Source organism: Kribbella sp. VKM Ac-2568 (assembly GCF_004345365.1).
GTDB classification, from domain to species: Bacteria; Actinomycetota; Actinomycetes; order Propionibacteriales; family Kribbellaceae; genus Kribbella; species Kribbella orskensis.
On the sequence record NZ_SLVF01000018.1, the window covers coordinates 57,672 to 113,158 of the forward strand.

Annotated in this window: 54 protein-coding genes and 1 pseudogene (2 of these 55 cut by a window edge); 25 read left to right on the plus strand and 30 right to left on the minus strand. The window is 68.8% G+C overall.

What is annotated here, in order from left to right; all coding sequences use genetic code 11:
• The 3 genes from EV648_RS37765 to EV648_RS37775 form a co-directional block, all read right to left on the minus strand.
• Positions 1 to 736, minus strand: partial view of a Gfo/Idh/MocA family protein gene (locus EV648_RS37765; RefSeq protein ID WP_132300510.1) — the 5' portion only. The gene continues 353 nt to the left of window position 1, outside the view; 736 of the gene's 1,089 nt are visible here — the first part of the coding sequence; it begins with the start codon at positions 734 to 736; the stop codon falls past the left edge of the window.
• 92 nt (positions 737 to 828) lie between these two features.
• Positions 829 to 1,506 (minus strand): hypothetical protein, encoded by a 678-nt coding sequence (locus EV648_RS37770; RefSeq protein WP_132300512.1) that lies wholly within the window; start codon positions 1,504 to 1,506, stop codon positions 829 to 831.
• Between the two features lie 111 nt (positions 1,507 to 1,617).
• Positions 1,618 to 2,013, minus strand: a complete 396-nt coding sequence (locus EV648_RS37775) for a DUF3499 domain-containing protein (RefSeq protein ID WP_132300514.1) — start codon at positions 2,011 to 2,013, stop codon at positions 1,618 to 1,620.
• Between the two features lie 31 nt (positions 2,014 to 2,044).
• Between EV648_RS37775 and EV648_RS37780 the strand changes: the two genes are divergently transcribed.
• Entirely contained in the window at positions 2,045 to 2,491 is a 447-nt protein-coding gene (locus EV648_RS37780; RefSeq protein ID WP_241996013.1) for a metallopeptidase family protein, read from the plus strand.
• Between the two features lies 1 nt (position 2,492).
• On the opposite strand, the gene EV648_RS37785 is transcribed toward EV648_RS37780, so the two are convergent.
• The 4 genes from EV648_RS37785 to EV648_RS37800 form a co-directional block, all read right to left on the minus strand.
• Positions 2,493 to 3,971, minus strand: coding sequence for a DUF5719 family protein (locus tag EV648_RS37785; RefSeq protein WP_132300516.1), 1,479 nt, complete (start codon positions 3,969 to 3,971; stop codon positions 2,493 to 2,495).
• The gene (locus EV648_RS37790) at positions 3,968 to 6,880 is read right to left on the minus strand and encodes a glycosyltransferase family 2 protein (RefSeq protein ID WP_132300518.1); all 2,913 of its coding nucleotides are present in this window, start codon (positions 6,878 to 6,880) and stop codon (positions 3,968 to 3,970) included. The genes EV648_RS37785 and EV648_RS37790 overlap by 4 nt, the downstream gene beginning before the upstream one ends.
• Before the next feature lie 288 nt (positions 6,881 to 7,168).
• Positions 7,169 to 7,420 (minus strand): WhiB family transcriptional regulator, encoded by a 252-nt coding sequence (locus tag EV648_RS37795; RefSeq protein ID WP_020389877.1) that lies wholly within the window; start codon positions 7,418 to 7,420, stop codon positions 7,169 to 7,171.
• A gap of 307 nt (positions 7,421 to 7,727) precedes the next feature.
• A complete protein-coding gene (locus EV648_RS37800) occupies positions 7,728 to 8,993 on the minus strand; it encodes a hypothetical protein (RefSeq protein WP_132300520.1) in 1,266 nt (421 codons plus the stop codon).
• Positions 8,994 to 9,108: 115 nt separating this feature from the next.
• On the opposite strand from EV648_RS37800, the gene cofD reads away from it, so the two are divergent.
• From cofD to EV648_RS37815, 3 genes are all read left to right on the plus strand, one after another.
• Positions 9,109 to 10,086, plus strand: coding sequence for a 2-phospho-L-lactate transferase (cofD, locus tag EV648_RS37805; RefSeq protein WP_132187080.1), 978 nt, complete (start codon positions 9,109 to 9,111; stop codon positions 10,084 to 10,086).
• Positions 10,083 to 11,057, plus strand: a complete 975-nt coding sequence (locus tag EV648_RS37810) for a coenzyme F420-0:L-glutamate ligase (RefSeq protein WP_132300522.1) — start codon at positions 10,083 to 10,085, stop codon at positions 11,055 to 11,057. The genes cofD and EV648_RS37810 overlap by 4 nt, the downstream gene beginning before the upstream one ends.
• 88 nt (positions 11,058 to 11,145) lie before the next feature.
• Complete coding sequence (locus EV648_RS37815) at positions 11,146 to 11,868, plus strand: DUF3105 domain-containing protein (RefSeq protein ID WP_132300524.1); 723 nt, start codon at positions 11,146 to 11,148, stop codon at positions 11,866 to 11,868.
• 83 nt (positions 11,869 to 11,951) lie between these two features.
• Here EV648_RS37815 and EV648_RS37820 read toward each other — a convergent pair whose 3' ends face one another.
• Genes EV648_RS37820 through EV648_RS37845 form a run of 6 tightly spaced genes read right to left on the minus strand, consistent with a single transcriptional unit; the run spans position 11,952 to position 18,787 of the window.
• Positions 11,952 to 13,049, minus strand: a complete 1,098-nt coding sequence (locus EV648_RS37820) for a mannose-1-phosphate guanylyltransferase (protein ID WP_132300526.1) — start codon at positions 13,047 to 13,049, stop codon at positions 11,952 to 11,954.
• 11 nt (positions 13,050 to 13,060) lie between these two features.
• On the minus strand, positions 13,061 to 14,329 hold the full coding sequence (locus EV648_RS37825) for an alpha-amylase family protein (RefSeq protein WP_132300528.1): 1,269 nt from the start codon (positions 14,327 to 14,329) through the stop codon (positions 13,061 to 13,063).
• Positions 14,313 to 15,446, minus strand: a complete 1,134-nt coding sequence (locus EV648_RS37830; protein WP_241996014.1) for an NAD(+)/NADH kinase — start codon at positions 15,444 to 15,446, stop codon at positions 14,313 to 14,315. Before EV648_RS37830 ends, EV648_RS37825 begins: the two co-directional genes overlap by 17 nt.
• Positions 15,447 to 15,503: 57 nt before the next feature.
• Positions 15,504 to 16,580: a hemolysin family protein gene (locus tag EV648_RS37835; protein WP_132300530.1), complete on the minus strand. Its 1,077-nt coding sequence runs from the start codon at positions 16,578 to 16,580 to the stop codon at positions 15,504 to 15,506.
• Positions 16,577 to 17,914 (minus strand): hemolysin family protein, encoded by a 1,338-nt coding sequence (locus tag EV648_RS37840; protein WP_132300532.1) that lies wholly within the window; start codon positions 17,912 to 17,914, stop codon positions 16,577 to 16,579. The genes EV648_RS37835 and EV648_RS37840 overlap by 4 nt, the downstream gene beginning before the upstream one ends.
• Before the next feature lie 24 nt (positions 17,915 to 17,938).
• Positions 17,939 to 18,787: an SDR family NAD(P)-dependent oxidoreductase gene (locus tag EV648_RS37845; protein WP_132300534.1), complete on the minus strand. Its 849-nt coding sequence runs from the start codon at positions 18,785 to 18,787 to the stop codon at positions 17,939 to 17,941.
• A gap of 70 nt (positions 18,788 to 18,857) precedes the next feature.
• Between EV648_RS37845 and EV648_RS37850 the strand changes: the two genes are divergently transcribed.
• Complete coding sequence (locus EV648_RS37850) at positions 18,858 to 19,763, plus strand: LysR family transcriptional regulator (protein WP_132300536.1); 906 nt, start codon at positions 18,858 to 18,860, stop codon at positions 19,761 to 19,763.
• A 12-nt stretch (positions 19,764 to 19,775) separates the two neighbouring features.
• On the opposite strand, the pseudogene EV648_RS45395 reads toward EV648_RS37850, so the two are convergent.
• Positions 19,776 to 19,922: pseudogene (locus EV648_RS45395) on the minus strand (twin-arginine translocase TatA/TatE family subunit); the annotation flags it as partial.
• A 63-nt stretch (positions 19,923 to 19,985) separates the two neighbouring features.
• Here EV648_RS45395 and EV648_RS37860 point away from each other — a divergent pair.
• From EV648_RS37860 to EV648_RS37870, 3 genes are read left to right on the plus strand one after another with little or no spacing between them, the layout of a single operon-like run.
• Positions 19,986 to 20,669: a TIGR03089 family protein gene (locus EV648_RS37860; protein ID WP_132300540.1), complete on the plus strand. Its 684-nt coding sequence runs from the start codon at positions 19,986 to 19,988 to the stop codon at positions 20,667 to 20,669.
• Positions 20,669 to 21,451: an SDR family NAD(P)-dependent oxidoreductase gene (locus EV648_RS37865; RefSeq protein ID WP_132300542.1), complete on the plus strand. Its 783-nt coding sequence runs from the start codon at positions 20,669 to 20,671 to the stop codon at positions 21,449 to 21,451. The genes EV648_RS37860 and EV648_RS37865 overlap by 1 nt, the downstream gene beginning before the upstream one ends.
• 34 nt (positions 21,452 to 21,485) lie before the next feature.
• A complete protein-coding gene (locus EV648_RS37870; RefSeq protein WP_132300543.1) occupies positions 21,486 to 22,259 on the plus strand; it encodes a class I SAM-dependent methyltransferase in 774 nt (257 codons plus the stop codon).
• 6 nt (positions 22,260 to 22,265) lie between these two features.
• On the opposite strand, the gene galE is transcribed toward EV648_RS37870, so the two are convergent.
• Complete coding sequence (gene galE / locus EV648_RS37875) at positions 22,266 to 23,237, minus strand: UDP-glucose 4-epimerase GalE (RefSeq protein ID WP_132300545.1); 972 nt, start codon at positions 23,235 to 23,237, stop codon at positions 22,266 to 22,268.
• Between the two features lie 157 nt (positions 23,238 to 23,394).
• Between galE and EV648_RS37880 the strand changes: the two genes are divergently transcribed.
• The 5 genes from EV648_RS37880 to EV648_RS37900 all read left to right on the plus strand — a co-directional run bounded on the left by EV648_RS37880 (position 23,395) and on the right by EV648_RS37900 (position 27,849).
• Positions 23,395 to 24,132, plus strand: a complete 738-nt coding sequence (locus EV648_RS37880; protein ID WP_132300547.1) for a sugar phosphate nucleotidyltransferase — start codon at positions 23,395 to 23,397, stop codon at positions 24,130 to 24,132.
• 5 nt (positions 24,133 to 24,137) lie between these two features.
• Positions 24,138 to 25,238: an iron-containing alcohol dehydrogenase family protein gene (locus EV648_RS37885; RefSeq protein WP_241996015.1), complete on the plus strand. Its 1,101-nt coding sequence runs from the start codon at positions 24,138 to 24,140 to the stop codon at positions 25,236 to 25,238.
• A gap of 31 nt (positions 25,239 to 25,269) precedes the next feature.
• On the plus strand, positions 25,270 to 25,989 hold the full coding sequence (locus EV648_RS37890; RefSeq protein ID WP_241996016.1) for a tyrosine-protein phosphatase: 720 nt from the start codon (positions 25,270 to 25,272) through the stop codon (positions 25,987 to 25,989).
• A 212-nt stretch (positions 25,990 to 26,201) separates the two neighbouring features.
• A complete protein-coding gene (locus tag EV648_RS37895) occupies positions 26,202 to 27,092 on the plus strand; it encodes an ABC transporter permease (protein ID WP_132300553.1) in 891 nt (296 codons plus the stop codon).
• The gene (locus EV648_RS37900) at positions 27,085 to 27,849 is read left to right on the plus strand and encodes an ABC transporter ATP-binding protein (RefSeq protein ID WP_132300555.1); all 765 of its coding nucleotides are present in this window, start codon (positions 27,085 to 27,087) and stop codon (positions 27,847 to 27,849) included. Before EV648_RS37895 ends, EV648_RS37900 begins: the two co-directional genes overlap by 8 nt.
• A 184-nt stretch (positions 27,850 to 28,033) precedes the next feature.
• Here EV648_RS37900 and EV648_RS37905 read toward each other — a convergent pair whose 3' ends face one another.
• Positions 28,034 to 29,065 (minus strand): glycosyltransferase family 2 protein, encoded by a 1,032-nt coding sequence (locus EV648_RS37905; RefSeq protein WP_132300557.1) that lies wholly within the window; start codon positions 29,063 to 29,065, stop codon positions 28,034 to 28,036.
• A 7-nt stretch (positions 29,066 to 29,072) separates the two neighbouring features.
• Entirely contained in the window at positions 29,073 to 30,545 is a 1,473-nt protein-coding gene (locus tag EV648_RS37910; protein WP_132300559.1) for an LCP family protein, read from the minus strand.
• Between the two features lie 426 nt (positions 30,546 to 30,971).
• Between EV648_RS37910 and EV648_RS37915 the strand changes: the two genes are divergently transcribed.
• The 3 genes from EV648_RS37915 to EV648_RS37925 all read left to right on the plus strand — a co-directional run bounded on the left by EV648_RS37915 (position 30,972) and on the right by EV648_RS37925 (position 35,045).
• Complete coding sequence (locus EV648_RS37915) at positions 30,972 to 31,841, plus strand: serine protease (RefSeq protein ID WP_132300561.1); 870 nt, start codon at positions 30,972 to 30,974, stop codon at positions 31,839 to 31,841.
• A gap of 75 nt (positions 31,842 to 31,916) precedes the next feature.
• Positions 31,917 to 33,998 (plus strand): spermidine synthase, encoded by a 2,082-nt coding sequence (locus tag EV648_RS37920; RefSeq protein ID WP_132300563.1) that lies wholly within the window; start codon positions 31,917 to 31,919, stop codon positions 33,996 to 33,998.
• A gap of 147 nt (positions 33,999 to 34,145) precedes the next feature.
• The gene (locus tag EV648_RS37925; protein ID WP_132300565.1) at positions 34,146 to 35,045 is read left to right on the plus strand and encodes a phosphotransferase family protein; all 900 of its coding nucleotides are present in this window, start codon (positions 34,146 to 34,148) and stop codon (positions 35,043 to 35,045) included.
• Between the two features lie 24 nt (positions 35,046 to 35,069).
• Here EV648_RS37925 and EV648_RS37930 read toward each other — a convergent pair whose 3' ends face one another.
• From EV648_RS37930 to EV648_RS37940, 3 genes are read right to left on the minus strand one after another with little or no spacing between them, the layout of a single operon-like run.
• Positions 35,070 to 35,843 carry a hypothetical protein gene (locus EV648_RS37930; RefSeq protein WP_132300567.1) on the minus strand — a complete coding sequence of 258 codons (774 nt, stop codon included), beginning with the start codon at positions 35,841 to 35,843 and terminating at the stop codon, positions 35,070 to 35,072.
• Positions 35,844 to 35,887: 44 nt separating this feature from the next.
• Positions 35,888 to 36,208, minus strand: coding sequence for an AzlD domain-containing protein (locus EV648_RS37935; RefSeq protein ID WP_132300569.1), 321 nt, complete (start codon positions 36,206 to 36,208; stop codon positions 35,888 to 35,890).
• 16 nt (positions 36,209 to 36,224) lie between these two features.
• Positions 36,225 to 36,911 carry an AzlC family ABC transporter permease gene (locus tag EV648_RS37940; RefSeq protein WP_132300571.1) on the minus strand — a complete coding sequence of 229 codons (687 nt, stop codon included), beginning with the start codon at positions 36,909 to 36,911 and terminating at the stop codon, positions 36,225 to 36,227.
• A 54-nt stretch (positions 36,912 to 36,965) separates the two neighbouring features.
• On the opposite strand from EV648_RS37940, the gene EV648_RS37945 reads away from it, so the two are divergent.
• Positions 36,966 to 37,535, plus strand: a complete 570-nt coding sequence (locus EV648_RS37945; RefSeq protein WP_241996017.1) for a helix-turn-helix domain-containing protein — start codon at positions 36,966 to 36,968, stop codon at positions 37,533 to 37,535.
• Between the two features lie 22 nt (positions 37,536 to 37,557).
• Here the strand turns inward: EV648_RS37945 and EV648_RS37950 are convergent, their stop codons facing one another.
• Positions 37,558 to 38,388 carry an SAM-dependent methyltransferase gene (locus tag EV648_RS37950; RefSeq protein WP_132300573.1) on the minus strand — a complete coding sequence of 277 codons (831 nt, stop codon included), beginning with the start codon at positions 38,386 to 38,388 and terminating at the stop codon, positions 37,558 to 37,560.
• 196 nt (positions 38,389 to 38,584) lie between these two features.
• On the opposite strand from EV648_RS37950, the gene EV648_RS37955 reads away from it, so the two are divergent.
• Positions 38,585 to 39,463: a helix-turn-helix transcriptional regulator gene (locus EV648_RS37955; RefSeq protein WP_132300575.1), complete on the plus strand. Its 879-nt coding sequence runs from the start codon at positions 38,585 to 38,587 to the stop codon at positions 39,461 to 39,463.
• Between the two features lie 205 nt (positions 39,464 to 39,668).
• Positions 39,669 to 41,219, plus strand: a complete 1,551-nt coding sequence (locus EV648_RS37960) for an LCP family protein (RefSeq protein WP_132300577.1) — start codon at positions 39,669 to 39,671, stop codon at positions 41,217 to 41,219.
• A 19-nt stretch (positions 41,220 to 41,238) separates the two neighbouring features.
• Here EV648_RS37960 and EV648_RS37965 read toward each other — a convergent pair whose 3' ends face one another.
• The 4 genes from EV648_RS37965 to EV648_RS37980 are packed head-to-tail and all read right to left on the minus strand — an operon-like array spanning position 41,239 to position 44,083.
• Positions 41,239 to 41,955 carry an anti-sigma factor gene (locus tag EV648_RS37965; RefSeq protein ID WP_158294182.1) on the minus strand — a complete coding sequence of 239 codons (717 nt, stop codon included), beginning with the start codon at positions 41,953 to 41,955 and terminating at the stop codon, positions 41,239 to 41,241.
• Entirely contained in the window at positions 41,936 to 42,511 is a 576-nt protein-coding gene (locus EV648_RS37970) for an RNA polymerase sigma factor (protein WP_241996018.1), read from the minus strand. Before EV648_RS37970 ends, EV648_RS37965 begins: the two co-directional genes overlap by 20 nt.
• 37 nt (positions 42,512 to 42,548) lie before the next feature.
• The gene (locus tag EV648_RS37975) at positions 42,549 to 43,235 is read right to left on the minus strand and encodes a class F sortase (protein ID WP_132300583.1); all 687 of its coding nucleotides are present in this window, start codon (positions 43,233 to 43,235) and stop codon (positions 42,549 to 42,551) included.
• Positions 43,232 to 44,083, minus strand: coding sequence for a DUF4397 domain-containing protein (locus tag EV648_RS37980; RefSeq protein ID WP_132300585.1), 852 nt, complete (start codon positions 44,081 to 44,083; stop codon positions 43,232 to 43,234). The genes EV648_RS37975 and EV648_RS37980 overlap by 4 nt, the downstream gene beginning before the upstream one ends.
• 161 nt (positions 44,084 to 44,244) lie before the next feature.
• Here EV648_RS37980 and EV648_RS37985 point away from each other — a divergent pair, with 161 nt between their 5' ends.
• Positions 44,245 to 45,906, plus strand: a complete 1,662-nt coding sequence (locus EV648_RS37985) for a cytochrome bc complex cytochrome b subunit (RefSeq protein ID WP_132300587.1) — start codon at positions 44,245 to 44,247, stop codon at positions 45,904 to 45,906.
• Here EV648_RS37985 and EV648_RS37990 read toward each other — a convergent pair.
• Together EV648_RS37990 and EV648_RS37995 are read right to left on the minus strand one after the other, a co-directional pair.
• Positions 45,835 to 46,461 carry an MOSC domain-containing protein gene (locus tag EV648_RS37990; RefSeq protein ID WP_132300589.1) on the minus strand — a complete coding sequence of 209 codons (627 nt, stop codon included), beginning with the start codon at positions 46,459 to 46,461 and terminating at the stop codon, positions 45,835 to 45,837. The genes EV648_RS37985 and EV648_RS37990 overlap by 72 nt on opposite strands.
• A gap of 158 nt (positions 46,462 to 46,619) precedes the next feature.
• Positions 46,620 to 48,041: a glycosyl hydrolase family 18 protein gene (locus tag EV648_RS37995; protein WP_132300591.1), complete on the minus strand. Its 1,422-nt coding sequence runs from the start codon at positions 48,039 to 48,041 to the stop codon at positions 46,620 to 46,622.
• A 230-nt stretch (positions 48,042 to 48,271) separates the two neighbouring features.
• Here EV648_RS37995 and EV648_RS38000 point away from each other — a divergent pair, with 230 nt between their 5' ends.
• Both EV648_RS38000 and EV648_RS42880 read left to right on the plus strand, forming a co-directional pair.
• A complete protein-coding gene (locus EV648_RS38000; protein ID WP_132300593.1) occupies positions 48,272 to 49,075 on the plus strand; it encodes a DinB family protein in 804 nt (267 codons plus the stop codon).
• A 324-nt stretch (positions 49,076 to 49,399) separates the two neighbouring features.
• Entirely contained in the window at positions 49,400 to 50,215 is an 816-nt protein-coding gene (locus EV648_RS42880) for a hypothetical protein (RefSeq protein ID WP_158294183.1), read from the plus strand.
• 85 nt (positions 50,216 to 50,300) lie between these two features.
• Here the strand turns inward: EV648_RS42880 and EV648_RS38010 are convergent, their stop codons facing one another.
• Positions 50,301 to 50,984: a hypothetical protein gene (locus tag EV648_RS38010; protein ID WP_132300595.1), complete on the minus strand. Its 684-nt coding sequence runs from the start codon at positions 50,982 to 50,984 to the stop codon at positions 50,301 to 50,303.
• 172 nt (positions 50,985 to 51,156) lie between these two features.
• On the opposite strand from EV648_RS38010, the gene EV648_RS38015 reads away from it, so the two are divergent.
• Both EV648_RS38015 and EV648_RS38020 read left to right on the plus strand, forming a co-directional pair.
• Entirely contained in the window at positions 51,157 to 52,311 is a 1,155-nt protein-coding gene (locus EV648_RS38015) for a sensor histidine kinase (RefSeq protein WP_132300597.1), read from the plus strand.
• The gene (locus tag EV648_RS38020) at positions 52,308 to 53,027 is read left to right on the plus strand and encodes a response regulator transcription factor (RefSeq protein ID WP_132300599.1); all 720 of its coding nucleotides are present in this window, start codon (positions 52,308 to 52,310) and stop codon (positions 53,025 to 53,027) included. The genes EV648_RS38015 and EV648_RS38020 overlap by 4 nt, the downstream gene beginning before the upstream one ends.
• A 198-nt stretch (positions 53,028 to 53,225) precedes the next feature.
• On the opposite strand, the gene EV648_RS38025 is transcribed toward EV648_RS38020, so the two are convergent.
• Together EV648_RS38025 and EV648_RS38030 are read right to left on the minus strand one after the other, a co-directional pair.
• Positions 53,226 to 53,912, minus strand: a complete 687-nt coding sequence (locus EV648_RS38025; RefSeq protein ID WP_132300601.1) for a flavodoxin — start codon at positions 53,910 to 53,912, stop codon at positions 53,226 to 53,228.
• 9 nt (positions 53,913 to 53,921) lie between these two features.
• Complete coding sequence (locus tag EV648_RS38030; RefSeq protein ID WP_132300603.1) at positions 53,922 to 54,803, minus strand: aldo/keto reductase; 882 nt, start codon at positions 54,801 to 54,803, stop codon at positions 53,922 to 53,924.
• A 134-nt stretch (positions 54,804 to 54,937) separates the two neighbouring features.
• Between EV648_RS38030 and EV648_RS38035 the strand changes: the two genes are divergently transcribed.
• Positions 54,938 to 55,487 carry the 5' portion of a helix-turn-helix transcriptional regulator gene (locus EV648_RS38035; RefSeq protein ID WP_132300605.1) on the plus strand. Its footprint extends 383 nt past the window's final position, so only the first 550 of its 933 coding nucleotides appear in the window; it begins with the start codon at positions 54,938 to 54,940; its stop codon lies off the right edge, out of view.

The window sequence follows — 55,487 nt, forward strand, 5'->3', positions numbered from 1 at the left end:
CGAGCCGCAGGTACGCCGTGGCCAGGTCCTCCACCTCGAACTTGGAGCCGAGCGTGTCGACGGTCGGCCGGATCACGCTGCTGGCGCTGCCCCGGCCGCGCGGGCCGAGCTCGGCGAAGGTGTTCGCCGTGATCGTTGTCACCTTCGGCTCGCCGAGCAGGTGCAGGGCCATATCGAGGATGTGCACGCCGAGGTCGATCAGCGGGCCGCCGCCGGACAGCTCGCGGTTGGTGAACCAGCCGCCCATGCCGGGAATGCCGTTACGGCGCATCCAGTGCGCCTTGGCGTAGTAGATCCGGCCGAGCAGGCCCTCTTCGATCTGGTGCTTGAGGACGGCGACATCGCCGCGCTCCCGGTGGTTGAACACCACCTTCAGCACCTTGCCGGACTTCTTCGCCGCCTCGACCATCGCGACGCCCTCGGCCACGGTCCTGGCCAGCGGCTTCTCGCAGAGCACGTGCAGGCCCTTGTCGAGCGCGGCGAGGGTGATCGGCGCGTGCAGCTGGGTGGGGGTGCCGATGCTGACGGCGTCCAGACCGTCGACGGCGAGCAGGTCCTCCCACTTCTCGAAGAGGTTCGGCACCTGATGGGTGGCGCCGAGGCTCTTCAGGGTGTCCGTCTCGAGCCCTGCCAGCGCCACCACTTCGACGTCGGGCAGCTCCGAGAACGCTTCCAGCGCGGTCCGGCCGGCAAAGCCGAGACCGACGACTCCGACCCGTAGTTTTTGATCGTTCACAGGTCGGGAGTCTTGTCAGTACCTGACAACGTGGTCAACCTCATCCCACGCTGTGAAACCGGTCCACGCTGGGAAGGTGGTCGTGGTGACCGTCAGCCGGGCAGCTTGGCCGCGGCCGCGACGGCCAGCTTCCGGAAGTTGGCCGGCTTCACTCCCTGGCCGTAGCCCCAGAACGCCAGCACCGACACCGTCGTGCCCTTGACGGTCACGGCGTACGGGAAGGTGCCCGCCTCGCTGCCCGGGTCGTTCGGCAGCGGGTAGTCGTACCAGCGCAGGATGGTGGTGGCGTCACCGGCCTTCACGTTCGAGGTCACGGTGAGCTTGCGGCCGTGGGTGGGGCTCTTGGGCTTCGCCCCCTTGCAGGCCTTCACGGTGGCGACGATCGAGGCGTAGGCCTTCTTGGCGTCCGCCGTGGTGTTGTACCGGCTCAGGTACTGCGCGCCGGTCTTGGACATGTCGTCCGTGTAGCCCCGGGCCAGTCGCTGCGCGACCCGCAGGCCTTCCTGCGAGGTCGGCCCGCACCAGGTCCGCGGGAGGATCCCTCTGTCTCGCTGGACCGACCATCCCTGGCCCGGGTCGGCCTTGGCCACCTGGCCGACCGTCAGCATCATCGCCCGGGTCATGTACACCCCACGAGTCGCCGATGTGTCCGCGGCCTGCGTCCCACCGGTCGGTGCCCCCATCGCAACGGACGCGCTCGCCACCAGGCCGATCGCCGAGATCCCGGCGGCCACCGCCCAGCGCTTGCCGGTGTTCTGTAGTGCCCTCATATCCAACTCCCCCTTCAGCGAATGTCTGCTGGTGAGACATCGCTCGAGGGCGGGCGGTTCGGGTCCGGCGGCCGGAGAAATGACTCCGTTACCCGGGCGGGTGATCCGCGGTCAGCCGTGTTCGGTGTTGCCCGAGGGGGTGTCGTCGGGGTCGCGGAGCATCCGGAGGTGGCCGCGGCGGGCCACCTCGACCGGGGCACCCGGGGCCGGCTGACCGGGACGCGTCGGCGGCAACGGCCGCGCTGCCTCCCGTACTGCGTTCGCCAGCGCCTCGAGGTCGTCGTCCGAGGGTCCGGCCGCGGCGGGATCCGGAGCGAGCCGGATCACCTCCCAGCCGTTCGGGGCGGTCAGCCGGTCGGCGTGGTCGGCGCAGAGGTCGTAGCAGTGCGGTTCGGCGTACGTCGCGAGCGGGCCGAGCACACAGGTGGAGTCCGCGTAGACGTAGGTGAGCGTCGACACGGCCGGCCGATGGCAGGCGGCGCGCGAACAGATCCTGGCGATGCTCACGACCAGACGCTACCCCCACTAGGCTGATCGCGTGACCGAGGCTCGCCGTCATCGCAGGCACATCGACCGCCATGGGCGCGGCATGCTCGGCCCGATCAGCCGGCCGAGCAGCTTCGCGCCGCGGGGATTGCCGTTGCAGCGGTCCGCCGCGGCCCAGTTCGACGAGGTGGTCGCGATCGAGGTGACCCGGCTGGAGAAACGGCTCCCGCAGGTCGTCGCGCGGGTCGAGTTCGCGATCGAGGACGTGCCGAACCTCGACGTCCACGCCGGCGAGATCCCGCTGACGCACTCCACCGGCGGCACCTCGCACGAGCCCTACCGGATCGTCGTGTTCCGCCGGCCGATCGAACTGCGCGCCGAACGATCCGGCACCAGCCTGACCTGGCTGGTCCGGTCCGCCCTGGTGCTCGAGCTGGCCGACGTGCTGGCGCTGTCGCCGGAGCAGATCGACCCCGACTTCGACACCGACGACGACTGAGCTACTTCAGCGCGGCACGGACGTCCGGTTGGGCACCCAGCTGGGCGCGGAACACCAGCGAGGTGGTCAGCGGCCAGGAGGCCGCCAGCGGCACCTCGTCCTCGCCCAGCTTGGCCGGCGGCATCAGCGTGACACCGGCGACCATCGAACCGCGGGTCTGCTCGACCATCAGGTAGGTCGGTCCGGCCTGCGCCTTGAAGCTGATCGTGCTGGTCGCGCCGTTGACCACGTCGAGAGTGCGGGTGCTGAGCACCTTGCCGGTCGCGTCCCGCAGTTCGTAACGCATACTTGCCGGCCTGCTCGGCGCGGTCACCTGCAACTGCGCGGGCTGCGCGTGCGGCGGCAGCACCAGGTACGCCGGACCGCTCAGGGCCTCGGCCGAGCCCATCGAGGAGAACTCGGTGCCACTGGCGTCGACGTTGCGCACCGAGCCGGCCAGCGGCTGGTCCGAGCTGATAGTGATCGCGCTCGCGTCGCCGTTCAGCACCTTGTCCATCCGCACCGACTTCACCGCACCGGCCGGGATCTGCACGGTCGAGAGCCCGGCCGGCTTGAACGGCCCGTTCGGCCCGTTCACCGTCAGGGTCGCGGTCGCCTGCAGATCGCCGGGGTTGGCCAGCGTCAGCGACCGCTCGCCGGCACCCGGCGCGATACCCGGCACAACCAGTGACTTCGCCGGCGGAGCCGAAGCGTGCAGCCAGTCCACACCGGCCGGACCGTCAGCGTTCGTGGCGTTGTCCCGCAGCGCCGGCGCCACCCGGCCACCGTTGGAGACGACGTGCAGCGCCAGGTCGCGCATCTTGGGCGCCACCAGGCTCAGGTAGAGCTCCGCGCTCCCGCGGGCCGGTACGACGATGCCGCGGGCGTTCGGGAGGTCCAGCGCGCCACCCGGCGCATAGACCGAGACGTTCACCTCGGCGTTGATGCTGTCGAGGTTCGTCAGCACCAGGACATCGCGGCGCCCCGCGGCGGCGCTGGCTCCGACGAACCAGAAGTCGGAGCCCGGCGTCTGGCACGGCACACTCGCCATGCCCCGGTTCACGCCTTCGGTGGAGATCGACGTACTGGTGCCGACCGTGCCGGCCGCGAGTGGGCCGGTGCCCTGGATCGACAGCGGCACCGGCTTCGCGGCGCGGGCGGTGGACGTGAGCCGGCCCCGGACCAGCAGCGAGCCGACCGGGTCCGAAGTCTTCGGCAACGGCGCGATCGACAGTGGCGTGGCCGAACCCTCGGCGATCGGCGTGTCCTTGGGCAGCACCGGCGCCACCGCGTTGACGAAGCTCTGCAGCTTGCCACCCACGCTCGGCACCGGGCAGGCCTGCGCCGTCCGGTTCACCACCGTAGGAGTCGGCTCGCTGACCGCCTCGGGCCGCGTCACCGGCTCCTTGGGATGGGTCACCACGGCGAGCCCGGCGACAGCCGCCATCGCCAGCACACAGGCGGCGACGCGGACCCGCACGTCGGACAGCAGTCTGGTCACGAAACCCTCCTGGCATGGGCCCCGTGCGGTACGGCGACCGTGCGGCGAGCGGTCGGCAGGCAGGACACCAGCGCGATCAGCCAGGCGATGATGCCGAGCACCCGCCACAGACTGCGCACGTCGTCCTGCAACGGCACCTTGCCTTCGATCGACGTCCGGTCGACCAGCCAGGAAGCGTCATCCGCTTCGGCGCTGGCGCGGGTCAGGCCGGGCAGCGAGTCCAGCGTCGACATCAGCGTCGGGTCGACCGGTGCCGGCAGGTAGACGTAGTCGATCGCGAGCGCGGCGAGCTGACGTCCTTCCTCACCGGTGCCACCGCCGCCGAGCGTCGACAGGATGTCGGTGATCGGCTGTGTCTGTTCCGCCGTCGGCGCCGCTTCGAGCGATCCCATCCGCGGCCCGCCGTTCCGCACCAGCGAGAACCGCATCGGGTTGTCGAGCTCCTTGCGCACCACCAGGATCGACGCGTTCTCCGGTGGACCCTGCGCGGACATCAGGTACGCCGGGAGGTCCTGCTCCGGGCCACGCCGCAGCGGATCGTCGGCACCCCGCACGAGCCAGAACCCGGCCGTCACGATGGTGGCGACGAGGACGACCGCGAGCACACCCTGGACGAGGATCTCCCTGGACTTCCCGACCGAGTCCCAGGCGACTGTGACCGCGATGATCCAGCCGGCCGTCATCAGGAACATCAGCGGGCCACTGCCACCACCAAGGCGGCTGGCCAGCAGCGTGCCGACCATCCCGGACAGCGCCGCGAACCACCCGAGCACCTCGTACCGCTGGCGGGACCGCCGCGTGAGTGCGAGCAGAGCCACCACGATCAGCGGTACTGCGAACCACCACGGAGTCGGTGCACCCACCGGAGTTCCGGTGAGGAGGTGGGCGATGCTGTCGCCCGGGCCGACCGCGGCTGTGGGCGGTCCGCCCGCTTCCTGGCCGAGGCGCGACGGGTGCAGGATCAACTCGATGGTCCAGGGCAGCACGAGCAGCATGCCGAGGACGACGGAGAACACCAACTGCCGTCCCTGTCGCCGCCAGCCGAGGCCGAGCAGAGCGCCCGCCACCAAGGTGATGCCGACCAGCAGGCCGAGCGCCGGCGTGAAAGCGAACAGGACGGCCTGGCAGATGCCGGCGAACCACGCGGCCCGCCAACTGCCCTGGATGACCACCCGCCGCCGCCGCGCCACCGTGTGCACGGCAGCACCGAGCAACGGCAGCACGATCGCCGCCACACACGTCCCCAGCCGGCCCTGCGAGATCGCGCCGTTGGTGAACACCGCCAACCCGTACGCCGATGCGCCCCAGGCGCGGGCGACTCGATCGACCACGAAGGCGCGCAACAACACCCAGGCGGACAAGGCGGCGAGTGGAATCGCACCGAGCAGGACGACGTTGGTCGCACCGGTCGGGCCGAAGGTGACCGTCGAGAGCGCCCAGAACTGACCGAGCCAGGCAGGCGGGGTGACGCCGGGGGGTGCGGCCGCCGCGGCGTGCCACAACGAACCGAGGGTCTCGTGCGCGGGCAGCAGCAGGTTGGACCGCAGCACGCCGCCACCGATCAGGCTGCGGGCGGCCACGAAAGCGCCGAGGAAAAGGAAGACCCACGCCACCAGGAACGGCCGGCGGATGATCTGACGACGCCAGCGCGGCTGGTCCTGCGCGACCCGGGCCGTGCTCTTCGCCCGGCGGGCGGACGTGACGACCTGCTCCTCGGGTTCGTCGGCCCAGGCTTCGCGCAGGCGCTCGGAGATCGTGCTTCCGGTCTCCTCGAGGTTGTGCCGGAGCGCGTGCACCGAGCGCGAGAAGAGCGGCTTGATCGACTCGTACGACACCTTGTCGAGGCGTCGGCGGTCCTTGCGGGCCTGCGTCCAGCCACCGGCGAGCAGCGTCCCCATCAGCGCGGTCCACTCGTCGACCGCACCCGAGGGCGTCTTGCCGAGCAGGAACCAGACCGATCGGATGAAGGTGCCGAGCAGGAACCTCAGCACCAGCAGGGGAAGCAGCTTGCGCGGAGCGTTCGCCAGGACGGTGTAGTAGGCGTGCGCGCGGTCGAGTTGGTACGCGTGCCGCCGGGTCCCCGCGAGGGCACGCTCGCCGGTCGCCGCGGCCTGCGCGTGGTAGACCACCGCGTCCGGAGCGACGGCGACCTTGAACCCGGCGCGGCTCGCGCGCCAGCCGAAGTCGATGTCGTCGCGGAACATCGGCAGCTTCGGGTCGAAACCGTGCAGCGACTCCCAGACGTCGCGACGGACCAGCATGCCGGCCGAGCTGACCGCGAGCACGTTGCGCGGCTGGTCGTGCTGGCCCTGGTCAAGCTCGCCGTTCTCGATACCGGTGTCGCGGCGGCCGCCGAGCGAGGTGGTGACGCCGACCTCGAGCAGTTCCCGGTCCCGCGGCCACAGCCGCAGCTTCGGGCCCCAGACCCCGGTATCCGGCGACAAAGTTGCCTGCAGCAACAATTGTTCGAGCGCCTTGGGGGCCGGCGCGCAGTCGTCGTGCAGCAGCCACAGCCACTCCACCACGGTGGCCATCCCGTCGTCGCCGTACGGGCCGACCGAGGACGGGATGGGCGCGAACCCGACCGTCTCCAGCCCGCGGGTGACCGCGGTACCGAAACCCGAACGGGCCGACAGGCCGACCACGGGCTCGACGCCGGGCATCTCGGCGAGCAGTTCGACGGTCTCGTCGGTGGAGCCGGTGTCGACCGCGATCAGCCGCTCGGGGCGCCGCTCGAGCGCCCACAGGGCCTCGGTCAGCCGGGGCAGCCAGGCGGCTCCCTCGTGCCCGACCACGACGGCGGTGACGACATGCCTGATCCGCGCGCGACCCAGCGGATCGTCGGTGGGGTCGGTCGGGAAATCGACAGCGTCGAAGAACTCCCAGCCGGCCGGAGCTTCAGATTCCATGCGGAGCAGTGACACCTCAGGGGAAAGGAACGGCGTGCCCGGACCGTGCCGGCACGACTACACCGGCACGCCCCCACACCCGTCCAGGTGCGTGGCGAGGACTCACCTTACGCGAACCGCGCAACTGCCCGCTCACAGCCGCGGGCCCCGGTGGACAAAGTCCGGCCGGGGCCTCACGCGGAAGTTTGTGTTGACTTTTCGACGCTGCTTTTGATTGAACAGCGCATCGGTGGCTGGTGTGACGGCTGGAGGTGGCAGGGCACCACCACCCGTCGATCGGTCAGGCTCTCAGACGGCCTTCTTCTTCAGTTTGCGGCGCTCCCGCTCCGACAGACCGCCCCAGATCCCGAAGCGTTCGTCGTTCTGCAGCGCGTACTCGAGGCATTCGCCCCGCACGTCGCAACCGAGGCAGACCTTCTTCGCCTCGCGGGTGGATCCGCCCTTCTCCGGGAAGAAAGCCTCTGGATCGGTCTGGGCGCACAGCGCCCTTTCCTGCCAGTTCGGCTCCTCCTCGATCGCCTCACCGTCGACAATCGCCATCAGCGTTTCTGTCACGGTACGACCTCCTCGACCCTGTTCGTTCCCCTGTACATGTGGGTTTGCGGTCCCACATGCCTGACCTCGTCCGTCCTGCGCTTGGCAACGGTCCCCGATACCGAGTGTCCTAACGAACGACACGGTTGAAATTACATTCCTGCAATCCACGAAAGTCAAGCCGTGGTCTGCTATTGGCTTCATCCGCAACACGGCTGCAAAAGAACGAGAGGCCTGTCTGCACAGGCCTCTCGTCGTCTTTCACAGCTCGCGGGACGTGATCAGAACCGCACCACGAGCTTGTCGCTTCCGGTCAGGAAGGCTGGGACCACCAACCCTGCTGGCCCGGCTGGCCCGGCTGCGGCTGGGAATCGTCGTCCTTCGGGGTCTCCGGAACCCGCGGTTCTACGCGGGTTTCGTCGACTGCCTCGGCATCGGCCTCGGGCTGGACCAGGGGCTCGGGCGCTGCCGCCGGAGCGGCCTCCTCGCCCTGCCAGGCCTGGTCGCCCTGCTGCCAGCCCTGCTGCGTCCAGGCCTGCTCGCCCTGCGGCTCGGCAGCCGGCTGGGCCTGCTCGCCCTGCCACTCCGGCTGGGCGGCCTGCTGGCCGTACTGCTCCTGACCGGCCCACTGCTGCTGGCCTGCGTCAGCGCCGCCCCACTGCTGCTCCTGCTGCGGCCACTGCTGGCCCTGGTCCTGGCCGGACCACTGCTGCTGACCCTCGGGGCTCCACTGCTGCGTCGGCTCGGCACCGTGGCCCTCGGCCGACCATGCCTGCTCGGCCGGCTGGGCCTCGCCCTGCGGCTGCTGCGTTTCCGCGTCGCCAGCGGACCAGGCCTGCTGCTCGCCCTGGTTCCAGCTCTGCTCCTGCGGCCACTGCTGCTCGCCGCCCTGCGCCGCGGCGTAACCACCGGCAGCGCCCGCACCTGCTCCGGCAGCAGCACCCGCGCCGTAAGCGCCGTACTGGCTCTGCTCGGGCTGGCCGTACTGCCCCTGGGCGCCGTACTGGCCGTACTGACCGCCCTGCTGGGCGCCGTACTGACCCTGCTGGCCGTACTGCGCGCCGCCGTACTGGGCCTGACCGCCCTGGCCGCCCTGACCGGCGAACTGGCCGTGCGTGCCGGCCTTCGGTGCGCGGACCGGAGCAGGCAGTGCCTGGAAGGTCTTCAGGATGTACAGACCGGCCGCGCCGTAGAGCGCGAGACCGCCGAGGGCGTAGAGGAAGCCGACGATCTTGAGCCCGGCGGTGCCGGTCTCGGAAAAGCCCGCGAAGGCGGTGATCAACCCGAGCAGCACGACCAGACCGGTGATCGACAGTGCCACCAGGGTGACCGTGCGGGCGTTCGGCGTGCGCTCCCCGGCCTCGTTCACCAGCCAGACGGAGGCGACGAGCGAGATCAGCACCACCAGCGCGGTGAGTCCGGGCGGGGTGAGCGTGCCCTGCACACCGCCGGCAGCGGCGGTGAAGCCTGCGCCACCGACGAACAGCCGGATCAGCGAAGCCAGGGCCACGAGGCCGGCGAAGGCGAGCAAGATGTACGCGACCGGCTCTCTGAGCTTCTTGGTTGCGTCGGTGACCACGAGGGCTCCTCGGGAATGTTGGGGGCCGTTCAACTGACAGTCCATGCACAATCGGACCCGGGAAGCATAGTCCCGCGGTGGTCCGTTGCTTTGACGACTCGTGGAGACTGTTCCCATGCGATTGACAGTGCTTGCCGGTGGCATCGGCGGATCCACCTTCCTGCGCGGCCTGCTGAAGGCCCGGCCGGACGCCGAGATCACCGTGGTGGGGAACACCGCGGACGACATCACCCTGTTCGGCCTGCGGGTCTGCCCCGACCTCGACACGGTGATGTACACCCTCGGTGGCGGCATCTCGGCCGAGCGCGGCTGGGGTCGCGAGGACGAGACCTGGGTGATCAAGGAGGAGCTCGCGGCGTACGGCGTGGAGCCGACCTGGTTCGGCCTCGGCGACCGCGACATCGCCACCCACCTGGTCCGCACCCAGATGCTCGACGCCGGCTACGGCCTGGCCGCGGTGACCGAGGCCCTCTGCGCCCGGTGGAACCTGCCGGTCCGGCTGCTGCCGATGAGCGACGACCGGGTCGAGACGCACGTGGTCGTGGACGACCCGGAGCGGCCCGGCACGAAGAAGGCGATCCACTTCCAGGAGTACTGGGTCCGGCTGCATGCCGAGGTGACCGCGCACCAGATCGTCGCCGTGGGTTCGGAGAAGGCGAAACCGGCGCCCGGCGTCCTGGATGCCATCGCGGAGTGCGACGCGCTGCTGCTGCCGCCGTCCAACCCGGTGGTCTCGGTCGGCACGATCCTCGGCGTCCCCGGGATCCGGGACGCGGTCCGCGAGACGGCCGCACCGGTGATCGGCATCTCCCCCATCATCGGCACCGGCCCGGTCCGCGGGATGGCGGACAAGGTGCTCGCCGCGATCGGGGTGGAGTCCACCGCCGCCGCGGTGGCCACGCACTACGGGGCCCGCGCCGCGGGCGGAGTACTGGACGGCTGGTTGATCGACACGTCCGACTCGGCGCAGCTCGAGTCCATCGCCACGGCCGGGATCCACGCTCAGGCAGTGCCGCTGTGGATGACCGACGACACGGCCACGGCCGCGATGGCCGATGCCGCTCTCACGCTGGCCGAGGCGGTCCGCCGGTGAGGAAGCACCTCGAGATCTACCCGGTCACCGGCCTGCCCGAGATCGCCGCCGGGGACGACCTGGCCGGCCTGATCGGCGACGCGGCCGACCTGCGCGACGGTGACGTGGTCTCGGTCACCTCGAAGATCGTCAGCAAGACCGAGGGCCGGCTGACGACCGGGACGCGCGACGAGGCAATCGACGCCGAGCTGGTGCGGGTCGTGGCCCAGCGCGGCGACACCCGGATCGTGCAGACGCGGCACGGCCTGGTGATGGCCGCCGCGGGCACTGACACCTCGAACACCACGCCCGGCACTGTTCTGCTGCTCCCGGTCGACCCGGACCTGTCTGCCCGGAATCTCCGTACGGCCCTGAAGGACCGGTACGACGTGAACGTGGGCATCGTGATCACGGACACTCTCGGGCGGCCCTGGCGCAACGGCCAGACCGACCTGGCCATCGGAGCCGCCGGGGTCCAGGTGATCGAGGACCTGCGCGGCACTACGGACAGTCACGGCAACGTGCTCGCGGTCACCGAGCCCGCGCTGGCTGACGAGATCGCCTCGGCCAGCGAACTGGTGAAGGGCAAGGCCGACGGCGTACCGGTCGCAGTACTGCGTGGGCTCTCCGACGCGGTTCTGCCTGCTGGGGAGCACGGGAGCGGTGCTCGGGCGCTCGTGCGGGATGCCGAGATGGACCTGTTCAGCCTGGGCACACGGGAGGCGGCGCGGGCCGCAGTACTGCAGCGGCGGGCGCCGACCGGGTCTCGTGAGGTGGATCCGGCCCTGTGGGACGGCCTGCTGGTGGATGACGAGGACGTCCACATCGAGCTGCTGGACGGCTCCGTGGCCGTGTTCGGGGACGACGCGGTCGCGGTCGGCGTGATCGCCGAGCGGCTGGCCGTGCTGCTGCATGCGGAGGGTTACGGCGTCACCGTCCGGACGGGACCGGGGAGTGAGGCAACGGTCACGTTCGGCTCACGGTCTCGTTAGCTTTCTAGGCAACTTCTCAGACAGCTTGCGTACACTGCAGGCGCACGGCGGCACGGGACCGCCGCAGACCCGGGAAGATCAAATCACTGTGGGTAAGTCTCAGAAGCAGTCACGCCGCGAGCTGATCGAGAAGATGCAGCGGGACCAGGCCCGGTCCGACAAGCGCCGCACCTTGATCATCGTGGCCGCCTCCATCGTCGTCGGCCTCGCGATCATCGCCTACCCGGCGATCAAGCTGATCCAGGACTCCCGGACCCGGGACATGGCGATCAGCGAGCTCGGCGTCTCCGCCGCGGCGGCCTCCTGCGACAAGGTCACCGACGACAAGGCCACCGGCACCCAGGACCACCAGCCGGACGGAACCGTCATCCCGTACCCGGTCTCCCCGCCGTCGTCGGGCCCGCACTACGCCGTCTGGGCGCCGTTCGGGAAGAAGTTCTACACCTCCGACGACCGCCCGCCGGTGCCGAACCTGGTGCACAACCTCGAGCACGGCTACACGATCCTCTGGTACAACGAGGCGACCGCGAACAACGCCGACCAGGTGGCGCTGATCGAGAAGATCTCCAAGGCCAAGCTGCCGGAGAGCTCGAACGGCAAGTTCATCGCCGCGCCGTTCAAGGAGTCCGACGGCCAGCAGCCCTGGCCGGCCGGCAAGAACATCGCCTTCTCGCACTGGAGCGGCAACACCCAGGGCCAGACCACCGCGTTCGGCCACCGCCAGTTCTGCGGTTCGGTCAGCGGCGAGGCTCTCCAGCAGTTCATGGACAAGTACCCGGCGCTGGACGCCCAGGAGCCCAACGGCGGCTGATCCACCTTTCCCGAACAACCGAAACCCCCGGAATCCCTTGGATTCCGGGGGTTTCGCCGTTCTCGCGGGCAGAGCGCGTGGGGTCAGACGTAGCGGTCGGCGTGGTCTGACTGGACGATGGCTACCAGGTCCTTGACGCGTTCGCCGTCGGCCAGGGGGCAGACCATGGTGACGTCGTGGGTGTGGACGATGATGTGGCCGCGCAGGCCGACGGCGGCGATCAGGTGGTCGGGGTCGTCGGTGACGATCACGTTGTCGTGCGAGTCCAGCAGGCAGCTGAGCGCCGACCCGTCATGACGGTTGCCCTTGGCATCGACCTCGTAGGTGCCGGCGAGCGCGGCCCAGGAGCCCACGTCCAGCCAGTGCACCGGCATCGGTACGACGACCACGTCGGCGTCCACCTTGCCCTGCGAGGCGGGCTCCATCACCGCGTAGTCCACGCTGATCTTGCGCAGCGTCGGGTAGATCTCGGCCAGCGTCGCCTGGCGCTCCGGGGCGTCCCACACCGCAGCCACCTGACGCAGTTGCGCGGCCGACTCCGGCAGCAGCGCGTCGAGCACGCTCAGCACGGTCTCGGCCCGCCAGACGAACATGCCCGAGTTCCACCAGAACCGCCCGGTGGCCAGGTACTCCTCGGCCGTCGCGCGGTCCGGCTTCTCCCGGAACCGGTCGACCACGAACGCCGCGGTGCCGTCGATCGCGTCGCCGCGTTCGACGTACCCGAGTCCGGTGTGCGGGTGGGTGGGCTCGATCCCGAACGTCACCAGCGATCGGGGGCGCTGCTCGACCACCTCGAAGCCGCTCTCGATCGCGGCCCGGAACTCCGCCTCGGGCGTGATCAGGTGGTCCGACCCGACGATCGCGAGCACCGCGTCCGGGTCGTTGCGGGCGACCACCGCGGAGGCCAGGCCGACCGCGTTCGCGGTGTCCCGGCCGACCGGCTCGCCGATGATGTTGTGCTCGCCGAGCTCCGGCAGTTCCTCGCGCACCAGGTCGGTGTGCGCTGCCACCGTGCAGACGTAGATGTTGGCCGGGTCGACCAGACCCTGCAGCCGGTTGTAGGCCACTCGCAGCAGCGAGTTGCCCGCCGCCAACGGCAGCACCTGCTTGGGTTTGTCGGCCCTGGACAGCGGCCACAGCCGCGTGCCCGAGCCACCGGCCAGGATCACCACGTTTCGCATGGGGAGGGAGCCTACCCGGCGTGACCAGGTCCGGTCGCCAACACGTACCAGTTGTGCGCTGGTACGACGGCCGGGTCCACCGGATCCACCGGATCCTCCGGCCGGACGGCGAGCTCGAAGCCGTCCAGGTCAACGGGGAAACGGTGTTCCTCGTCGCCGATGTTGAGCAGCACGAGCACCTGGTCGTCGCCCTCGCCCGAGCGCAACGCGATCGCTTCGTTGGTGAGGTGTTCCACGGTTGTTCGCGCCCGCACCAGCCACGCGTTGCGACGCCGTACGCCGATCAGCCGCTGGTGCAGCCGGTACGTCGGCCAACCGTCCTCGGCGAGTTCGTCCGGCCGGGCCGGGAAGACCGGGCGGATCGCGTCGTCGCCACCGACGCGTTCCTCCTTCACGCCGCGGAAAGCCTGCTCGTCACCGGCGTAGATGCTCGGGATTCCCGCGACCGTGAACAGAATCGCCAACGCGTGACCGAGGTGCCGCTCGTCGTCCAGCTTCGAGGCGATCCGGGTGACGTCGTGGTTGCCGGCGAAGGTCTGCGGGACGAAGGTGTCGAGCAGTTCGTCGTGCCGCTTCAGCGCATGGGCGAACTCGTAGAAGTTGCCGTCGTTCAGCGAGCTCCAGATCGCCTTCCACAGCTCGTACTGCGTGATCGAGTCGAGCCCGCTCTCCTGCGCATAAGCCCCGTAGTCGCCGTGGATCACCTCGCCGAAGAACCACGCCTCGGGGTACCGCGGTCTGACCTCGGCGAGCACTTCCCGCCAGAACACGGGCGGTACGGCGTACGCAGCGTCCAACCGCCAGCCGTCGGCACCTCGCTCGAGCCAGTGGCACATCACGTCCACCACGTGCTGCCGGACCTCGGGCTTGTCGTGGTCGAGCACCACCAGCTGCTCGTGCCCCTCGAACGTGTCGCCCGGCCGGAACCACTCGGGCGGCGCCTGGAAGCTCCTGCCGACATGGTTGAACACACCGTCCAGTACTACGCGCAGCCCCTTGCCGTGGGAGGCCGCGATCAGCCGGTCGAAGTCCTCGTCATCACCCAGCCGCGGGTCGATGCGGAAGTGGTCGACTGTGTCGTAGCCGTGGGTCTCCGAGGCGAACACCGGTCCGAGCAGGAGCCCGGAGCACCCCAGCTCCACCACGTAGTCGAGCCAGCCCTCCAACCCGCCGAGCCGATGCGCAACCGGAGTACCGGGAGGCACAGCCGTCTTCTCGGCGCCCACGAACCCCAACGGGTAGACGTGCCACCAGATGGCGTGCTCAACCCACGGAGTCATCCGCACTCCTCGCCTCGTCGGCAGGAAGGTCACGGGCCACCGGGTCGGGGATGACCTCCGCGGTGCGCAGCGGCGGGAGCCGGAGGTGGGCCATGTCCGGCGGCGCTGGGGTCTCGGGCCGGAAGATCGATTCGGCCTCTCCGTCGATACCGGTCGCAGGGGCGTCCGTGAGCCGGAAGCGGTCGCGCAGCCGACCGTAGAAGTCAGTTGGACGCAGACGGACGAGACGGAGCCTCCGGAGCGAGCCGTAGACGCCGATCCAGTCGCCGGGGTCCAGCACTCCGCGCAGCTGGCCGTCGATGCTCACTGCGGCCTGTCCCGAGTGCGGCAGCACCCGCAGCCCCACCGGCTCGTCCGGCGCGGCCACCACGGTCCGGTTGAAGGTCATGTGCGGAGCGACCGGGGTGAATACGACCGCCTCCATGTTCGGCGACAGGATCGGACCACCCGCCGCGAAGCTGTACGCCGTACTGCCGGTCGGGGTGGCCACGATGACCGCGTCCGCGGAGTACGACGCGAGCAGGCGGCCGGCCAGGTAGACCCCCAGGCTCACCTGGTGGTCCCGGGCGAGCTTCTCGAGCACCACGTCGTTCAGCGCGGTCACGTCCAGGGCGACGCCCCAGCCGTCTCCAGCCACGCTCTCGGGCCGGACAGCCGGCGGCGGGAGTGCTGCGCCGTGTCCGTAGCGCAGGAGCGCGTCGATGCCGGTCGGGATCTCCAGCGGCCGGGAGGCGCGCATGGTGAGCGTCATCCGCTCCTCGATGGTGGCTCCGCCGTGGTGGACGGCCTCCAGGGCCGCCTCGACGTCGCTGCAGGCCACCTCGGTAAGGAAGCCCACCTTGCCGAGGTCGACACCCAGCACGGCCGCGTCGTTCTTGGCCGCGATCCGGGCACCGCGCAGGAAGGTGCCGTCGCCGCCGAGCGTGACGACCAGGTCCGGGCTGCCCGCGTGCTGCATCTCGGCCATCCCGCCGCGACGGTGCTCGTGGTTCTTCCACACATCGATGTCGGTGCAACCGATGTCGTGCCGCTTGCACCACTCACGGACCACCTCGGCGGCCTGGACGGCCAGCGGGCGACCCTGATGAACGACGAGACCGAGACGACTGACAGGCACAGGCTGCTCCTCGCAAGTGGTGTTCGCCACCACGGTATGACGCGCGGACGGAATCGTTCACTCTGCGTCTGCCGACCGGCGCTTGACGGCGGCGGTGATGATCGGGTCGGTCTCGTCGTCGAACTCGCCGATCACCTCCTCGAGCAGGTCCTCGAGGGCGACCACGCCGACGGGCTGGTCGCCGTCCTGGACGACGGCCAGCTGGGCGCGACGCTCTCGCATGATGCGGATCGCCGCCGCCACCGGGGTGTCCGCCGGTAGCCGCAACGGCTCGGTCATCAGGTCCGCCGCACGGAGGGTGTGACCGCCGCCGGTCGTCGCGCGCCCCGCGTCGCGGACGTGCACGATCCCGCAGATCGCAGTACCGGTGCTGACCACGGCGAGGCGCGAGCGGCCTTCGCGGACGCTGGCCAGCTCCACTTCGCGAGCCGTGGCCGCGTCCGGCACCGTGACGAGCTGGGAGGTCGGGGTCATCACCTGGGCGACCGTGGTGTTCTGCAAGGCGAGCATCGCGGTGAGCAGATCGTGCTCGGCGGCCTCGAGGGTGCCGTGCTCGCGCGACGACTCGATCAGCAGCCGCAGCTCCTCCGGGCCGTGCGCGTTCGCCAGCTCGTTCTGAGGTGTCACCTTGAGGATCCGCAGGCACAGGTTCGCCATGCCGTTGAGCACGATCAGCAGCGGGCGGAAGACGGTGGTGAAGGCGCGGAACGGCAGCGCGAGCAACAGCGCGGACCGCTCAGGGTCGCTGATCGCCCACGACTTGGGCGCCATCTCGCCGAGCAACACGTGCAGCAGACCGATCCCACCGACCGCGATGATCAGCGAGATCACGTGCCCGACGCCGTCCGGCAGCCCGATCAGCTCGAACAGCGGGTGCAGCAGGTGCGCGACCGCCGGCTCGGCCAGCGCCCCGAGACCGAGCGTGCAGAGGGTGATCCCGAGCTGGGCGCCCGCGAGCATCAACGACAACTCGCTGACCCCGGCGATCGCGGCCCGGGCGGACCGGCTGCCCTGGGCGGCGGCTTGTTCGAGGCGATGCCGCTTGGACGCGACCAGGGCGAACTCGGCCGAGACGAAGAACCCGTTGAGGATCAACAGCAGAACGGAGATCAGCAGCGCGACGGTGGTGCTCATGACAGCCGCTCCAGCCGGACCAGGCCGGGCACACGCCGCACCACGGTTTCCACCGTCAGCTTGACCCACTCACGCGGCACCGGGCGCCCGTCGTGGTCGAACCGCCGCGGCAGCTCGACCACCACCTCGTCGTCGACCACCGGGATCCGCCCGAGCCGGGCCATCACCAGTCCGGACACCGTGTCGTAGTCCTCGTCGTCCGGCAGCGTAGTCCCGAGCGCCTCCTCCACCTGGTCGATCCGCCAGCGGGCCGGGAAGGTCCAGCTGCCGTCCGGGTTCCGCAGCAGGTCCGGCTCCGGCAGGTCGTCCTCGTCGTGGATCTCCCCGACCAGTTCCTCGGCGATGTCCTCCAGCGTCACGATCCCGGCGAACCCGCCGAACTCGTCCAGCACGATGGCCAGCTGGCGGTGCGTAGTACGGAGCTGTTCCAGTACCACGGGCAGCGGCAGGGTGAACGGGACGAGCACGGGTGCCGAGGCCAGTGAACCGACGGTGACGTGGTGCCGGTCCGCGGGTTCTACCTCGACGACGTCGCTGATCGCGATCACCCCGACCACCTCGTCGACCGACGCGGCGGTCACCGGGAACCGGCTGTGCCCGGTGTCGAGCAGTTCGACCACCCGGCTCAGCGGCTCGTCCTCGTGCACGGTGACCACGTCGACCCGCGGCACCATCACCTCGCCCGCGATCCGGTCGCGGAAGTCCAGCCCGCGATCCAGCAGCCGGGTGGTGTCCTGGTCCAGCAGGCCCTGCTCGAAGGAGGTGGCGATGATCCGGTCCAGGTCCTGCGCCGTGGCGCCCTGCGGCAGTTCCTCCACCGGCTCGATGCCGACCCGGCGCAGGATCCGGTTGGAGGCCGAGTCGAACACGTGGATCAGCGGACCCGCGATGGTGAGGTACATCAGGGTGGACCGGGACAGCCGCAGCGCGATCGCCTCGGCGCGGGCGATCGCCAGGTTCTTCGGGGCCAGCTCGCCGAACACCATCTGGATGATCGTTGCCAGCAGCAAGGCCAGGATCACCGACACGGACAGGCTGACGCTGCGCGGCAGCCCCGCGGTACCGAGCAGGTCCTCCAGCCCCGCGCCGAGGTAGGGCTGGGCGACGTACCCGGCAAGCAGGGCGGTGACGGTGATCCCGATCTGGGCGCCGGACAGCACGAAGGACAGCCGCGAGGTCACCTTCAGGGCCCGCTCGGCCGCGCCGTCACCCGCCTCGGCCAGCGCCTGGAGCCGGTTGCGGTCGACTGCGACGTAGGAGAACTCCTGCGCCACGAAGTAGCCGGTGGCAACGGTCAACGCCAGGATCAGCAGCAGGCCGATCAGGATCAACATGAACCGACTTTACGAGAACTCCAGCTACCGGGGCACTGCGGGGTGCCAGGGCAGGACCTTGCCGTCGCGGATCAGTTCGCCGTAGGTGGCCGGGTCGACGTGGTCGGCGAGGAGGAGGTCCAGGATCGGCACGACGGCGTCCTCGGGGGTGCGGGCCTGGCTGAAGTCGTCGAACCAAGGGCGGGAGGCGCGAGTGTCGACGAGCCCCGGGCAGACCGAGACGATCAGGGTGTCCTGTGGGAGATCGGCGGCACGGCGCTCGGCGGCCACTGCGCGTACTGCGGCCACCTGGCCGACCTTGGAGGGCAGGTTGATCCAGTGCGGCCAGCCTTGATCCTCGGCCGTGCCTTCGTGGATCGCCTGTCGCCAGTCCTCGACGGCCTTCTCGACCTGCTCGAGGGTGACGCCGTCGAACAGCGGATGCAGTTGCGCGTCCAAGTGGTCGAGCGTGCCGAGGGAGCTCGCCACCACGAGCAACCTGCCGCCTGGCCGGAGTACGGGACCGAAGGAGCGCAGTACGGCGTGGGAGCCTCCGTTGGCGACGGCGATGAATTCGTCGGCCTGCTCGGCCTGCGGGCGATCCGGGGTCAGCGGGCCGATCGCGTTCGAAACCACTAGGTCGACGCCGCCGTACGCCTCCTGAAGTTCTTCGGCGAGCGCGGCGATCGCGTCGGCGTCGGTGACGTCGAGGACGCGGCCCTCCACCTTGGCGACGCCGTCGATCCGCTGGACGGCCCCGGCCACCCGCTCGGGATTGCGGCCGGTCAGCAGGACCAGGTCCTCGGGGTTCAGGCGGGCGGCCAGTCCGGCGACCAGAGCGAAGCCGATCCCCTGGTTGGCGCCGGTCACCAGGGCGATGCGTTGAGCTGTCATGCCGCCAGGCTAGGAACGGATCCTCCATGACACCAACGAGACTTGGGCACACGTAGTATGCGTAAACGTCATGGACTTCTCCGACGTCTCCCTGGTCGCCCTGCGAGTCTTCCGCGAGGTCGCCGAGCGCGGCACCTTCACCGCGGCAGCGACCTCCCTGGGCTACACCCAGTCGGCGGTGTCGCGGCAGATCGCGTCGATCGAGCGGGCCGCGGGCGCCTCGTTGCTGGAGCGCCGCCGCGACGGCGTCCGCCTCACCACCGCAGGACAGGTCGTACTGCGGAACGCGGCGCGCGTGCTCGACCAGCTCGACGCGACCACCCGTGAGCTGGCCGGGTTGCCGGCGGAAGGGGGCACCGTGCGGCTCGGCTGGTTCCCCAGCGCGGGCGCGGTGCTGTTGCCGCGGGCAATCGCCTCGCTGCGCCGGTCGCAGCCGGCGATCCGGGTGATCAGCCGGGAAGGTTCGACACCGTCGTTGGTCCGCGCGCTGCGAGCCGGGACCGTGGACCTGGCACTGCTCGCCTCGGCGCCGCCCTTCCGGCCACTGGACGCGGAGTCGCCGACGCTGGAACTGGAGACGCTGATCGAGAGGTCACTGATGCTCGCGGTGCCGACCGGTCATCCGCTGGCCGCGGGCGATTCGGTGGACGTGGCCGAACTGCGGGGTCAACGCTGGATCGCGGGACCGGCCGCCGGCGAGGACACGCTGATGGGGGTCTGGCCCGGCCTCGACGAGCGGCCGGAGATCGCCCACACCGCTCGCGACTGGCTGGCGAAGCTGCACCTGGTCGCGGCCGGAGCCGGGCTGACTACCGTCTCGGCGTCACTCGCCGGTGCCGCGCCGCCCGGTGTCCGGATCATCGCCGTCCACGGCGGGCCCCAGGAGCTGCGGCGCATCATCCTGGCCCGGCTGCCCGGCCGGCTGACCGACGCCGCCGCCCACCTCGCCGACGCCCTGCGCACCACCGTCCGCTGAATCCTTGTCCTCGCCGCTGGTGATCTTGCGGTACTCGACCAGCGCGCGGGCGGCGTTGCGGGTCAGGTCGGGCAGTTTGTTCGCGCCGAACAGCACGACCACGACGGCCAGCAGGATGATCCATTCGCCACCCTCGGGCAGCGCCAGCTGTGACACCATCTCGATCCTTCTTTCCGGAGTCCCTGACCAACATACGTCGGCGCCCGAACGTAGGGTTGCGGCGTGACCGGAACCCTGCCCGACCTGTTCACCGCCGCGGTCCGCCGCGACGGCGCCAACCCCTTCCTGACGTACTACGACGACACGTCCGGCGAGCGGATCGAGCTCAGCGCGGTGACCACCGCGAACTGGGTCTCGAAGACCGCCAACCTGCTCGTCGACGAGTACGACCTGGAGTCGGGCGAGACCGTCGCGATCGGCCTGCCGCCGCACTGGCTGGGCGTGGTCTGGGCGCTGTCCGCGTGGTCCGCCGGAGCGGCCGTGACCACCGGCGTGGGCTCGCTGGCGATCACCGGGCCCGACTTCGGCGTCCGGGGTTCGCGCGAGACGATCGCGTCCGCGCTGCTCCCCCTCGGCGGCCGGTTCCGTGAGCCGTTGCCCGACGGCGTGCACGACTACGGCGCCGAGGTCTACAACCACCCGGACCTGTTCGTCCCCTTCGATCCGCCCACACCCGGCTCCCCGGCGTACGACGAGAAGACGCACGCCGAGGTGATCGCTGCGGCGACGCCGATCACGGACCGGGTGCTCACCACCGTCGACCTGGTCTCGCCCGACGGCCTCGGCACGCTCGTCGGAGTGATCGCCGGAGGTGGTTCGATCGTGCTCTGCCGGAACCTGGACCCGGCAAAGTTGGACCGGCGGATCGCCGACGAGAAGGTCGACCGAGTACTGGAGGAGAGCTGATGCAGCGATTCGAGGGGAAGGTCGCGCTGGTTACGGCCGGGGCCCAGGGCATCGGTCTGGCCGTGGCGCGGCGGACCGCGGCCGAGGGTGGGTCCGTGGTCGTCACCGACTTGCAGGAGGACAAGATCGCGGCTGTTGCCGAGGAGATCGGCGCTGACCGGGCTCTCGCGATCAAGGTCGACGTGACCTCGCGGGATGACGTCGACGCGGCGGTGGCAGCGGCGGTCGAGCGGTTCGGCCGGCTCGACGTACTGGTGAACAACGCGGGCGGCTGCATCGTCAGCACCGTGCCCGAGGAGACCACGGACGAGGAGTGGCACCGTCAGCTCGACCTGACGCTGGTCGGCGCCGCGCGCTGCATCCAGGCCTCGCTCCCGTACCTGGTGAAGACCCGCGGCAACGTGGTCACGATCAGCTCGGTCAACGGTGTGGCCGCCTTCGGCAACATCGAGTACGCCGCCGCCAAGGCCGGCCAGATCGTGATGTCGCAGAACTTCGCCGCGCGGTACGGCCCTCTCGGGGTGCGCTTCAACGTCGTTGCCCCCGGCACCGTCCGGACGCCGAACTGGGACAACCAGCCGGGCACGCTGGAGAGGTTCAAGACCATGTACCCGCTCGGCCGGGTCGGCGAGCCCGAGGACATCGCGGCCGCGGTCGCGTTCCTCTCCTCCGACGACGCCGCCTGGATCACCGGCCACACCCTCCCGGTGGAAGGCGGCATCCTCACCGGCCCCGGCCTCTTCGACCTGACCACCTCGGGCCCAGCCCGCAAGGATTACTGAGCCGCGGACACTCTCGCCACGTAATGTCGGCAGCGTGGAGATCGACGCTGGGGTTGCTGCGAATTACGACGAACTGCCGTTGTGGTCGGCGCCTTTTGGGCAGTTGCTGTTGGAGCATGTGCCGTTGCGGCGGGGGCAGACGATTGTTGATGTCGGGGCGGGGACTGGGTTTCTGACGGTGGAGCTCGCGCAGCGGAGTAGGGCTGGGCGGGTGGTTGCGGTCGATCCCTGGGGTGATGCGATGGAGGTGTTGCGGCGCAAGGTCGAGTTCTTGAAGTTGAGGAATGTCGACGTGGTGGTTGGGGATGCGTCTGAGCTCGACCTCGCCGACGGGTCGGTGGATGTCGTGGTTTCCAACCTCGGCATCAACAACTTCGACAACGCGGAGGTCGTACTGCGGGAGTGCCATCGTGTACTGCGGCCAGGTGGTCGGCTGTTGATCAGTACAAACCTGGTCGGGCACATGGCCGAGTTCTACGAGGTCTTCGGTGAGGTGCTCGACCGACTCGGCCAGGCTCGCAAGCCCTTGGACGAGCACGTCAACCATCGGGCCACCGTCGCCGGAACCGTTGCCCTGCTGGAGTCGGCGGGGTTCACCGCGACGGTTGCCGGCCGGGACACCTTCACCGAGCGGTACGTCGACGGCACCGCGCTCTTCGACCACTACTTCATCCGGCTCGGGTTCCTCGACGGCTGGCAGGCGGTCGCGGGCGACGAAGTACTGGCGGCCGTCGAGGAAGAGCTCAACCGGCGCGGCGAGGTGACACTCACCATCCCCGCGGCCTGCTTCGAGGGCGTCAAGCCCTGAAGCAGGTCAGGGCTTCTTCGGCCAGGCTTCCCACGCGGTGGCGAACATCTCGTCGACCGTGTAGGTGTTCTTCCACTCGAGGTCGCGAGCGGCGAGCTCGCCGGAGGCGACGACGCGGGAGGGATCGCCCGGGCGGCGCGGGCCTTCGGTCGGCGTGAAGTCGATGCCGGTGACGCGGCGGGCGGCGTCCATGATCTCGCGGACCGAGGTGCCCGTCCCGCTGCCGAGGTTGTAGACCCGCTCGAGCGTCTTGCCCGAGTCGAGGGCACGCGCGGCGGCGACGTGCGCCCGGGCCAGGTCGGCCACGTGCACGTAGTCCTTTACCGAGGTGCCGTCCGGCGTCGGGTGGTCCGTGCCGTAGATCTGCGGCACCTTGCCCTGGCTCAACAGGTTGCACACGATCGGGAAGAGGTTGTACGGGCTGGCGTCGTAGACCTTCGGGTCACCCGAGCCGACCACGTTGAAGTAGCGCAGCGAGGTGTGATTCAGCTTGCCGTCTTGCGACTCGAGCGCCTTCGCCTGGTCCGCGAGGAGCCACTCGCCGATGAGCTTCGTCTCGCCGTACGGGCTCTGTGGGTTCGGCGCGGTCTGCTCGGTCACCACCTCGTCCCCGGGGGTGCCGTAGACGCCGGCGCTGGAAGAGAAGACGAGGTTGCGCACGCCGGTGTCGGCCATCACGGTGAGCAGCGAGACCATCGCGGTGACGTTCTGGGTGTAGGTGTGCATGGGCTTCTCGACCGAGACCCCGGCGTACTTGTAGCCGGCCAGGTGCACGACGCCGCTGACGCCTTCCAGCGCCTTGCGGGTGGCCTCACCGTCGAGCAGGTTCGCCTCGACGAACGGCACGCCCTCGACGAGGAACTCGGCCTTGCCGCTGGACAGGTCGTCGATCACGACGACGTCGATCCCGTCCGCCAGGAACGCGCGCACCACGTGCGACCCGATGTATCCCGCCCCGCCAGTCACCAGCCATGTCATACCAGATGCTCCCATCGACCCGGATCGGCATTGGCGCCGCCCTCACTGTCATTTAACCACATAAACGATCAGGTTCACACACAAATACTCATCCAGCTGCCTGCACAGGCTGCTCCGAACCGGAGGAAAGGGCGTGATCTGCGCTTAGGATGCGCGGATGATCGGACTAGTTCTCGCCGCCGGTACCGGCCGCCGCCTCCGCCCGTACACCGACACGTTGCCGAAGGCGCTGGTCCCGATCGACGCGACCACAACCGTGCTCGACCTGACGCTGGCCAACTACGCCGAGGTCGGCATCACCGACGTCGCGATCGTGGTCGGGTACGCCGCGGACGCGATCGCCGCGCGGGTGAACGACTTCCAGGACCGGTACGGCGTGACGCTGGAACTGGTGCCTAACGACAAGGCCCTGACCTGGAACAACGCGTACTCCCTCTGGTGCGCCCGCGACCTGCTGAGCCAGGGGGTGATGCTGGCCAACGGCGACACCGTCCACCCGGCCTCGGTCCAGCGGACATTGCTCGACGCGCGCGGCGAGGACCGGCAGATCATCCTCGCCCTCGACACCGAGAAGTCCCTCGCCGAGGAGGAGATGAAGGTGATCTGGACATCGGAGAAGGGCGTTCGCACCATCACCAAACTGATGGATCCGGCCGAGGCCACGGGTGAGTACATCGGCGTCACCCTGATCGAACCGGACGCCGCGGTTGCCCTCAGCGAAGCGCTGAAGCTCACCTGGCAGGGAGATCCCAACCTGTACTACGAAGACGGCTATCAGGTGCTCGTCGACCAGGGCCACCGGATCGACGTCGCCCCGATCGGCAAGGTCGACTGGGTAGAGATCGACAACCACGACGACCTAGCCCGAGCCCGCGAGATCGTATGCCCCTCCTAGCCCGGATGATCCCCGCGCCGCTGGTCGTCGACATACGGCGTGGGGCGCTCGCGGAACTGCGGGCGATCCTGGCGGACCAGCGCATCTCCACCTCTGGGCGGGTGGCGATCGCCGTCGGCGCGACGTACGGGCCGGTGGTGCAGGAGACCTTCCGGCACGGGCTGGACGGCGCGGACTGGTTCACCGTCGACGGCGGCTCGATCAACACCGCGATCAAACTGGTCGAGCAGATCCGCCGGCAGCGGTACGACGCGGTCGTCGGGATCGGCGGCGGCACCGTGCTCGACGTGACCAAGTTCGCCGCCGCGCGGCTCGGGCTGCCGATGGTCGCCGTCGCGACGAACCTCGCGCATGACGGCATCGCCTCGCCGATCAGCACCCTCGACAACGACGCCGGCCGCGGCTCGTACGGCGTACCGGCGCCGATCGCGGTCCTCGTCGACCTCGACCTGATCGCGCAGGCGCCGCCGCGATCTGTCCGCTCTGGCATCGGGGAGATCGTCTCGAACCTGTCCGCCATCGCCGACTGGGAGACCGCGCACAGCCTGCGCGGCGAGGAGATCGACGGGCTCGCGGTGTCGCTGGCCAGGACCGCGGCGCAGGCCGTGATGAACCACCCGGGCAGCATCCTCGAGGACACCTTCCTCGCCGTACTGGCCGAAGGGCTGGTGCTGTCCGGCATCTCGATGGTCGTGGCCGGTACGTCGCGGCCGTCGTCCGGCGCCTGCCACGAGATCTCGCACGCGATCGACCTGCTGCACCCGACCCGGCGCGCCTTCCACGGCGAGCAGGTCGGGCTCGGCGCCGCGTTCGCGTGGTTCCTGCGCGGGGACCTCGACAGGTTCCACACGACCGTGGACTGCCTGTACCGGCACGGGTTGCCGGTGCGGCCGGCGGATCTGGGGTTCAGCCTGGAGGAGTTCGAGGCGATCGTCGCGTATGCGCCGCAGACCAGGCCCGGCCGGTTCACCGTGCTGGAGGAGGCGGCGTTGACGCCCGCCCGGATCGAAGCCAAGGTGAGCGCGTTCAACGACCACGCCTATGCGCGGATCGCGTCGCCGGCCATCGCCCCCGAGGGAAGCGTCATCAACCCGAGGGAACCGTGATCGGCCCCGAGGGAACCGTTCTGGAGGACCTGTGAGCTCAGCGCCCGTGGACCGTCACCTGGACTGGCCGGACTGCCGCAACGCCCGCGATCTCGGTGGACTGCCGACCACCGACGGCCGGGTGATCCGGACCGGCGCCCTGATCCGCTCGGACTGTCTGCAGTTCTTGACGCCCGAAGGTGTCGACGTCGTCCGGAAGGCCGGAGTGAGCCGGGTCGTCGATCTGCGGTCGGAAGCCGAGGTCACCGGCTTCCCGACGCCCTTCACGGCCGACCCGATCGGGATGCACGTGCCGGTACAGGACGCTGCCGACCCCGGCGACCAAACCACCATCGTCGGCACCTGCATCGCCATGCTCGACCAGCGCCCGGAGTACTTCGCGGCCGCCGTCCGCGCGATCGCGGAAGCCCCCGAGGGCGCGGTGGTCGTGCACTGCTACGGCGGCAAGGACCGGACCGGCATGGTGGTCGCCCTCGCGCTGGCGGCGGCCGGAGTACCGGAAAACGAGATCGTCGCCGACTACGCCCTCACCCAGGCCCGCCTGGCCCCGATGCTCGCCGAACAACTGGCCGCCGAGCCCGACGAGACCCTCCACCCCGAAATGATCGAGTTCCGCGACACCCGCCCCGCCTCCCTAACCGCCATCCTCCGCCACCTGGACACGAAGTACGGCGGCCCCCTCCCCTACCTCCACCACGGCGGCCTCACCAAAACCCAACTAGAAACCCTGAGAGCCCGCCTGACCGCCTGACCGGTCACCGTTGGCAGGTGGCTGTGGTGGCCTGCATGGACGCGCGGCTGAATCCGTACACCGACGACGAGTTCAAGGCCGGCATCCAGGCCGAGACCGGACGGCTGCGCGAGGTCAAGAATTGACAGTGACCACCATGCCGCCCCGACGGTAGGGCGACACAGAGGCTGCCGGTGTGAAACGGGTAGGTGGTGGCCAGTAGATTGGCCCGCATGTCAACCGCCGCCGACCCGGCCCGGACCGCTGAGCTGGCGGCGATGGCCGAGCGCCACGGGTTGTCCAGGAGCTCGGCACGACCGGAGCTCCCGGGCTACCTCCGCGAACTCTGGGGCCGCCGCCAGTTCATCGTCAGCTATGCCCGGGCGCGCACCTACTCGATGTACGCCGGTGCGCGGCTGGGGTCTGTCTGGCAGATCCTCACCCCGCTACTGAACGCTGCCGTGTACTACCTGGCCTTCGGGGTGCTGCTGGGCACCAAGAACGGCATCCCCAACTACCCGGCGTTCCTGATCTGCGGGATGTTCGTCTTCACCTTCACGCAGCGCTCGATGACCGAGGGATCCCGGGCGATCTCGCTGAACATGTCGCTGATCCGCACCCTGCACTTCCCACGCGCCACCCTGCCGCTGGCGTACGTGGTGAACGAGCTGAACCAGATGGCCGTCTCGATGGGCATCCTGTTCGTGCTGGTCGGATTCACCGACGGGGTGTCTCCGCGGTGGTTCCTGGTCATCCCGGCGCTGACACTGCAGACGATGTTCAACATCGGGATGACGATGACCTTCGCCCGGATCGGCACCTTCGTCTCCGACATCAGCCAGTTGCTCCCGTTCGTCACCCGGACCTGGTTGTACGCCTCGGGCATCTTCTTCTCGATCCCCGACAAGCTGGCCGCGCTGGATGCGCCGCCCTGGGTGATCCACCTGCTGGCGCTGAACCCCATCACGGCGTACATCGACATCGTCCGGCGGGCGCTGCTCGACGAGCACGAGCAGCACCAACTGCCGAACGCCTGGCCGATCGCGGCAGCGTGGGCCGTGATCGCGCTGGTCGGCGGTTTCATCTACTTCTGGCGCGCGGAGGACAGGTACGGCCGTGGCTGAAGAAGCAGTGCCGACGGTCATCGCCGACGGCGTCAACATCATCTACAAAGTGATCGCGGGCCAGGGCGGCAAGGGCACCGCGGCGACCGCGTTCCGCCGGATCCTGAAACGCCAGGACCGTCCGACCATCCGCGAGGTGCACGCGGTCAAGGACGTCACCTTCACGGCGTACAAGGGCGACGCGATCGGCGTGATCGGCCGCAACGGCTCCGGCAAGTCGACCCTGCTCCGGGCGATCGCCGGTCTGCTGCCACCCGCCTCCGGCGCGATCTACACCGGCGGCCGGCCGTCCCTGCTCGGCGTCAACGCGGCGATGATGAACGACCTCACCGGCGACCGGAATGTCGTACTGGGCTGCCTGGCGATGGGGATGTCACCGGACGAGATCCAGCAGCGGTACGACGAGATCGTGGAGTTCTCCGGGATCGGCGAGTTCATCGACCTGCCGATGTCGACCTACTCCTCCGGCATGTCCGCCCGGCTGAAGTTTGCGATCGCCTCCGCCAAGAGCCACGACATCCTCCTCGTCGACGAGGCCCTGGCCACCGGCGACGCCGAGTTCCGCGTCCGCTCCGAACAGAAGATCAAAGACCTCCGCACCGAAGCCGGCACCGTCTTCCTGGTCAGCCACAGCCTCGACGTAGTCCTGGACACCTGCAACCGAGCCATCTGGCTCGACAAAGGCGTCCTCCGCATGGACGGCGAGGTCCGCGAGGTAGTAAGCGCCTACAACCGAGAAGCAACGGCGGCCCGCTAGTACTACGACCCGCCGCGCGGCTCCTCCACTGCGCGGCTCATCCGTCGCCCGCTTGACCCCGCCCGGGCTGAGGTTTGGTGCTCGGTTCGCCGAGTCGTGGATCCGTGCGCGGGAAACCGCTTGCTGTCCGAGGTCCCCGCTTGGTGTCCGGGGTCACCACTCGCGGCGCGCGCGGGCCGTAGTACTAGGCCGTGGCGGGTGGGGCTGCGGCTGCGGGCGGGATGGGGCGTTCCTGGAGGCCGATGAGGAAGCCGAGGCCCCAGGAGACGTGCATGGTGGCGCACACCAAGGGGAGCCAGAAGAGGGCTTTCCAGGGGAGGTAGCGGCCTTCCATGGCTGAGCCGACCAGGAGGAGGAGGGCGTAGCCGAGGGGTGCCAGGAAGCCGATGTCCAGCCAGCTGATGCCGGTGGCGAGGCCGATGATGCCCAGGATCGTGCCGAGGGCCAGGAGGATGACCGCGACCGGTGGGGCCAGGTAGCGCTTGTTGGCGGTTTCCGGGTGCCGGCGGATCACCTCGCGGCGCCACTGGCCGGTGTGGAAGAACTGCTTCGCCACGTCCTGCAGCGACGAGCGCGGCCGGTAGGTGACAGACAGGTCGGGGCTGAACCAGATCAGCCCGCCGGTCTTGCGGATCCGGTAGTTCAGCTCCCAGTCCTGGGCCCGGTGCATCGTCTCGTCGAAGCCGCCGACGCGTTCGAGCGCGGCCCGGCGGAAGACGCCGAGGTACACGGTGTCGGCCGGACCGGCCTTGCCGCCCTGGTGGAACGTCGAGGCGCCCAGCCCGAGCCGGGACCGGTACGCGCAGGCGACAGCCATCTCGATCGGGGTGCGTCCCTCGGCCGCCATCACACCGCCGACGTTGTCCGCGCCGCTCTCGTGCAGTACCTCGACCGCCCGGGTGATGTAGCCCTGCGTCAGTACGCCGTGCCCGTCGACCCGTACGACGATGTCGTGGCGGGCGTGGGCGATCCCGGTGTTCAGGCCCGACGGCGTATTGCCGGACGGGTTCGCCACGATCGTGATCCGCTTGTCGGCCTCGGCCAGGCGGTCCGCGATCACCTGGGTCCGGTCCTTGCTCGGACCGATCGCCAGCACCACCTCCAGCTCGCCGGGGTACTCCTGGTCGAGGACGCGGCCGACCGCCTCTTCGAGGTGGCGTTCCTCGTTCAGCACCGGCATCACGACGGACACGGGGGGCCAAGGGGACAAGGACATGTTCAGGTCAGGCCTTACAGATCGAAGCGACGTCGTCGACGTCGTTGCCGGGTTTGGACGGGGTGCTGCTGGTCTTGCCGGGTTTGGCCGAGGTGCTCGGCTTCTTCACCGGAGTACTACTCGGGGTGTTCGCGCTCTTACCGTCTCCGTCATCGGTCGCCTTGTCCAGCGCTTCGGACTTTCCGATCGCCTCGGTCACCTTGCTCCGGATCAGCTCGAAGTCGGGGTTGCTGGTGCGGATCAGCGGTGGGACCGCGGAGAAGCTTGACACCGGCAGCTTCTTCGCGTCCAGCGCTAGATCCGTGAAGGTGCCCAGTTCACCCGACGGGATGTCGGTGTTGACGACCTTCTTGCTCGCCTTCGCGATGCCCTGGAACTTGGTCAGCACCTTCTGCGGCGACAGCTGGTTCAGCATCGCCGTCATCACGCACTTCTGCCGGGTCATCCGCTCGTAGTCTGTCGCACCGGCCCGCGACCGCGCGAACCAGAGGGCGTGATAGCCGTCCAGATGCTGGTTCTTGCCGGTTTCGATGTAGCCCTTGATGGGCGAGCCGATGCCGCCGATCGGGACGCGCTTGCCGACGTCCAGGGTGATCCCGCCGACCGCGTTCAGCAGGTCGCGGAAGCCGGCCAGGTCGATCAGCACGTGGTAGTTGACCTTCAGCCCGGTGATCGCCTCGACCGCCTGCTTGGTCGCGGTGACGCCGGGGTCCGGGTCGCCGGGGAACATCTGCTTGTGTCCGTCGGCGTAGGTGTAGACGCCGTTCAGCAGGCAGTTCTCGGCGCAGTCCGCCCACTTGAAGCCGTCCGGGAACTGCTTGGCCATCGGGGTGCCGTCCGGGAACGGCACCTTGGCCATGTTCCGCGGCAGCCCGATCAGCACGGTCCGGCCGGTGTTCGCGTCGACGCTGGCCAGGGTGATGCTGTCCGGCCGGGTGCCGATCCGGTCCGCGCCGGAGTCGCCGCCGAGCAGCAACACGTTGTAGCGGCCCTTGTCCGCCTCGGACTTCTTCCCGTTACCGAACACGCTGGCGACGAAGTCACGCTGGGAGGAGACGATCGTGCTGCCCCAGATCAGCGCGCCGACGACCAGGAAGACCAGGACGCCGTCCAGGATGCTCGCGGTGAGCCGGTGCTTGCGCTCCAGCGTCAGCGGACGGCCGAGCCGGTAGGCGTCGACGAACAGCGCGGCCCAGCCGATCGCGAGCACGATCAGGGCGATCTGGATGAGGCGCAGGGTCTTCGGCGAGACCATCAGGTTGATCGCGCCGGCCCGCCAGACCAGCGACAGCACGATCACGAAGACGACGATGGCGATGATGCCGGCGATCACCCGCCAGGCCCACCGGCCGGCACGCTTGCTGCCGGCCGCGATCTGCGCGGATCCGGGCAGCAGCAGGGTCATCAGCAGCAGCGTCAGCGCTCGCTTGAACCGAACCGGCTCGCTGAGGTTGCGCAGGTCTGGCTTGTCCTGCGACATGACGTCCTTCCGTTCTCCGTACGGCGCTGCCGGTACTTCTCCCCCGGGACGGCGTCTCCCCTGTGTATCGGTATCGCGTCGCAATCAGTATGGCCGCGGGTCGGCGGCCACCCTCTCAGGCGCGCCGCCGTCCCTCTCGTTCCCCATCCGCCACCTGGTACGACGTACTGGGCGCTGCGATGGTTCGGGCCGGGCGGAGCCGGAAACGAAGGGTAACAGGGCATTCACTGCCCGCAGGCGCAAGGTGGGGGCGCCGGCCTGGTACCCGGAGGTAAACCCGTGCATCCACAGCGTGGCGGGCAACTTTCATCGACTTGTGATGGCCGGATGCGCCGTTCATCGGATACGAAGAGTCCTGGAACGACTACGCCCTGCTTGCACCGACCCCCGTCGCAAGCATCTTCCAGTGAGGACAGGAAACCGCCCATGAGACTGTTCCGTACCCTTGCCGCGACTACCGTCGCGTTCAGTGCCGCGCTGCTCGGCGGCAGCCAGGCTCTCGCCGTCGAGGTCCCGCAGACCGCGGCCCAACCCGCGCGGGTCGCCGCGCCGGGCGCCGACTTCACCGGGATCGCCGCGCTGAGCAACTGCTCCGCCTCGCTCGTCCGGTACGCCGAGTCGCTGTCCACCGACAAGGCGCTCGTGCTCACCAACGGCCATTGCTACGAAGGCGGTATGCCGAGCCCGGGCCAGGTGATCGTGAACCGCGCCTCGACCCGCTCGATCACCCTGCTCCGGCCGAGTTCCAGCAACGCCGGGACGGTCCGGGCCAGCCGCGTCCTCTACTCCACGATGACCAAGACGGACATGACGTTGTACGAGGTCAACGAGACGTACGCCTCGATCCAGTCGCGCCTGAACGTCACCCCGCTGACGCTGGCGAAGCAGGCTCCCGCGAACGGTGCCGGCATGGCGGTCGTCTCCGGGTACTGGAAGCGGATCTACACCTGCTCTGTGCAGGCAACGATCCCGGAGCTGCGCGAGGCCGGCTGGGTGATGAAGAGCTCGATCAAGTACCAGCAGCCCGGCTGCGAGACCATCGGCGGCACGTCAGGATCACCGATCGTGAGCACGACGACCGGTGAGGTGATCGGCGTCAACAACACCGGCAACGAGGACGGCGAACGGTGCACGCTGAACAACCCGTGCGAGGTCAACGCCGCGGGCAACATCACCGTCGACCAGGGCGCCGCGTACGGCCAGCAGACCTGGTGGCTCTACACCTGCCTGACCGCCTCCCGCACGCTCGACCTGAACAAGTCCGGCTGCCAGCTGGCGAAACCCGCCCGCCGCTGACCGGTTGCTGAGGGCCGGGCGTTTCGGGGGCGAAGGGTGACATAGACCACTTGTGATCCGGTATGGTCGCCGCCCATGGCAGTCGACTCCTCCACGCCCGGCCAGGTCAGCGCTCCCAGGTGGCACAGCCCCCTGGGAGTCAGAACGCGGTTGGTGGCGTCCAGCGCGCTGATGTTGTTCCTCGAGCTGGCCCTGATCCGCTGGACCGGCTCGAACGTCGTGCACCTGAGCTACTTCTCGAACTTCGTCCTGCTCGGCTCGTTCCTCGGCATCGGGATCGGCATCCTGCGGTCCGGCCGGGCGAAGCGGCTGCCGTACTACTCGCCGGTCATGCTCGGCCTGCTGGTCGCGGTGATCGCCTGGAAACCCGTCACGGTCGACCGCGGCAGCTCCTCCAGCGTCATTTACTTCACCAGCCTGAACACCACCGGGCCGCCCGTCTGGGTGATCCTGCCGATCGTCTTCGTCGCCGCGGCCGTCGTGCTGGCCGGGCCGGCGGAGCTCGTGGGACGCTGCTTCGCGGAGCTGCCGCGGCTGACGGCGTACCGGTACGACCTGATCGGCAGCCTGATCGGCATCGTGGGCTTCACCGGGTTGTCGTTCCTGGGCGCGCCGCCGATCTGGTGGGGCGTGATCGTCACGCTGTCGTTCGTGGTCCTGATGGTCCCGCGCCAGCAGCAGAAGGCGACCGCAACCGCGCTCAGCGCGGCGCTGGTGCTCACGCCACTGCTGGTGATGGTGGGTGTGCTCTTCCACGAGTCCACCCAGCCGGAGAACAGCTGGTCGCCGTACTACAAGGTGCAGACGAAGGACTCGGAGTTCCAGGGTGTGCCGCTGCTCACGATCACCGTGAACGGCGTACCGCACCAGCAGGCGATCCCGGCCGCGAGCCGGCTGCAGTGGGAACCGCAGTACGGGATGCCGTACGAGCGCGCCGTGGCCGGTAAGCAGCCCGGCAACGTCCTCATCATCGGCGCCGGCAGCGGCACCGACGTCGCGATCGCGCTGAGCAAGGGCGCCAAGCACGTCGACGCGGTGGAGATCGACCCGCGGATCCGCGACATCGGCCGCGAGCGCAACCCGGACAAGTCGTACCAGGACCCGCGGGTGACCTCGCACATCGACGACGGGCGGGCGTTCCTGTCCAGGACCGACAAGAAGTACGACCTGATCCTGCTGGCGCTGCCGGACTCGCTGACGCTGGTGAACGGCGCGAGCTCGCTGCGGCTGGAGAGCTACCTGTTCACCCAGCAGGCGTTCGAGAGCGCGCGGGACCACCTGGCGCCGGGTGGCGCGTTCGCGATGTACAACTACTACCGCGAGACCTGGCTGATCGACCGGCTCGCGTCGACCGCACAGGCCGCCTTCGGGCACAAGCCCTGCGTGGACAAGGTCGGCGACGACCTGCAGCAGGCCGTGGTGACCGTGGGCCTGACCGAGGCCGACCAGTCGTGTGGTTCCACCTGGGCCGGCGCGACCGCGATCACGCCGCCTCCAGCCACGGACAACCGGCCGTTCCTCTACCTGTTCACCGACCGGATCCCGTCGCTCTACCTGATCACGCTGGGGCTGATCCTGGTGGCCGGAATCATCGGCGTCGGCATCGCCGGCGGCGGCTCGTCGTACCGGCGGATGCGGCCGTACGCGGACCTGTTCCTGCTGGGCGCCGGGTTCATGCTGCTGGAGACGAAGAGCATCACCGGGTTCGCGCTGCTGTTCGGTACGACGTGGGTGGTCAACGCGATCGTCTTCGCCGGCGTGCTCGTGGCGGTGCTCGCGGCGGTCGAAGTGACGAGGCGGTTCAAGACACCACCACTGAAGGTGATGTACGTCGTGCTGTTCGGTGGGTTGCTGCTCAGCTGGGTGTTCCCGGACAGTTGGCTGCTCTCGATGCCGGTCGGGCCGCGCGCGCTGGTCGCGGTGCTGATCGCGTTCCTGCCGATCTTCGCGGCGAACGTGATCTTCGCCAAGCGCTTCACCGACACCGCCGACGGCACCGCCAGCTTCGGCGCCAACCTGCTCGGCGCGATGCTCGGCGGCTGCCTCGAGTACGCCGCCCTGATCATCGGCTTCGACGGCCTGCTGATCGTCGCGGCACTCCTGTACGCCGGGGCCTTCCTACTCAGCCCGAAACCGGCCGGAGTGCTCAGGACCTGATGCCCTGACCGCGCCGGCGAGCGGCCGTCGTACACGTTGCCGCATGCTGCCACCTTTCGCTCGTTTCGGATCACGGTAGGCAAGGCGGTGCGGGCCCGCGGCTCCTTGCGCGCAAGGGCGAAACGCTTGACCGCATAGGGTCCATTCATGGCTGAGTGGGAACGAACCCGGGCGTGGGTGGAGGAGGTCAGCGGCGGGCGGGTGGTCGCGGTCGACCGGCTCAAGGGCGGGTGGACCTCGGTGATGCGACAGGTCGAGGTCGACGGACCTGGTGGGCGGCGCGCCCTGGTACTGCGGTCGTTCGTGGATGAGTTCTTCGTCAGGCATGCGGAGGGACTGCTGACCCGGGAGGCCGAGGTGCTTCGGTTGCTTCGCGGTTCCGGGGTGCCTGCCGCTGAGGTTGTCGGGGTGGATGCCGTCGGACGGTACTGCGAGCATCCGTCGCTGGTGATGACCTTGTTGCCAGGGGCTGTCCGGGTCGAGGATGACGGGGCTCCGGCGCGAGCGGGGTTGCTGGCGCGGCAGTTGGTGGCGATCCATCAGGTGCGGGTCGAGACGCGGCCGCGGGAGTACCAGGCGTGGACCGGTGCGGAGCGAGTTCGATTGCCTGAGGCAACAACACGTCCGAAGGTCTGGAAGGCCGCTGTCGAAGGGATCCGGCGGCAGGCGCCGCAGTACGAGGGTGTGTTCCTGCATCGGGACTTTCACCCGGGGAACGTGTTGTTCGACGGTGACGTGATCACCGGGGTCGTCGATTGGGTCGAGACCTCGTGGGGGCCGGCCGATCTCGATGTCGCGCACTGCTCGACGGCCCTCGCGCTGCTGCACGGACCGGAGTACGGGCTGCGCTTCCCCGAGTTGTACTCCGCGGCCGGTGGGCGGTTGGCCGACTGGGAGGATCAGCGGTACTGGCGGCTTCTCGACGCGTTGGCGTTCGCGCCGGACGCCGAGAAGGTCGCCGTACCGTGGCGGGATCTTGGGCGCACCGACCTGACTCCATCGCTGTTGCAGACCAGGCTCGAGGCCTATCTGGAGGCCGTGCTCTAGACCATGCTCGCGTAGGGCGTCAGCTCAGGTGTCCTGCGGGCGGTCGTTCGGGCGATCCGGGTTGGGGCCGGGGTTGTAGGTGCCCGGCGGCGGGTAGCCGGGGAACGTGTTGCCCTGCGGCGGTTGACCAGGTTGACCAGGTTGGCCAGGTTGCTGATAACCCTGCGGCGGTTGGCCCGGGTACTGGTAGCCCTGCTGCGGATAGCCCGGCTGCTGCTGGCCCGGGTGCGGGTAGCCGCCCGGCCCGCCGGGGAAGGTGTTGCCCGGCCGGTTCGCCTTGCGGCGCTTGAGCGCGCCGACCACCAGCAGTACGACGCCCAGGCCGATGAAGACCAGGAGCGACCCGATCACGCCGAAAATGGAGCCGACGAAGCCCAGGATCGACATCCGCGGCCCGACGCCGTACGACGTACCGGTGTCCTCGTCGGCGCAGCTGACCACGTACTCGCCGGGTGGCACCGTCTCGACCGAGCGGGCGATCACGTACCAGGTGTTGTCGTTGATCGTGATCGTCTCGGACCCGGTGGGCGACTTCAACGGGACATCCGCGCCGCTGGAGTCCTTCACCTCGCACGGCGGCCGCAGTACGGGCTCGGACGAGTAGATCGTCAGGCCGTCCTCCTCGAGGCGAACCGTGCCACTGGTGCCGATCCGCTCGGGTGAGCGCGGCGCCGTCTCGACGATCCGCCAGACGAAGAACCCGGCCAGCACGAGGCCGATGACGAAACTGGCGATCGCGAGCCAGGTCAGCGTCCGCCGCGGCGCCGGCGCCGCTGGTTGCCCGGGATAGGTCGTCATACCCGAACGCTAGCCGCTCAGGCCGGTCAGCGGGGTCAGCGCGGTCACGGTACGCCGAGCAGGCGCAACCCGGCGGCGGTAGCGGCCGCGGCGACGACCACGAGCACGAAGGGCGCCTTGCGCCAGGCGAGCACTCCACCGACCAGTACTCCGGCCGGCCGCGCGATCCCCGCACCACCGTGTCCGTCAGTGAGAGCGGCAGTCGCCACCAGCGCCGCCAACAGGACCACCGCGGCCACGGCCATCACCTGCTGCGCGCGCTCGGGCAGTTCGAACCGCGTCCGCATCCATGGCCCGGCAAGCCGCAGCGAGAAGGTGCCCACGGCAAGGACGAGAATCCCGACCAGCAACAGCGTCGTGTTCATCGGACAACCTCCAACTTCATCGGACAGCGTCCAGCGCGGGTTTGTCGGAGCGGTAGAACACCAACCCCACAAGGGCAAGCAGCACCGGCAGCCCGGCAGGCAGGAACGGTGTCGCCGCCAGCGCGACCACCGACCCCACCAGCGCCGCCGTGCGAGTCTTCTTGTCCCGCAATGACGGCAGCACCAGCGCGAGCAGCACCGCCGGGAACGCTGCGTCCAGCCCGAACACGTCGGTGTCGGTGATCACCGAGCCGGCCAGCGCGCCGATCACCACTCCGATGTTCCAGCACACGAAGATCCCGATCCCGCAGACCCAGTACGCCGCTCGCTTCTGCCGCAGGTCGTCCTGGCCGAGGGCGAAGGCGACGTTCTCGTCGGTCATCACGTGGCTGCCCAGCGGCCGCCGCCAGCCGCTCCCGATCACATCGCTGACGGCCAGGCCGAACGCGACGTGCCTGCTGTTCACCAGCAGTCCCGCGACGGTGGCGGCGATCGGGCTGCCGCCGGCCGCGACGATGCCGACGAAGAGGAACTGCGACGCCCCGGCGAACACCACGATCGAGAGCAGCACCGGCACCCACAGGTCGAGTCCCCCGCCGACGCTGATCGCGCCGTACGAGAGGCCGACCACGCCGTCGGCCAGGCAGACCAGCGCGATGTCGCGCAGCAGCCCCGGGTCGGTTGTTCGCCATATCGAACGCATGGGTTTTATGATGAACAGCAGACCACCCGTTCGTCAAGCCGAACAAACCGACCGATGGAGCGAACATCGATGGACAGCAAGGCACCACTCGACGTGATCGCCGGCTCGTTGCGCCGGGAGCGCGCCCGCGCCGGTCTCTCCCTCACCGAGGTGGCCCGGCGCGCGGGCGTCGCCAAGTCGACCCTGTCCCAGTTGGAGTCCGGCACCGGCAACCCGAGCGTGGAGACGCTCTGGGCGCTCTGCGTCGCCCTCGAGATCCAGTTCGCCGATCTGCTGGACCCGCCGCGGCCGAAGGTCCAGGTGATCCGGGCGAACGAAGGCCCGGCGATCTACTCCGAGCACGCCGACTACAGCGCGACGCTGGTCGCCTCCTGCCCGCCGAAGGCCCGGCGCGACATCTACCGGATCGTCGTTGCCCCCGGCCCCGGTCGCGAGTCCGAGCCGCACATGCCGGGCACGGTGGAGCACGTCGTACTCAGTAGCGGCCGGGCCCTGATCGGCCCGACCATCGAACCCGTCGAACTCCACCCGGGCGACTACATCGCCTATCCCGGCGACCTGCCGCACGTCTTCAAGGCGCTCACCAAGGACACGTCCGCAGTACTGATCTCGGAGACCAGTTGAGCGGAACGATTGCCTCAGGCAATCAGACCTTGCGGCCGACGGCGCCGGCGATGCACTCCTCGACCTGGTTGAGCGGCTTGACCCGGGGGCCGTCCGGCCACCAGTCGTCGCACAGCACCAGACCGGGCTCGACCAGTTCCTGGTCGCCGAACATCGCCTCGATCTGGTCGTGGGTGCGGAAGACGCCGCTGCCCATCGGGCTGTGGGTGAACTTCTGCTCCATCGCCCGGGCGATCTGCGAGTGCTCCGGCGTCTCCGGGTCGAAGAAGTGCGCGATCACCGTGTAGGAGCCGGACGCCATCTCGTCGGTGTACTTCTTGATGATCTCGGGGCCGTCGTCGCCCAGGTAGTGGTGCAGGGTGCCGTTGTGGACCAGCGCGATCGGCTGGCTGAAGTCGAGGAACTCCCGCACCTCGTCGTTGCCGAGGATCTCCTCGGGCTGGAAGATGTCGGCGCTGATGAACAGGGTCTGCTCGTTCTCCTCCAGCAGCGCGCGTCCGTGCGCGAGCACCACCGGGTCGTTGTCGACGTAGAGCACCTTCGCGGTCGGCTGCAGCCGCTGCACCACCTGGTGGGTGTTCTCCGCCGTCGGCAGCCCCGAGCCACAGTCCAGGTACTGCGTGATGCCGCCCTGGCTGGCGAGGAACCGGCAGGCCCGGATCAGGAAGTTCCGGTTCGACCAGGCCAGGTCGTTCACCTGCGGGGCCACGGTGGCCACCTGGCGGAGCACCTCGCGGTCGATCTCGAAGTTGTCCTTGCCGTTCAGCGCGGCGTCGTACACGCGGGCGATGCTGGCCCGGGTCGTGTCCACTCCGACCGGCGCTGAGCTGGGGGCTTTGGTGGCATCGGGCATCGACGACCTCGCAGATGGGTTTGTCCGGGTGATGAGCACTGAGCCTACTCACGGAGGGGGCACCAGATCACCCTCGGTGCGCGTCGGGCTTCCCCACCGGCCGGGCAACCGTGAAATGATCCACCGACGAAGCACGATGTAGTGACCACAGGGGCTATCGGGCCCGACTGGGGTGTGGGCTGAACAGGGAGGCGGCATGGCGGAGCAGGGGACGCCGGGCGGCCCGACCGCCCTGCGGATCATGCTCGGCGCACACCTTCGCCGGATGCGCGAGGATGCCAACATCAGCCGCTCCGACGCCGGCTGGGCCATCCGCGGCTCGGAGTCCAAGATCAGCCGGCTCGAGCTCGGCCGGGTCGGCTTCAAGGTGCGCGACGTCGACGACCTGCTGACGCTCTACAAGCTCGACGACCCGGCCGAACGCGAGCGCCTGCTGAACCTGGCCCGCGAGGCGAACAACCCCGGCTGGTGGCAGCGGTACGACGACCTGACGCCGACGTGGTTCCACTCCTACCTCGGGCTCGAGGTCGCCGCGCAGCTGATCCGTACCTACGAGGTCCAGTTCGTGCCCGGGTTGCTGCAGACCCCGGACTACGCGCGGGCCGTCGTACAGCTCGGTCGGGGTGAGCGGGTGCTGCCGGACGCCGAGGTCGAGCGACTCGTCACACTGCGGAAGTCACGCCAGGAGATCCTCACCCGCGACGAACGACCCGCGCGCTTGTGGGCGGTGGTCGACGAAGCCGTACTGCGCCGGCCGATCGGCGGCTGGGCGGTGTTGCGCGCGCAGCTCGAGTACCTGGTGGAGGTGTCGCGCAAGCCGAACGTGACGCTGCAGATCCTGCCGTTCTCCGGCGGCGGCTACGCGGCCACCGGCGGCGCGTTCAGCCTGCTGCGGTTCGGTGACGCCGACCTGCCGGACATCGTCTACATCGAGCACCTGACCAGTGCGGTCTACCTGGACAAGCGCGAGGACCTGGACGAGTACGTGGTCACGATGGACTCGCTGTCGATCGCCGCCAGCACGCCGCGGCAGACCCAGCACCTGCTCACCTCGATCATCGCGGAGATCAGCTGAAGTTGCCTCAGGCAACATAATTTTCGGGAGGTTTGCAATAGTCCGGATTCCAGGACGAGGCGTGACATGACAACCACGCAACGTAGTGCTCCGTGACCGGAAAGTAAAGGCCTGCCTCCAAGGGGTGAACCGGCAACCTTTCCGGCCCCCGGCTCGTCATATTCTTTGCGCTTAACTCTCGTGGGACGGAGCAGTCGAGACACCGATGGCGAGCGATCACGAACCGGAGAACTCGCGCGGACCGGCCCGTCGGGCCGTACCGCGACAGCGGGCCAAGGACCGCGGTACCTTCGCCATCCTCGGGCTGACCCTGGTCGGATCGCTGATCCCGGGAACCGGCTACCTGTTCGCCGGGCGGCGCAAACTCGGTGCTGCCGTGCTCGGCGTCAGCGTGGCGCTGCTGGCGGTGGTCGCCTACCTCGTACTGACCAGGCGCGAGCAGATCATCGAACTGGCCGTCACGCCGCAGAAACTGCTGTACGCCACGCTCGGCCTGCTGGTGCTCGGAGTGGCCTGGATCGTCGTCATCATCACCTCACACCGGGCGCTGCGTCCAGGCACCGCCTCCGAGGCCACCCGGGTGATCGGGGCAGCCTTCGTCGGGGTGCTCTGCTTCGCCGTCGCCGTACCGACCGCGATGGGCGTGCAGACCGCGCGGACCCAGCGGGACCTGGTCAAGTCGGTGTTCGCCGGCAAGGACAGCGAGAGCGCGACCCGGCCGACCGTGAAGAACAAGAAGAACCCGTGGGCCGCCAAGCCCCGGCTGAACATCCTGCTGCTGGGTGCCGACGACGGCCCGGACCGCGACGGCGTACGGACCGACACGGTGATCGTCGCGAGCATCGACACCACGACCGGCGACACCTCGCTGATCTCGCTGCCGCGCAAGCTGATGTTCATGCCGTTCCCGAAGGGCACCAAGCTGCACGAGGCCTACCCGGACGGGTTCGGCAAGGACGGCATCAGCCTGCAGGCCCGGCTGGAGTGGATGCTGGACGCGATCTACAAGAACGTGCCGGCCGCGCACCCGGGCATCGTCGGGCGGTCCGACAACGAGGGCGCGGACGTCCTCAAGCTCGCCGTCGGCGAGGCGACCGGGCTGACGATGGACTACTACGTCCAGATCAACCTGGCAGGCTTCACCGGGCTGGTGAACGCGCTCGGCGGCATCACCGTCAACATCAACTACCCGATCCCGGTCGGCGGCAGCGACGACGCGAAGCGGCCCCCGAACTACTACCTCAAACCCGCGCAGAACAAGCACCTCTGGGGCCTCGAGGCGCTCTGGTACGCCCGCGGGCGGTACCAGATCCCCAACCCCGACGACGCTCGCAGCGCCCGGCAGCGGTGCGCGATCCACGCGATCGCCGAGGCGGCAACGCCGGCCAACCTGCTGAAGAGCTACCAGAAGCTCGCCGCGGTCGGGAAGAACATGGTCCGCACCGACATCCCGCAGGACCTGCTGCCCGCGTTCCTCGACCTGGGCCTGAAGGTGAAGTCGGCGAAGGTCTCCGAGGTTCCGCTCGACGGCCGCGAACTGAAGTTCGCCTACCCGCACCCGGACTACGAAGGCCTGCGGGCCACCGTCGCCGCCGCCCTCGCCCCGAAGCCCGCCACGCCGACCACACCGGTTAAGCCACGGACCACGGCTACGCCGGTGACACCCCGGCCGGGCACGTCAACCACCCCCGGCACGACCACCCCCACCGCCGACCTCGCCGACGCCTGCGAGTACCACCCGGTCGAGACTCCCTGAGTCAATCCGCTCCAGGCAATCAGGTCGGCAGGGTGCCGCGGATGACGCTGTCGCGGGAGTGCTCGGGTTTGCCGTCGTCGGGTTCGAGCGAGACATCGACGATCCGGTACCCCTGGCTGGTCAGGTTCGGCGGTACTGCGAACGTGCCACCGGTGGTCGGGTCGAGCACCCCGAGCGACACCATCCGCTCGCCGTCGGTGTTGATCAGCCAGAGCTCGTAGAACCCTTGTGGCGCAGGCAATCCGTTGACGCCGACGCGCAGTTCGGTATTCCCGCCGCTCTTGATCAGGTCGGCGACACCGTCACCGGTCTTGCCCTCCAACGGGTCGAGCCTGGTCGTCGCCACCGGTTGGGGCTGCGGCGCGATCTCGTCACTGCTGAGCACCCGGGCGCCGAGCGCGCCCGCGATCAGACCGACCGCAGCCGCGACCGCACCGACGAACACGAGCCGTCGACGGTCCCGCCGCGGGGCCACTCCGCCGTACTGCGAGCTGGGCGCCGGCTCGCGCTCGCGCAGGCCCAACTCGTCCACGACCCGGTCCCACACCTGCGGCGGCGCAGGGTCGAGCCGGTCGTCGGGCCGTAGCTCGTGGCCGAGATCCGCCAGTTGCCGCAGTTCCTCGATCTCGGTCCGGCAGGTGTCACAGGCCGCCAGGTGCGCTTGCTCGTCGGTGCCCAGCGGAACGTCGTCGCCGAGTGCGTACCGAGCCAGTTGCTCAGGATCCAGATGGTCCACCAGTCACCTCCCTCAGCCGGTCTCTCAGGTGGAGCAAGCCTCGCCGGACGTGACTCTTCACCGTGCCCAGCGGCAGGTTCAGCCGCTCGGCGATCTGTGCGTAGGTCTGATCTTCGTAGAAGACCAGACCCAGGATGGTCCGCCGGGGGTCATCCAGCCGACTGATCTCGTCCGCGAGCACCAGCCGGTCGACGACCCGGTCGTCCGTCGGAGCAGCGCGCATGTCCTCACGGATGCCGCCCACGGCTGCCAGTGTGCGCTGATCACGGCTGCGTGCCGCGAGCCGGTCGGCGATCCGGTGCTTGGTGATCCCGACCAGCCAGGCCGGTAGAGAGCCCGTCGTCGGGTCGAAGGTGGACCGGCCTCGCCAGGCCGAGACAAACACCTGCTGGGTCACGTCCTCCGCGTCGGCCCGGTCCCCCAGCATCTTCAGCGCGATGCCGTGCACCAGTGCGGACCATCGCCGGTAGACCTCGGCGAGCGCCTCCTCGTGTCCAGCGGCGAACCCCGCGGCAACCTCTGCCGCGGACAGGTCACCAGGCTCGACGGGCCTCACTCGGAGCACTCTATCCGCGCTGACCACCAACTCGGCCTCACCCGGCCGGTACCGCGGTGACGACCAGGTTGTCCTGGTAGCCTCCGCGGTCCGGGAGATACTCGCCACCACAGGTGACGATCTGCAGCCGCCGGGGGCCGCTCCGGTCGAAGACGGTGTCCAGCGCGAGTGCCTGCTTGTCGACATCGCGCACCGCCTCCGTCCGGTATCGCAAGGTGCTGCCGTCGGACAGCCGCACTTCGATCGGATCACCCGGCCTCATCCGGGCCAGCCGCGCCAACGGCCCAACGCCGTACTCGCGGCTGTCCAGGTGTCCGCCCAGTACCGCCGAGCCGGCTGGGGCTTTCGGTGCCGGGCCGAAGCGGTACCAGCCGATGCGCGCCGGGTTCGGTGGGAGCTCCATCTGGCCGTCCGGGGCGACGCCAGCCGGCACTATCGGCATCCGCAGCTTGGCACTGGCCACGACCAGTTCTACTGGTTGGGCTTGGGACCCGGCAGCCGTCGGGAGCTCGGCCGCTCTGGTCTTGATCGTTGCCGGTGGTGGAGGCGGGGTGGCGGAGGCAGCCGGCGGCCGGGGGATTCCGCTCTGGCTGGTCTGCACCACACCCGCCCCACCGGTCGGGGCCTCGCTGCTCCGGCCCTCGCGGCCGTACCAGACGATCGGTACAGCCACGAGGGTGATCAGCGAGACGACCAGCAGAACTGCGGTCTTGCGTGCGGTCACTTCGCCGGGTGAACCCTGCCGACCACCAGGCGGCCCGCCGACACCGCCACTCCGAGTGCGGCGAGCAGCATCAGCCCCGCCGCCCAGCCGGGCAGAGACTCCCGCGCTGCCTGGCCTCCGGTGCCACCCGGTACGCCGGCCGGGTTGCTGTGCAGGCCGTCGATCGTCTGCACGGCCAGCTTCAGGTTCTTCGCGCTCGCGCTGCCCCACGCGTAGACGATCGTGTTCGTGCCTTCCTCCAGCGGCACGTCGGCCGGCCCGAGTGCGACCGTCGAAGTACCGGCGAGCGTGACGTCGGCCTTGATCGTGCCGGCCGGCAGATCGGCCTTGGCCTCGTTCGGGTTGGTGAGTCCCTTGAAGACCGGCTTGCCACCGACTCGGATGTCGACGGCCGGAGCCGCGGCGGTGTGGCGGACGGTGATGCGGGCCTGGCCCGCGCCGAGCTTCGAGACGTCGTTCACGAACGGGGTGAGCTTGGGCTTTCCGGCCGCGTCCAGGTGGGCGACGACGGTGACGTTCGCGCCACCCGGCACCTCCACCCCGTTCGCCTGGATGATCGCGGCGCCCGACGCGCCGGCCCCGGCGGCGGTGACCTTCAGGTCGTAGGATCCCTCCGGCAACTTGAGCGGATCGGTTAGCGTGCCCGGCTTGAAGTTGGTCAGCAGGGCCTTGCCGTCGGCATAGACGTCGACCGTTGCCCCAGGCACGGCGTGCAGCACAGAGACGGTCGCGTTCGCAGTACTCCGGCTCGCTGCCTCCCCGCTGGCCTCGGCCGGTACTGCGGCGGTGGCAGCGGCCAGTGCGATCACTCCCGCTACCGCGGCGGCGGCAGAGCGACGGTGGAACATGTGTACCTCCCGGATCAGGGTGTGCTTTACCCCTCCTTCCACCACCAGGCCGCTCGCGGATGCAGTACCTACCGAAGTTTTTCTGCTGCGCTGCATCCGCCGGCGTCGTCGCGGCGGAAGAGGCAGCAAGTGCAACCGACACGAAACGGGGTTCGTCGCGGATGGCAGACCAGCAGACGACCGGCTCCGCCGATCTCCCGGCGGCCGTCCGATGGGCCGATGATCGCCTCGGGATCGCCAAGCTCGGCAAGAAGAACCTGCGCAAGGTGTTCCCGGACCACTGGTCCTTCATGCTCGGCGAGATCGCGCTCTACAGCTTCGTCATCCTGCTGCTGACCGGCGTCTTCCTGACGCTGTGGTTCAGGCCGTCGATGGCCGAGGTCGAATACCAGGGCTCTTACAGCCTGCTCAAAGGGCTGCCGATGTCGGAGGCGTACGAGTCGACGCTGCGGATCTCCTTCGACATCCGCGGTGGTCTGCTGATGCGGCAGATCCACCACTGGGCGGCGGTGCTGTTCGTCGCCGCGATGAGCGTGCACCTGCTCCGGATCTTCTTCACCGGCGCCTTTCGGAAGCCACGTGAGCTGAACTGGCTGATCGGGATCGTGATGCTGTTCCTCGGCATCATCGAGGGCTTCATCGGCTACGGCCTGCCCGACGATCTGCTGTCCGGCACCGGGTTGCGGATCACCGAGGGGCTGGTGCTCGCGGCACCGGTCGTCGGCACCTGGATGAGTTTCTTCATCTTCGGTGGCGAGTTCCCGGGCGATGAGTTCGTCAGCAGGTTCTACACCGTGCACGTGCTGCTGATCCCGGGGCTGCTGCTCGGGCTGATCACTCTCCACCTGATCCTGGTCGTCTACCACAAGCACACCCAGTTCGCGGGGCCTGGCCGGACCGAGAAGAACGTGGTCGGCTTCCCGCTGATGCCGGTCTACCTGGCGAAGGCGGGCGGATTCTTCTTCGTGGTGTTCGGCGTGCTCGCGGTGATGGGCGCACTGCTGCAGATCAACCCGGTCTGGCTGTACGGCCCGTACAACCCGGCCGAGGTGACCGCCGGCTCGCAGCCTGACTGGTACATGGCGTGGCTCGACGGCGCGGTGCGGTTGATGCCCGGCCTCGAGTCGTCGTTCTGGGGTGTGACGATCAGCTGGAACGTGGTGGTCCCGGCGTTGCTGATGCCGCCGCTGTTCATCGGGTTCGTCGCGCTGTATCCGTTCATCGAGCAGTGGATCACCGGTGACAAGCGCGAGCACCATCTGCTCGACCGGCCGCGCAATGTGCCTACCCGGACCGGGATCGGCGCCGGCATCAGCACCTTCTACGGGGTGCTCTGGCTGAACAGCGGCAACGACCTGGTCGCCACGCAGTTCCACCTGTCCATCAACACGATCACGTGGGTCTGCCGGTTCGCGATCTTCTCGGCGCCGCTACTCGCCTTCTGGATCACTCGCCGGATCGCGCTGTCGTTGCAGCGCGCCGACCGGGACCGCCTCGAGCACGGTCTGGAGACCGGCGTCGTCCTCCGGCTGCCGAGTGGGGAGTACGTCGAGAAGCACGCGCCGATCTCGAAGTACGAGGCCTATGCGTTGACCGCCCACGAACAGCAGACGTCTGTCTCGTTGCCCGCGGCCACGGACGGCAACGGAGTACAGGCTCCTCATCGTTGGCGGCAGAAGCTGCGCGCTCGCCTGTCGTCGTTCTACTTCGCCGACAATCCGGCGCGATCACAGAACCGGCCGATGGTGACGTCAGGACGCGGCGGCTCGGTGGACGGTCCGGCGGAGCTTGGCGCGGACAGTGGGGGCGAGAGGGAGGCCTGAGTCGAGGAGTCTCTGGGCGCGGGCAGGTGGCGCGCCGACGGCGAGGTCGGTGATGGTGAGGCCGTGGTCGGGGCGGAAGACGATCTCGATCTCGTCGCCGGCTCTGAGCTCGCCGGGCTCGAGAACCTTGAGCATCGCGCCGACTCTTCCGGTGCTCGCGAACCGGCGATGGAAACGCTCAATCCCCAAGCGGAGCGAGAGATTCTCGCACGGTGTCCGCGGCAAGCGGACCTCCAGCACCACGTCCCGGATCCGCCAACGCTCCCCGATCTGCGCGTCGCCGACCGGAAGCCCCACTGTCCTGAGGTTCTCGCCGAAGAGGCCGGCCGGCGTCTCCCGCCCGAGCTGCTCGGCCCACCAGACGGCATCCTCACTCGCGTAGGCATAGACCGCCCGGTCCCGCCCTCCGTGTCCGCCGGTCAGCTGTTGGTCTCCCGCGAGCCCCAACTCGCCGACCTGCACCAGCCCCTCGACCGGCCGCTTGTCGATTGCCGTCCGCCCCCACCGCCCGTCCCGCACCTGCCTCACCACGTTCACCGCTTCGACGCTGGCCATACGTCCAGTGAGGCACGGCCAGGACGGGTCTCACTTGATCGTTTCGCTCAGATTCCGTGCACCGGTGACACCCGCGCTACGCCGTACGTCGCACAGAGACGGAAAGGACACGCTTCGTCCCGGTGGGGGCGAAGCGCGTCCCTGAAGGTTGGGAGGGGTCAGGCGGGGAGGGTCCAGAGCTGGTTGCCGCTGCCAAAGCAGTCCCAGATTTGCAGGCGGGTGCCGTCTGCTGAGCTGGGGCCGGTGGCGTCCAGGCAGCGACCCGAGGCCGGGTTGCGCAGGGTGCCGTTGGACTGGGCCTGCCACGTCTGGGCGCCGGTGCCGTTGCAGTCGTACAGCTGGACCTTGGTGCCGTTGGCCGTGCCCGCGGCGGTGATGTCCATGCACTTGCCGAGGGCCCGGATGGTGTTGTCGGAGCCGACCGTCCAGGTCTGCGCCGAAGTGGCGTTGCAGGTCCAGAGCTGTACCGCGGTCCCGTTCGCGCTGTTAGCGCCGGCCACATCGACGCACTTGCCCGCGATGCCCTTGATCGGACCGGTCTTGCCACCGGTCGGCGGCGTACCGGTGCCGCCCGCGGCGTCGAAGATCGCGCTGACCAGCGAGGTGCTGCCGGTGGTGTCCTGGGACAGCTCCCAGTTCATGATGCCGCCGGCGTTCGCCACCGCCCACTGCGTCTTGCGCTTGATCGTGGGGATGCCGTTGTAGCACTGCTGGGCGCCATTGGCGTTGACGCAGTCGACGTTTGCGTTGTTCGGGTTCAGCGCGACGATCTGCGAGTAGGTCAGGTAGCCGGGACGGCTGTAGAACGGCACGCCGAGCACTGTCTTGGCCTTCGGCAGGCCGCGGTTCTTCCAGAAGTTGGCCGCGGCGATGGACCAGTCGTAGTTGGCGTGCGGGCTGCCGCCGTCGTACGCCATGATGTTGAGCCAGTCGACGTAGCCGAAGACCGCGGGCTGTACGCCGTCGGCCGTACCGCCCTCGGACACCACCGCGGCGGTGAGCAGTTTGCCGCTGCCGTGTAACGCGTTGCTCAGTTGCTGCATCAGCGCGGTGTAGTTGTTGCCGGACGTCCCCGGGTCGGGGTACTCCCAGTCGATGTCGATGCCGTCGAGGTTGTACTGGTTGACGACGCTCATCACGCTGTTGACGAACGTGGTGCGGCTACTGGAGTTGCCCGCGAGCGCCTCGAAGGCGGAGTCGTTGCCGTCGTTCCAGCCGCCGATGGCCAGCGACACCTTGACCCCGTTGTTGTGCCCCTGGGACACCAGCGAGGACAGCTTCGACGTGTTCTCGATCCCCTGCAGCGTGCCGTTGGAGTTCGGCAGCGCGAACGCGTAGTTGATGTGGGTCAGCTTGGAGAACTGGATGGCGTTGACGTCGCCGGACCAGGACGGCATGTAGCCGACACTGCGGAAGCCGTTGGGCAGCGCCGCGGCGGCGGTCTGGGCAGTGGCCTCGGCGCTCGCCGGCGGCGCGGGAGCCAGCAGAGCCGTGGCTCCGGCCGCGACGGTCGCCAGCGCGAGAGCCGCGACGGCGACGCGACTTCGGACCTTGATCCAAGACGAAGAAGAAGGGTGCATGGGGCGGGTGTCCTTTACCTTCCGGGGGCGGGAACTGCGAAGGTGAAGATAAGAAAAGAGTTGACTGAATGCAGCGCATTCAACTCGGATCTCTCAGCGTCGTCAAGAGGTCACGGAGGATGAATGCCGCCGGCAGCCCGCCGAGGCAGCTACGGACCGCGCGGCGGTCCCGACCAGAGACGGGGTGAATCGGAAGCGGATCGTCCGGGATCGGCTCTACGGTGCTGTCCATGACCGAGTTCAGTGAGCAGGACCTGACCGGAGCACGCTTCGAGCGGGTGAACCTCCGCGACGCCACCCTCAGCGAGGTGTCGCTCAAGGGCGCCGGCCTGCGCGACGTCGACTTCAGCGAGGCGCAGATCCGCGCCGCCTGGTTCTACCGGACCCGTCTGCGGGGTGTCGAACTGCGCGAGGTCCAGATCAGCGGTGAGCTCCAGAACGTCGTCGTGAACGGCGTGGACATCGCGCCACTCGTCGAGGCCGAACTGAATCGCCGTACCCCCGACCGGGCGAAGATGCGCCCGGACCATCCCGAGGGATTCCGTCAGGCGTGGACGATCCTGGAGCGGCGGTGGGAGGGGACTGTCGCGCGGGCGAGAACCTTCCCGGAAGCCGACCTCCACCGCAGCGTCGACGACGAGTGGTCCTTCATCCAGACCCTGCGGCACCTCAACTTCGCCAGCGCCGCCTGGGTCGGCCGGATGATCCTCGGCAACCCCTACCCCTGGCACCCGCTGGACCTCCCCTGGGACGAGGCGCCCAAGTGGGACGACATCCCGTGCGACCGCGAAGCACGACCCACACTCGACGAGGTGCTGGTGATCCGCCGCGAACGCCAGACGATGGTTCGCGACGTCCTTACCTCACTGACCGACGAGCAACTCGCCTCGAACGTCACCCAGACCGAACCCGGCTGGCCCCAGCTCGAGAACTGCCCCCTCAAGGAATGCCTCCGCACAGTCCTCAACGAGGAATGGGAACACCGCCTCTACGCCGAACGCGACCTGACCGCCATACAACAAGGGACCACCTGACCACCGCCTACTCCGCACTCACTGGCTGTTGCTGCTCATAGCCCTTGCTGTGCTGGGATTGCGCCAAATCAGAGCCAGCGACTACTGGCACCGATGGGCATCAGTTCGCGCCGGACAAGCTGAAGCACTTATCCGCCACAGCGATTGAAGGTTACGTGTCAGCGACACGCGGACAGTTCTCCGCATCGTCCCGATAACTGCCGCCTCAGGTTCGGGGTCGGTGTGCGTCAAGGGTCGAGCTTGACGCCCACAGCAGTGATCTGGTCGGCGGATCACCGGATGCGGGTGAGCCTGCGATGGATCATCGCAGTCTAATTTGGCGGCATGGAGAGGGTGTTCGAGAGAACCTGCCAATTCCGAGGTCTCGACTTCGATGTCGCGGCCTCGGCTGGCTGGTACTCGGCGACGGCAGGGCTGCTGGCCGGGTTTGCGTTCGTGGCCGTCTTGCTTCCTTTGGATCATCCGGAGCGGGATGACCACGATCCGGCGACCGCTGAGGCCGCAGCTGTGTTCGTTTCCGCGTTCTTCTCACTGATCATCCTCTCCATCTCTTACGCCGTGCTCGCCGGCCGCATCGGAGTGGGCGAAATACAAGGCGTGGCTGCGCACGAGCAGATGCTGGCCGGCTCTACCTTCGGTTTGGCGGTCCTGCTTCTGATCTTCGGGCTCCACATGGTGTTCGGCCACGATGGCGCCAGCCGGCACGTGTTCCGGTCAGCTGATCGGGTGGTCATGAACGCCACCGCATTCCTCGGTCCGATCGTGGTGCTGACCCAGTTGTTCAGCAACTCCCTGGATTTGCTCCGGTATCGCGCCCTAAGTGGCGGTGAGAAGCCGTCGAGGTGTATGGCCGGAGTTCCCCTCGGCGTGTGGCTGAACCTTGGCATCACTATCACGGCGATCGTCATCATCAGCTTTTTCGCCGTGTTCCGCGACCGGATACCGCGACGGGAAGGCTCGGCACGATTCATCGCCGGGATCGTCCTGGTCGCGACCGTGGTCGTGGTGATCTGGTCCGCCGTTGTCCTGCCGCTGCTTCCCGCACGTAGCGTGACGTCCGCAGCATTCGAGACGGGCGCGCTGGCCGTGGCCTCCGCACTTGTGGTGGCCTTCGCCGGCTCCGCCTGGGCCAGTCGTTGAGCGGACCCAAGCACGACAGTTCACGGAGACTGCTCCGGCGTTGGCACCGCGACCAGCCCCCAGCCTCACGGCGCCCGGCCTCGCTTCACCCGCGTGTGGGCATCCTCGTGGACGCGGACATCGGATGCGGTTGGCGCTTCTCGATAGCGACGACCTGGTGGGCGGCCAGCGCCCAGCCCCACATGAGCGGCAGCAGCGCGTTGCCCATTGACGTCACGTCCGTGATCGCGAAGAAGAACGGCAGGAACACGATCAGCAGCCAGGCCGACGTTCGCGGCCGAAATCCGCTGCGGACCAGCATGATTCCCAGTACGGCGCCGCCGAGCGCGATGAGCGCGAAGGCCACCAGTCCGGCCCCGAAGAACTGGTCGGTCCAAGGCGTGTAGTAGTCGCCGGCCACCGAAAGCGTCAGGATGGCGTAGGCCGCGAGTTGGACCCGCCAGGCCCACTTCTCGGCGCCTTTTGGCTGGCGGCGCCGGTAGACCAGGTAGGCCGCGGCGGCGAACGCGAGGCAGACCGGCAGCCAGATCTTGCCGTAGGTCCAGTAGACGAAGTACGGGTCTGACCAGTCGAGCAGTGGCCGCATCGCGTCCATCGCGGGCACGGCCCAGGCACGGGTGAGCGGATACGCGAGGTCGTCGGGGTGGCTGTTGATCCGGGCCAGCGCGTGCAACTCGCCGGCGACCGTGCCGAAGGCCGCCATCGTCCAGGCGGCGAGGCTGATCCGGCGCGCCATGGCCGGAGTGATGTTGGTTGCTGTGCGGTGCATGTTCGTCCTCCCTCTTGTTGGCCGGTTCCCCCGACCTCACTTGCGAACGTAGGGACCAGGGACACTCGCAGTCGTCGTGCGCGCGCAGGAGTTCCGGTGGACCGGAGCAGGATCCTCGAGTCCTCCGCAAGTAGGACGTAAGGGCAGCGCCTCGGGGCGTACCGTCTCAATCGTGAGCCGCCGAAATTGGGCCTTCGACATCGCTGTGGCGATGGTGGTCTGTGTGCTCGGGCAGCTTGAGGCGTGGTGGGGCATCGGGGCCACGCACCGGCAGGGGCCGCTCTGGGCCCAGTCCCTCCTGTATGCAGTGACGGCGCTCCTTCTCGTGGGGCGCCGGGTGCACCCTCTTGCCGTCCTCGTGGCAATAGTGGCGGTGTACATCGCGGAGTTCGCCGTGTACGGCTCGCCCGAGGGCTACGGCGTTGCGCTCGCCCCGCTGATCGCGATCTACAGTGTCGGGCGATACGTCGAGCCGGCGCGGGCTGCGCTCGGGCTCGTGCTGGGCGTCGTCCTGTGGGCCGGCTGGGCAGGCTTCGACCCCATGAACCACGACCTCTCCGACCGCCTCGACGCAATCGTCTGGCTCGCGCCGTGGGTCATCGGCTGGCTGGTCGGGGCGCTTGTGCGGACGACAATGCTCTACCGCGAGCAGCGGCGGGTGACTCGCGAGCACTTCACGTCCCGGGCCGTGGTCGAGGAACGCAACCGGATCGCGCGCGAACTGCACGATGTCATCGGCCACAGCGTCACCGTCATGACCGTTCAGGCCTCGGCGGTGCGGCGCCGGCTGACCGACCAGCAGGTGGCCGAGCGCGAGGCGCTGGAAACCGTTGAGGCCGTTGGACGAGAAGCACTCGCGGAGATGCGACGGATGGTGGGTGTGCTACGTCAGCAGAGCGACGCCTCGGCAGCCGAGGAGCGCGAGCCGCCACCCGGACTGGACCAGCTCGACCGGCTGGTCGGCAAGTTCCGCGCCGCCGGTCTGCCGGTCGAGCTCACGGTGACCGGAAGGGCTCGCAGCCTCGCACCGGGTCTGGACCTCACGGCGTACCGGCTCGTTCAGGAGGGCCTCACCAACACGTTCCGCCATGCACGGAGCCCGCGCCGAGCGGAGGTGGTGATCGACTACGGCTCGGACCGGCTCCAGCTGGCGGTACGGGACGACGGCCAGACCCCAAGGCCAGGTCAGGCCCAGCTGATCAATCCCCGCAACGGCCTCCTCGGCATGCGCGAGCGGGTCGCGGTCTACGGCGGCTCCCTCGCGACGCGGACGCGGCCGGAGGGTGGCTTCGAGTTGGTGGCCTCGTTGCCGTTGGAGCCGACATGAGCCAGCCAGCGCCTCCCGCAGCAGGATCCAAGCCCGCCAGCCCCATCGGCGTACTCATCGTCGACGACCAGGCGCTGGTGCGGGCCGGATTCCGAATGATCCTCGAGATCGAGCCGGACATCACCGTTGCAGGCGAGGCCGCGAATGGCGTTCAGGCGCTGGAACTGGCCGCGCAGCTGCGACCCGACATCGTGCTGATGGACGTACGAATGCCCGGCATGGACGGCATCGAGGCCACGCGCCGGCTACGGGCCGACCGCGCCGCTCACTCGCGGGTCGTCATGCTGACCACGTTCGACATGGACGAATACGTCTTCGAGGCCCTGCGGGCCGGCGCGAGCGGATTCCTGCTGAAAGACGTGCAGCCCGAACTGCTGGTCACGGGAATACGTGCCGTGCACTCGGGTGAATCCCTGCTCGCACCGACCGTGACCCGCCGGCTGATCGAGTCATTCCTCCAGACACCGAGATTGGTCGACACGGCGGCCGGCGCTCGGCTCGACGCGCTCACCGCACGTGAGCATGAGACGCTGCGACTCCTAGCGCGCGGGCTGACGAACTCCGAGATCGCAACCAAGCTCTACGTCTCGGAGACGACGGTCAAGACACACGTCGGACGCGTACTGATGAAGCTCGGCCTGCGCGACCGAGTACAAGCCGTCATCTACGCTTACGAGACGGGACTCATCAGCCGCAGCAGCCGACCCAACCCGTGACAGACGGCTGTCGCGATGCGCCCTGTTCGGCACCCTCCTGTCCCTCCACGAGCACCAACAGGTCCGTAGAACAGGTCAGGATCGGTCAGGCCGATCGCTTGCGCGAGCATGACGGCGCCTGCCTGGCGGACAGGCCGTCAGCGTCCGCTCATCGCAGGGGTGACGGGGCCGTCAGTACTGCGCAGCGCGGCCGTCCGCTCAGGTCGAGAGCAGGCCGATCTTCCGCAGCCACGCCTCGACGTCTCCTCGTGCGTCCTGGACTTCCTCGCCGCGCACGGCGAGGCCTTCGCCGATCGTGGATCGGGGGCATAGCCGGGTGTAGTCCTCGATAGTGCTGCCCAAGCCGCTGACGGCGTAGGTGACGAAAGGAAAGATCGTCTTGCCGCTCAGGGCGACGGTCTCGACGAAGGTGCGCATGATCATCGGCGGCCGGACGTTCCAGATTCCGCTGCCGAGCAGCACGGTGTCGTAGGTGTCGGCAGTCGGCAAGGTGCCTGCGATCGCCGGCCGCGCGTCGTTGTTCTGTTCGCGCACGTTGCGTTCGACCGTTGCCCGGTAGCTGTCTGGGTATGGGTCCGCGGCTTCGATTCGGTAGACGTCGACCTTGGCGGAGGAGGAGATCAGGTCCGCCACTACCTGGGTGTTTCCGACCTTCAGGGTCGTCGTCTCGCCGTAGTAGTAGTTTTCTCCCGCGCGAGAGAAGTAGGCCAGTAGAACTTTCGAGCCGGGTGTGGGTGTCGGGTCCGGGGTATCGCTTGGCTTCGAGGTGGCGACATCAGGGGAACCCGGCCGCGCGGCGGGTGCGCTGCAGCCGGCGATCTGGCTGCCGAGCACTGCACCCGCTCCAAGGGCGAACGTGGTCTTCAGAACAGTGCGGCGGTTCATCGACTTGTCTCAGGCTTCGGGGATGTCACGGCCGAACGCTTCGAGGGTGATGCTGTCTGGTTCTGGTCCGCCGCGCACGCCTGTGTCCAGCGCGTCGATCGCGGCGAGCTGCGACCTGGTGAGCTCGAAGTCGAAGACGTCGAAGTTTTCCGCGATGCGGGTCGGCTTGGTCGATTTCGGGATCGCGGAGCGGCCGTTTTGCAGGTGCCAGCGGAGCATCACCTGAGCCGTGGACTTGCCGTGCCGCTGGGCGATGTCGAGCAGGGTCGGGTCGTCGAACGTGGTCTTCTCGGCGTCGCGGTAGGAGGTGATGCCGCCGATCGGTGACCACGCCTGGGTGAGGATGCCGTGCTCGGCGTGCACCTTCTGCAGCGCGGTCTGCTGGAAGTACGGGTGGAGCTCGATCTGGTTCACGGCGGGCACGACAGACACCTCCGTCAGCAGCCGGTCCAGGTGCTCCGGCATGAAGTTGCTGACACCGATCGCGCGCACCTTGCCGTCGGCAAGCAGTTTCTCCAGCGCCCGATAGGCACCGAGCGTGCGATCGAACGCCGACGGGAGCGGCTGGTGCAGGATCAGCAGATCGAGCTGGTCGACACCGAGCTTGCCGGCACCCTTGTCGAATCCGTGCAGGGTGGCGTCGTAGCCGTAGTCGCTGATCCAGACCTTCGTCTCGATGAACACCTTGTCGCGGGTGATTCCCGAGCGGCGAATGCCTTCACCGACCTCACGCTCGTTGAGGTATGCCGCGGCCGTGTCCACGTGGCGGTACCCAAGGCGCAGGGCCTCCTCGACCGCGGCGGTCGTGGCTTCAGGCGGGGTCTGGAAAACGCCGAGCCCGATGGCCGGCATCTCCACACCGTTGTTCAGAGTGATCGTGTTCTCAGGCATACCTCGACGGTAGCCACGGCGCCGACAGGAGTGAGAATCCCTGACGGTATCCCCCAGACACCGGCACCGCAGGCGGCTGGGGGGCACTCGCAGACGCTCCCACGGAGGCCGTCCCGCGCGCTACCGTCGATCGTATGGACCTCCGCGGCGACGTGCAGCAGTTCCTCACCGGGATGCGAGCACGCCTGACTCCCGAGGAGGCCGGCGTGCCGATGTTCGGGGGCGAGCGACGGGTGCCCGGGCTGCGCCGCGAGGAGGTTGCCCAGCTCTCCGGCGTGAGTACGGCGTACTACACCCGGATGGAGCGCGGAAACCTCCGCGGAGTCTCCGAGAGCGTGTTGCGATCGCTGGCCCGCACACTGCAGATGAACGAGCCCGAGACCCAGCATCTGTTCGACCTCGCGCGAGCAGCCTCCGAAGGTGCGCGGACGCCGCGCGTCGAGCCCCAGCGGCGGCTACCCCAGCGGGCGGCACAACTCATTGAAGCCATGCCCGACGTGCCGGCCATCGCGCTCGGGCGCCTCGCCGACCCGGTCGGCTCCAACGCGCTCGGACGAGCGCTGTTTCCGCACCTGTTCCCCGCCAACGCCGAACCGCTCAACCACACGCGCTACCTGTTCCTTGACAACCGCTCCCGCGAGTTCTATGTCGACTGGGAACGCGATGCCCGCCACGTCGTTTCCG

Coding starts and splice junctions, on each gene's coding strand:
- EV648_RS37770 (WP_132300512.1), bottom strand. CDS start 1,506: ATGAGGGCACTACAGAACACCGGCAAGCGCTGGGCGGTGGCCGCCGGG.
- EV648_RS37790 (WP_132300518.1), bottom strand. CDS start 6,880: ATGGAATCTGAAGCTCCGGCCGGCTGGGAGTTCTTCGACGCTGTCGAT.
- EV648_RS37795 (WP_020389877.1), bottom strand. CDS start 7,420: ATGGCGATTGTCGACGGTGAGGCGATCGAGGAGGAGCCGAACTGGCAG.
- cofD (WP_132187080.1), top strand. CDS start 9,109: ATGCGATTGACAGTGCTTGCCGGTGGCATCGGCGGATCCACCTTCCTG.
- EV648_RS37820 (WP_132300526.1), bottom strand. CDS start 13,049: ATGCGAAACGTGGTGATCCTGGCCGGTGGCTCGGGCACGCGGCTGTGG.
- EV648_RS37825 (WP_132300528.1), bottom strand. CDS start 14,329: ATGACTCCGTGGGTTGAGCACGCCATCTGGTGGCACGTCTACCCGTTG.
- EV648_RS37835 (WP_132300530.1), bottom strand. CDS start 16,580: ATGAGCACCACCGTCGCGCTGCTGATCTCCGTTCTGCTGTTGATCCTC.
- EV648_RS37840 (WP_132300532.1), bottom strand. CDS start 17,914: ATGTTGATCCTGATCGGCCTGCTGCTGATCCTGGCGTTGACCGTTGCC.
- EV648_RS37845 (WP_132300534.1), bottom strand. CDS start 18,787: ATGACAGCTCAACGCATCGCCCTGGTGACCGGCGCCAACCAGGGGATC.
- EV648_RS37850 (WP_132300536.1), top strand. CDS start 18,858: ATGGACTTCTCCGACGTCTCCCTGGTCGCCCTGCGAGTCTTCCGCGAG.
- EV648_RS37865 (WP_132300542.1), top strand. CDS start 20,669: ATGCAGCGATTCGAGGGGAAGGTCGCGCTGGTTACGGCCGGGGCCCAG.
- galE (WP_132300545.1), bottom strand. CDS start 23,237: ATGACATGGCTGGTGACTGGCGGGGCGGGATACATCGGGTCGCACGTG.
- EV648_RS37880 (WP_132300547.1), top strand. CDS start 23,395: ATGATCGGACTAGTTCTCGCCGCCGGTACCGGCCGCCGCCTCCGCCCG.
- EV648_RS37885 (WP_241996015.1), top strand. CDS start 24,138: ATGATCCCCGCGCCGCTGGTCGTCGACATACGGCGTGGGGCGCTCGCG.
- EV648_RS37895 (WP_132300553.1), top strand. CDS start 26,202: ATGTCAACCGCCGCCGACCCGGCCCGGACCGCTGAGCTGGCGGCGATG.
- EV648_RS37905 (WP_132300557.1), bottom strand. CDS start 29,065: ATGTCCTTGTCCCCTTGGCCCCCCGTGTCCGTCGTGATGCCGGTGCTG.
- EV648_RS37910 (WP_132300559.1), bottom strand. CDS start 30,545: ATGTCGCAGGACAAGCCAGACCTGCGCAACCTCAGCGAGCCGGTTCGG.
- EV648_RS37915 (WP_132300561.1), top strand. CDS start 30,972: ATGAGACTGTTCCGTACCCTTGCCGCGACTACCGTCGCGTTCAGTGCC.
- EV648_RS37920 (WP_132300563.1), top strand. CDS start 31,917: ATGGCAGTCGACTCCTCCACGCCCGGCCAGGTCAGCGCTCCCAGGTGG.
- EV648_RS37925 (WP_132300565.1), top strand. CDS start 34,146: ATGGCTGAGTGGGAACGAACCCGGGCGTGGGTGGAGGAGGTCAGCGGC.
- EV648_RS37930 (WP_132300567.1), bottom strand. CDS start 35,843: ATGACGACCTATCCCGGGCAACCAGCGGCGCCGGCGCCGCGGCGGACG.
- EV648_RS37935 (WP_132300569.1), bottom strand. CDS start 36,208: ATGAACACGACGCTGTTGCTGGTCGGGATTCTCGTCCTTGCCGTGGGC.
- EV648_RS37940 (WP_132300571.1), bottom strand. CDS start 36,911: ATGCGTTCGATATGGCGAACAACCGACCCGGGGCTGCTGCGCGACATC.
- EV648_RS37945 (WP_241996017.1), top strand. CDS start 36,966: ATGGAGCGAACATCGATGGACAGCAAGGCACCACTCGACGTGATCGCC.
- EV648_RS37950 (WP_132300573.1), bottom strand. CDS start 38,388: ATGCCCGATGCCACCAAAGCCCCCAGCTCAGCGCCGGTCGGAGTGGAC.
- EV648_RS37955 (WP_132300575.1), top strand. CDS start 38,585: ATGGCGGAGCAGGGGACGCCGGGCGGCCCGACCGCCCTGCGGATCATG.
- EV648_RS37960 (WP_132300577.1), top strand. CDS start 39,669: ATGGCGAGCGATCACGAACCGGAGAACTCGCGCGGACCGGCCCGTCGG.
- EV648_RS37980 (WP_132300585.1), bottom strand. CDS start 44,083: ATGTTCCACCGTCGCTCTGCCGCCGCCGCGGTAGCGGGAGTGATCGCA.
- EV648_RS37985 (WP_132300587.1), top strand. CDS start 44,245: ATGGCAGACCAGCAGACGACCGGCTCCGCCGATCTCCCGGCGGCCGTC.
- EV648_RS37990 (WP_132300589.1), bottom strand. CDS start 46,461: ATGGCCAGCGTCGAAGCGGTGAACGTGGTGAGGCAGGTGCGGGACGGG.
- EV648_RS37995 (WP_132300591.1), bottom strand. CDS start 48,041: ATGCACCCTTCTTCTTCGTCTTGGATCAAGGTCCGAAGTCGCGTCGCC.
- EV648_RS38000 (WP_132300593.1), top strand. CDS start 48,272: ATGACCGAGTTCAGTGAGCAGGACCTGACCGGAGCACGCTTCGAGCGG.
- EV648_RS42880 (WP_158294183.1), top strand. CDS start 49,400: ATGGAGAGGGTGTTCGAGAGAACCTGCCAATTCCGAGGTCTCGACTTC.
- EV648_RS38010 (WP_132300595.1), bottom strand. CDS start 50,984: ATGCACCGCACAGCAACCAACATCACTCCGGCCATGGCGCGCCGGATC.
- EV648_RS38020 (WP_132300599.1), top strand. CDS start 52,308: ATGAGCCAGCCAGCGCCTCCCGCAGCAGGATCCAAGCCCGCCAGCCCC.
- EV648_RS38025 (WP_132300601.1), bottom strand. CDS start 53,912: ATGAACCGCCGCACTGTTCTGAAGACCACGTTCGCCCTTGGAGCGGGT.
- EV648_RS38030 (WP_132300603.1), bottom strand. CDS start 54,803: ATGCCTGAGAACACGATCACTCTGAACAACGGTGTGGAGATGCCGGCC.